The 56,766-nt window shown below is 73.1% G+C and carries 52 protein-coding genes (1 of these 52 only partly in view); 29 read left to right on the forward strand and 23 right to left on the reverse strand.

What is annotated here, in order from left to right:
• Nucleotides 1-3: 3 nt before the first annotated feature.
• The 4 genes from ACFVS9_RS23995 to ACFVS9_RS24010 all read right to left on the reverse strand — a co-directional run bounded on the left by ACFVS9_RS23995 (nt 4) and on the right by ACFVS9_RS24010 (nt 4,186).
• Nucleotides 4-462, reverse strand: a complete 459-nt coding sequence (locus ACFVS9_RS23995; protein WP_389935266.1) for a MaoC family dehydratase — start codon at nt 460-462, stop codon at nt 4-6.
• Between the two features lie 40 nt (nt 463-502).
• Complete coding sequence (locus ACFVS9_RS24000) at nt 503-1,846, reverse strand: MFS transporter (protein ID WP_389935269.1); 1,344 nt, start codon at nt 1,844-1,846, stop codon at nt 503-505.
• 106 nt (nt 1,847-1,952) lie between these two features.
• Nucleotides 1,953-3,179 carry an acetyl-CoA C-acetyltransferase gene (locus ACFVS9_RS24005; protein WP_389935272.1) on the reverse strand — a complete coding sequence of 409 codons (1,227 nt, stop codon included), beginning with the start codon at nt 3,177-3,179 and terminating at the stop codon, nt 1,953-1,955.
• A gap of 116 nt (nt 3,180-3,295) precedes the next feature.
• Nucleotides 3,296-4,186, reverse strand: a complete 891-nt coding sequence (locus ACFVS9_RS24010) for a LysR family transcriptional regulator (RefSeq protein ID WP_389935274.1) — start codon at nt 4,184-4,186, stop codon at nt 3,296-3,298.
• 154 nt (nt 4,187-4,340) lie between these two features.
• On the opposite strand from ACFVS9_RS24010, the gene ACFVS9_RS24015 reads away from it, so the two are divergent.
• The 4 genes from ACFVS9_RS24015 to ACFVS9_RS24030 all read left to right on the forward strand — a co-directional run bounded on the left by ACFVS9_RS24015 (nt 4,341) and on the right by ACFVS9_RS24030 (nt 8,173).
• Nucleotides 4,341-5,258 (forward strand): CoA transferase subunit A, encoded by a 918-nt coding sequence (locus ACFVS9_RS24015; protein WP_389935436.1) that lies wholly within the window; start codon nt 4,341-4,343, stop codon nt 5,256-5,258.
• 26 nt (nt 5,259-5,284) lie between these two features.
• Entirely contained in the window at nt 5,285-6,061 is a 777-nt protein-coding gene (locus tag ACFVS9_RS24020; protein WP_389935277.1) for a CoA-transferase subunit beta, read from the forward strand.
• A 60-nt stretch (nt 6,062-6,121) separates the two neighbouring features.
• On the forward strand, nt 6,122-7,660 hold the full coding sequence (locus tag ACFVS9_RS24025) for a 3-hydroxyacyl-CoA dehydrogenase (protein ID WP_383113981.1): 1,539 nt from the start codon (nt 6,122-6,124) through the stop codon (nt 7,658-7,660).
• Between the two features lie 117 nt (nt 7,661-7,777).
• Entirely contained in the window at nt 7,778-8,173 is a 396-nt protein-coding gene (locus ACFVS9_RS24030; RefSeq protein WP_383113980.1) for a VOC family protein, read from the forward strand.
• On the opposite strand, the gene ACFVS9_RS24035 is transcribed toward ACFVS9_RS24030, so the two are convergent.
• Together ACFVS9_RS24035 and ACFVS9_RS24040 are read right to left on the reverse strand one after the other, a co-directional pair.
• A complete protein-coding gene (locus ACFVS9_RS24035; protein WP_383113979.1) occupies nt 8,110-8,871 on the reverse strand; it encodes a helix-turn-helix domain-containing protein in 762 nt (253 codons plus the stop codon). The genes ACFVS9_RS24030 and ACFVS9_RS24035 overlap by 64 nt on opposite strands.
• Nucleotides 8,872-8,882: 11 nt before the next feature.
• Complete coding sequence (locus ACFVS9_RS24040; protein WP_383113978.1) at nt 8,883-10,016, reverse strand: YihY/virulence factor BrkB family protein; 1,134 nt, start codon at nt 10,014-10,016, stop codon at nt 8,883-8,885.
• Between the two features lie 17 nt (nt 10,017-10,033).
• Between ACFVS9_RS24040 and ACFVS9_RS24045 the strand changes: the two genes are divergently transcribed.
• The 14 genes from ACFVS9_RS24045 to ACFVS9_RS24110 all read left to right on the forward strand — a co-directional run bounded on the left by ACFVS9_RS24045 (nt 10,034) and on the right by ACFVS9_RS24110 (nt 23,456).
• On the forward strand, nt 10,034-11,671 hold the full coding sequence (locus ACFVS9_RS24045; RefSeq protein ID WP_383113977.1) for an acyl-CoA dehydrogenase family protein: 1,638 nt from the start codon (nt 10,034-10,036) through the stop codon (nt 11,669-11,671).
• Nucleotides 11,672-11,939: 268 nt separating this feature from the next.
• Nucleotides 11,940-13,229, forward strand: coding sequence for a GAF domain-containing protein (locus ACFVS9_RS24050; protein WP_383113976.1), 1,290 nt, complete (start codon nt 11,940-11,942; stop codon nt 13,227-13,229).
• Between the two features lie 48 nt (nt 13,230-13,277).
• Nucleotides 13,278-13,871, forward strand: a complete 594-nt coding sequence (locus ACFVS9_RS24055) for a GNAT family N-acetyltransferase (protein ID WP_383113975.1) — start codon at nt 13,278-13,280, stop codon at nt 13,869-13,871.
• Between the two features lie 133 nt (nt 13,872-14,004).
• Entirely contained in the window at nt 14,005-14,088 is an 84-nt protein-coding gene (locus ACFVS9_RS24060) for a putative leader peptide (RefSeq protein ID WP_349817346.1), read from the forward strand.
• Nucleotides 14,089-14,201: 113 nt separating this feature from the next.
• Nucleotides 14,202-15,899: a nitrite/sulfite reductase gene (locus tag ACFVS9_RS24065; protein ID WP_383113974.1), complete on the forward strand. Its 1,698-nt coding sequence runs from the start codon at nt 14,202-14,204 to the stop codon at nt 15,897-15,899.
• Nucleotides 15,896-16,075, forward strand: a complete 180-nt coding sequence (locus ACFVS9_RS24070) for a hypothetical protein (protein WP_383113973.1) — start codon at nt 15,896-15,898, stop codon at nt 16,073-16,075. The genes ACFVS9_RS24065 and ACFVS9_RS24070 overlap by 4 nt, the downstream gene beginning before the upstream one ends.
• A complete protein-coding gene (locus ACFVS9_RS24075) occupies nt 16,072-16,788 on the forward strand; it encodes a phosphoadenylyl-sulfate reductase (protein ID WP_383113972.1) in 717 nt (238 codons plus the stop codon). Before ACFVS9_RS24070 ends, ACFVS9_RS24075 begins: the two co-directional genes overlap by 4 nt.
• A complete protein-coding gene (gene cysC, locus ACFVS9_RS24080) occupies nt 16,788-17,357 on the forward strand; it encodes an adenylyl-sulfate kinase (RefSeq protein WP_389935285.1) in 570 nt (189 codons plus the stop codon). The genes ACFVS9_RS24075 and cysC overlap by 1 nt, the downstream gene beginning before the upstream one ends.
• Nucleotides 17,354-18,289: a sulfate adenylyltransferase subunit CysD gene (gene cysD, locus ACFVS9_RS24085; RefSeq protein ID WP_383113970.1), complete on the forward strand. Its 936-nt coding sequence runs from the start codon at nt 17,354-17,356 to the stop codon at nt 18,287-18,289. Before cysC ends, cysD begins: the two co-directional genes overlap by 4 nt.
• A 2-nt stretch (nt 18,290-18,291) precedes the next feature.
• Nucleotides 18,292-19,632, forward strand: a complete 1,341-nt coding sequence (locus tag ACFVS9_RS24090; protein WP_389935288.1) for a sulfate adenylyltransferase subunit 1 — start codon at nt 18,292-18,294, stop codon at nt 19,630-19,632.
• Nucleotides 19,633-19,866: 234 nt separating this feature from the next.
• Entirely contained in the window at nt 19,867-20,979 is a 1,113-nt protein-coding gene (locus ACFVS9_RS24095) for an aliphatic sulfonate ABC transporter substrate-binding protein (protein WP_389935291.1), read from the forward strand.
• Between the two features lie 49 nt (nt 20,980-21,028).
• Nucleotides 21,029-21,820 (forward strand): ABC transporter ATP-binding protein, encoded by a 792-nt coding sequence (locus ACFVS9_RS24100; protein ID WP_389935294.1) that lies wholly within the window; start codon nt 21,029-21,031, stop codon nt 21,818-21,820.
• Nucleotides 21,807-22,685, forward strand: coding sequence for an ABC transporter permease (locus ACFVS9_RS24105; RefSeq protein WP_383113966.1), 879 nt, complete (start codon nt 21,807-21,809; stop codon nt 22,683-22,685). The genes ACFVS9_RS24100 and ACFVS9_RS24105 overlap by 14 nt, the downstream gene beginning before the upstream one ends.
• Nucleotides 22,686-22,691: 6 nt before the next feature.
• A complete protein-coding gene (locus ACFVS9_RS24110; RefSeq protein WP_383113965.1) occupies nt 22,692-23,456 on the forward strand; it encodes a sirohydrochlorin chelatase in 765 nt (254 codons plus the stop codon).
• Nucleotides 23,457-23,485: 29 nt separating this feature from the next.
• Here the strand turns inward: ACFVS9_RS24110 and ACFVS9_RS24115 are convergent, their stop codons facing one another.
• The 5 genes from ACFVS9_RS24115 to ACFVS9_RS24135 all read right to left on the reverse strand — a co-directional run bounded on the left by ACFVS9_RS24115 (nt 23,486) and on the right by ACFVS9_RS24135 (nt 28,390).
• Entirely contained in the window at nt 23,486-24,484 is a 999-nt protein-coding gene (locus ACFVS9_RS24115) for a ketopantoate reductase family protein (protein WP_383113964.1), read from the reverse strand.
• Nucleotides 24,485-24,604: 120 nt separating this feature from the next.
• Complete coding sequence (locus tag ACFVS9_RS24120; RefSeq protein WP_383113963.1) at nt 24,605-25,519, reverse strand: S1 family peptidase; 915 nt, start codon at nt 25,517-25,519, stop codon at nt 24,605-24,607.
• A 658-nt stretch (nt 25,520-26,177) separates the two neighbouring features.
• Nucleotides 26,178-26,561: a DUF4440 domain-containing protein gene (locus tag ACFVS9_RS24125; protein ID WP_383113962.1), complete on the reverse strand. Its 384-nt coding sequence runs from the start codon at nt 26,559-26,561 to the stop codon at nt 26,178-26,180.
• The gene (locus ACFVS9_RS24130) at nt 26,554-27,102 is read right to left on the reverse strand and encodes a DUF1697 domain-containing protein (protein WP_389935299.1); all 549 of its coding nucleotides are present in this window, start codon (nt 27,100-27,102) and stop codon (nt 26,554-26,556) included. The genes ACFVS9_RS24125 and ACFVS9_RS24130 overlap by 8 nt, the downstream gene beginning before the upstream one ends.
• A gap of 85 nt (nt 27,103-27,187) precedes the next feature.
• The gene (locus ACFVS9_RS24135; protein WP_389935302.1) at nt 27,188-28,390 is read right to left on the reverse strand and encodes a S8 family serine peptidase; all 1,203 of its coding nucleotides are present in this window, start codon (nt 28,388-28,390) and stop codon (nt 27,188-27,190) included.
• Nucleotides 28,391-28,695: 305 nt separating this feature from the next.
• Between ACFVS9_RS24135 and ACFVS9_RS24140 the strand changes: the two genes are divergently transcribed.
• From ACFVS9_RS24140 to ACFVS9_RS24155, 4 genes are all read left to right on the forward strand, one after another.
• The gene (locus tag ACFVS9_RS24140; RefSeq protein ID WP_383113959.1) at nt 28,696-30,117 is read left to right on the forward strand and encodes a nucleotide sugar dehydrogenase; all 1,422 of its coding nucleotides are present in this window, start codon (nt 28,696-28,698) and stop codon (nt 30,115-30,117) included.
• Nucleotides 30,114-31,061, forward strand: coding sequence for a hypothetical protein (locus ACFVS9_RS24145; RefSeq protein ID WP_389935306.1), 948 nt, complete (start codon nt 30,114-30,116; stop codon nt 31,059-31,061). The genes ACFVS9_RS24140 and ACFVS9_RS24145 overlap by 4 nt, the downstream gene beginning before the upstream one ends.
• Complete coding sequence (locus tag ACFVS9_RS24150; RefSeq protein WP_389935309.1) at nt 31,058-32,533, forward strand: glycosyltransferase; 1,476 nt, start codon at nt 31,058-31,060, stop codon at nt 32,531-32,533. Before ACFVS9_RS24145 ends, ACFVS9_RS24150 begins: the two co-directional genes overlap by 4 nt.
• Before the next feature lie 100 nt (nt 32,534-32,633).
• Nucleotides 32,634-34,172, forward strand: a complete 1,539-nt coding sequence (locus ACFVS9_RS24155; protein WP_389935312.1) for a polysaccharide deacetylase family protein — start codon at nt 32,634-32,636, stop codon at nt 34,170-34,172.
• A 9-nt stretch (nt 34,173-34,181) separates the two neighbouring features.
• Here the strand turns inward: ACFVS9_RS24155 and mgt are convergent, their stop codons facing one another.
• The 4 genes from mgt to ACFVS9_RS24175 all read right to left on the reverse strand — a co-directional run bounded on the left by mgt (nt 34,182) and on the right by ACFVS9_RS24175 (nt 38,601).
• A complete protein-coding gene (gene mgt / locus ACFVS9_RS24160) occupies nt 34,182-35,375 on the reverse strand; it encodes a macrolide-inactivating glycosyltransferase (RefSeq protein ID WP_389935315.1) in 1,194 nt (397 codons plus the stop codon).
• A 159-nt stretch (nt 35,376-35,534) separates the two neighbouring features.
• Nucleotides 35,535-36,827, reverse strand: coding sequence for an ABC transporter substrate-binding protein (locus ACFVS9_RS24165; protein ID WP_383113954.1), 1,293 nt, complete (start codon nt 36,825-36,827; stop codon nt 35,535-35,537).
• On the reverse strand, nt 36,827-37,666 hold the full coding sequence (locus tag ACFVS9_RS24170) for a carbohydrate ABC transporter permease (protein ID WP_383113953.1): 840 nt from the start codon (nt 37,664-37,666) through the stop codon (nt 36,827-36,829). Before ACFVS9_RS24170 ends, ACFVS9_RS24165 begins: the two co-directional genes overlap by 1 nt.
• Nucleotides 37,663-38,601 carry a carbohydrate ABC transporter permease gene (locus tag ACFVS9_RS24175; RefSeq protein ID WP_389935320.1) on the reverse strand — a complete coding sequence of 313 codons (939 nt, stop codon included), beginning with the start codon at nt 38,599-38,601 and terminating at the stop codon, nt 37,663-37,665. Before ACFVS9_RS24175 ends, ACFVS9_RS24170 begins: the two co-directional genes overlap by 4 nt.
• Nucleotides 38,602-38,726: 125 nt before the next feature.
• On the opposite strand from ACFVS9_RS24175, the gene ACFVS9_RS24180 reads away from it, so the two are divergent.
• Both ACFVS9_RS24180 and ACFVS9_RS24185 read left to right on the forward strand, forming a co-directional pair.
• Entirely contained in the window at nt 38,727-39,593 is an 867-nt protein-coding gene (locus ACFVS9_RS24180) for a phosphotransferase enzyme family protein (protein WP_389935324.1), read from the forward strand.
• A 186-nt stretch (nt 39,594-39,779) separates the two neighbouring features.
• Entirely contained in the window at nt 39,780-40,133 is a 354-nt protein-coding gene (locus ACFVS9_RS24185; RefSeq protein ID WP_383113950.1) for a DUF4333 domain-containing protein, read from the forward strand.
• A 14-nt stretch (nt 40,134-40,147) separates the two neighbouring features.
• On the opposite strand, the gene ACFVS9_RS24190 is transcribed toward ACFVS9_RS24185, so the two are convergent.
• Both ACFVS9_RS24190 and ACFVS9_RS24195 read right to left on the reverse strand, forming a co-directional pair.
• Nucleotides 40,148-40,909, reverse strand: coding sequence for a 3'-5' exonuclease (locus ACFVS9_RS24190; protein WP_389935327.1), 762 nt, complete (start codon nt 40,907-40,909; stop codon nt 40,148-40,150).
• Between the two features lie 79 nt (nt 40,910-40,988).
• Nucleotides 40,989-42,221: an SAV2148 family HEPN domain-containing protein gene (locus ACFVS9_RS24195; protein WP_383113948.1), complete on the reverse strand. Its 1,233-nt coding sequence runs from the start codon at nt 42,219-42,221 to the stop codon at nt 40,989-40,991.
• A gap of 378 nt (nt 42,222-42,599) precedes the next feature.
• Between ACFVS9_RS24195 and glgX the strand changes: the two genes are divergently transcribed.
• The gene (glgX, locus tag ACFVS9_RS24200) at nt 42,600-44,756 is read left to right on the forward strand and encodes a glycogen debranching protein GlgX (protein ID WP_383113947.1); all 2,157 of its coding nucleotides are present in this window, start codon (nt 42,600-42,602) and stop codon (nt 44,754-44,756) included.
• Nucleotides 44,757-44,854: 98 nt separating this feature from the next.
• Nucleotides 44,855-47,245, forward strand: a complete 2,391-nt coding sequence (gene treY / locus ACFVS9_RS24205; RefSeq protein WP_389935332.1) for a malto-oligosyltrehalose synthase — start codon at nt 44,855-44,857, stop codon at nt 47,243-47,245.
• 185 nt (nt 47,246-47,430) lie between these two features.
• On the opposite strand, the gene ACFVS9_RS24210 is transcribed toward treY, so the two are convergent.
• Nucleotides 47,431-47,997: an FHA domain-containing protein gene (locus ACFVS9_RS24210; RefSeq protein ID WP_389935335.1), complete on the reverse strand. Its 567-nt coding sequence runs from the start codon at nt 47,995-47,997 to the stop codon at nt 47,431-47,433.
• A gap of 161 nt (nt 47,998-48,158) precedes the next feature.
• Here ACFVS9_RS24210 and ACFVS9_RS24215 point away from each other — a divergent pair, with 161 nt between their 5' ends.
• The gene (locus ACFVS9_RS24215) at nt 48,159-49,118 is read left to right on the forward strand and encodes a GNAT family N-acetyltransferase (RefSeq protein WP_389935338.1); all 960 of its coding nucleotides are present in this window, start codon (nt 48,159-48,161) and stop codon (nt 49,116-49,118) included.
• A 490-nt stretch (nt 49,119-49,608) separates the two neighbouring features.
• On the opposite strand, the gene ACFVS9_RS24220 is transcribed toward ACFVS9_RS24215, so the two are convergent.
• Nucleotides 49,609-51,003, reverse strand: a complete 1,395-nt coding sequence (locus ACFVS9_RS24220; RefSeq protein ID WP_383113943.1) for a GH1 family beta-glucosidase — start codon at nt 51,001-51,003, stop codon at nt 49,609-49,611.
• 203 nt (nt 51,004-51,206) lie between these two features.
• On the opposite strand from ACFVS9_RS24220, the gene treZ reads away from it, so the two are divergent.
• Nucleotides 51,207-52,955 (forward strand): malto-oligosyltrehalose trehalohydrolase, encoded by a 1,749-nt coding sequence (gene treZ, locus ACFVS9_RS24225; protein ID WP_389935343.1) that lies wholly within the window; start codon nt 51,207-51,209, stop codon nt 52,953-52,955.
• A gap of 105 nt (nt 52,956-53,060) precedes the next feature.
• Here treZ and ACFVS9_RS24230 read toward each other — a convergent pair whose 3' ends face one another.
• Entirely contained in the window at nt 53,061-54,191 is a 1,131-nt protein-coding gene (locus tag ACFVS9_RS24230; RefSeq protein ID WP_389935346.1) for a M24 family metallopeptidase, read from the reverse strand.
• Between the two features lie 110 nt (nt 54,192-54,301).
• Nucleotides 54,302-54,928 (reverse strand): nucleoside/nucleotide kinase family protein, encoded by a 627-nt coding sequence (locus ACFVS9_RS24235; protein ID WP_389935349.1) that lies wholly within the window; start codon nt 54,926-54,928, stop codon nt 54,302-54,304.
• 108 nt (nt 54,929-55,036) lie between these two features.
• Between ACFVS9_RS24235 and ACFVS9_RS24240 the strand changes: the two genes are divergently transcribed.
• Nucleotides 55,037-55,423, forward strand: a complete 387-nt coding sequence (locus tag ACFVS9_RS24240; protein ID WP_383113939.1) for a VOC family protein — start codon at nt 55,037-55,039, stop codon at nt 55,421-55,423.
• Between the two features lie 37 nt (nt 55,424-55,460).
• Here ACFVS9_RS24240 and ACFVS9_RS24245 read toward each other — a convergent pair whose 3' ends face one another.
• Complete coding sequence (locus ACFVS9_RS24245; protein ID WP_383113938.1) at nt 55,461-56,366, reverse strand: LysR family transcriptional regulator; 906 nt, start codon at nt 56,364-56,366, stop codon at nt 55,461-55,463.
• Between the two features lie 30 nt (nt 56,367-56,396).
• Nucleotides 56,397-56,766, reverse strand: partial view of a glycine C-acetyltransferase gene (locus ACFVS9_RS24250; protein ID WP_389935354.1) — the 3' portion only. 824 nt of this gene lie beyond the right edge of the window; only the last 370 of its 1,194 coding nucleotides appear in the window; the start codon falls outside the window, past its right edge — the gene reads right to left on this strand; it ends in the stop codon at nt 56,397-56,399.

A 56,766-nucleotide genomic window follows, 5' to 3' on the forward strand; every position in this document is an offset into this window, starting at 1 on the left:
GGCCTACGGGTAGAAGTGGGTCAGCGACTCGGCGACGCAGGCCGGCTTCTCGGAACCCTCCAGTTCGAAGGTGAAGCCCCGCGTCATCTGTACGCCGCCCCGCGCGACCTCGGTCACCGCGGTGACGGTGGCGTGCAGACGGACCCGGCTGCCGACGGGCACGGGCGCCGGGTGGCGGACCCGGTTGACCCCGTAGTTGAGCGCACGTCCCACGCCGCTGACCTGGAGGAGTTCGCCGAACATCGGGATGCCCCAGCTCAGCACCATGTAGCCGTGGGCGATGGTGCGCCCGTACGGCCCGGCGGCGGCGCGTTCGACGTCCGTGTGGATCCACTGGTGGTCACCGGAGACGAGCGCGTAGGCGTCGATGAGCTCCTGGGTGACCTCCTTCCACTCCGAGCGCCCGAGGTCGCGCCCGCCGAGGGCGAGGATCTCCGGGATGCCGTGCGCGGTCAGCGGCATGGGCGGTACTCCGTTCTGCGTGCGGGTGCGGGCGTACGGGTCAGGCGGTGACGGGCGCGGTGCGGGGTGCGGCGACCGGCTCGGCGGACTGCTCGTCGTGGTTGGGGCGCTTGAGCAGCAGGAGCATGCAGCCCAGGGTCAGCGCCACCTGGAAGACGGCGTACGCGATGACGGCGGTGATGGAGCCGGTCCGGTTGAGCAGGAACTGGCCGATGATCGGGGTGGTTCCGCCGAGCAGGGTGCCGCAGAGCTGGTAGCAGAGCGAGATGCCGGTGTAGCGCAGGTGGGCAGGGAAGCGGCTGGCGAGCATGCCGGCGAGGGCCGCGTAGTAGAGGCAGTGCGGGATGGTGGCGACGGCGACGCCGAGCATCGCGAGGCCGTAGTTCTCGGTGCTGATGAGGACGAACATCACCGGCATCAGGACCAGTTCCGGCACCAGCATCACGACCACCGCGCGGGACCAGCTCTTCATGCGGGTGGCGATGAGCGCGCCGAAGGGCTGCACGATGATCTGGGTGATGTTGGCGACGAGGATGATCGTCAGGAACGAGCTGCGGTCGAAGCCGAGGGACGTGGTGGCCCAGGACAGGGCGAACGTCGACTTGAAGTACGTCGCGGACAGGCCGATGGTGCAGGCGCCGATGCCGAGGACGATCAGCATGGGGTGGCTGCGCAGGACCTCGGTCAGCGGGAGCTTGACGACTTCCTTCTTCTCGATGAGCTTGGCCATGGCGGGCGACTCGGCGACCTTCAGGCGGACCAGCAGGCCGACCATGACGAGCGCGGCGGACGCGAGGAAGGGGACCCGCCAGCCCCAGGAGACGAAGGCCGCGTCGGGCAGCTGGCTGATGGCCAGGAAGCTCACGGTGGACAGGGTGTTGCCGACGGGCGAGCCCTGCTGGGCGAAGGCCCCGTACAGCACCGACTTGCCCTTGGGCGCGTGCTCGGAGGCGATGAGCACGGAACCGCCCCACTCACCGCCGAGGCCGATGCCCTGGATCATGCGGATGCAGACCAGCAGGATCGGGGCGGCGATGCCGATGGAGGCGTAGCCGGGCAGCAGGCCGATCGCGGTGGTGGAGATGCCCATCATCAGCAGGGTGATGACGAGGGTCTTCTTGCGGCCGAGCCGGTCGCCGTAGTGGCCGAAGATGATGCCGCCGAGGGGGCGGGCGAGGAAGCCGACCCAGAAGGTGGCGAAGGCGACCAGGGTGCCTATGGGGCCTTCGAGTTCGGGGAAGAACACCTTGTCGAAGACGAGCGCTGCCGCGGTTCCGTAGATGTAGAAGTCGAACCACTCGATGGTGGAGCCGATGAAGGCTCCGAACCCTGCGCGGTTGGCGGCTCTTGTTCGCTCGCGTGCGGTTGCGGTGGTCGCACTCATGGGTGGCTCCCGTGGACATCGTCGATCAGGCGGATGGGGACACGAACGGTCCGGCGTCGCCCGAGACGCCTGGACCGCGTGGTGGGGAGGGGACGGAAGGAGGGGGTCAGGCGGCGACGCGTTCGAAGACCGCGGCGAGGCCCTGGCCCCCGCCGACGCACATGGTCTCCAGCCCGTAGCGCGCCTGGCCGCGGTGCATCTCGCGGCTGAGCGTGGCGAGGATGCGGGCGCCCGTGGCGCCCACGGGGTGGCCGAGGGAGACGCCGGATCCGTTGACGTTGATCCGCTGCTCGTGGTCCTTCTCGCCGAGGCCCATCTCGCGGGTGCAGGCGAGGACCTGGGCGGCGAAGGCCTCGTTGATCTCGATCAGGTCGAGGTCGGCGAGGGTGAGCCCGGCCCGCCCGAGGGCCGCGTGGGTGGCCGGGACGGGGCCGAGGCCCATGGTCGCGGCGGGGACGCCCGCGCGGGCGAAGGAGACCAGCCGGACGAGCGGGGTGAGCCCGAGCCGTTCGGCGGTTGCGGCGCTGGTCACCAGGCAGGCGGCCGCGGCGTCGTTCTGGCCGCTGGCGTTGCCTGCGGTGACGGTGGCCTCCGGGTCGGACTTGGCCATGATGGGCCGCAGCGCGGCGAGTTGTTCGGCGGTGGTGTCGGGCCGGGGGTGCTCGTCGGCGGTGACGACCGTGTCGCCCTTGCGGCCGCGCACGGTCACGGGGACGGTCTCGGCGTCGTAGCGGCCCTCCCGGACGGCGCGGGCGGCGCGGGCCTGGGAGCGCAGGGCGAGGGCGTCCTGGTCGGCGCGGCTGACGGAGTAGGCGCGGCGCAGGTTCTCGGCGGTCTCGATCATGCCTCCGGGCACCGGGTGGTGGACGCCGCCCGCGGTCACCCGGCCCCGGGCCAGCGCGTCGTGGAGCTGGAGGCCGGGGCCCTTGATGCCCCAGCGCCCGTCGTGCGTGTAGTAGGGGGCGGCGCTCATGACGTCGACCCCGCCCGCGATGACGACCTCGCTGAAACCGGCCCGGATCTGCATGGCCGCGTCAAGGACGGCCTGGAGGCCGGAGCCGCAGCGACGGTCGGTCTGGACGCCCGTGACGGTGTCGGGGAGTCCGGCGTCCAGGGCGGCGACGCGGCCGATGGCGGGGGCCTCGGACGAGGGGTAGGCGTGTCCGAGGATCACCTCGTCCACCCGGTCCGGGTCGATTCCCGTGCGGGCGACGACCTCCGCGATGACGCGTGCGGCGAGCGCGGCCGGGGTCTGCTGGGCGAACACGCCGCCGAAGCGCCCGATGGGTGTGCGCAGCGGTTCGCAGATGACGACATCGGTCGGGTCCGGCACGGCGGAACACCTTTCGGCGGTTCGGGTGGTGTGGGGCGACCTTCGCACTGGACCACTGAGTCGGTCCAATATCGAATTGCCTCGGCTTCAAGACGCCCCGCGTCTCAATCGGACGCCTACGGCGTCGGCAGCGCCTCCTCGGCGACCGCGAGCACCGCGCGCAGCGCCGCCGAGGGGTTGTCGGTGCGCCAGGCCAGCGCGGCGCGGCGCAGGATGGGCGGCCCGGCGAGGGACCGGTAGACCAGCCCGTTCTGCTGGATGTGGCGGACGGAGGAGACCGTGAGCGTGACGCCGACGCCCGCGGCGACGAGGGCCAGGATGGTGTAGGAGTCGGGGGCCTCCTGCACCACCCGGGGGTTGAAGCCGGTGGCCTCGCAGGCCTGGACCATCGCGTCGCGCACGGTGGAGCCGGCGTTCGCGGGGAAGGAGACGAAGGGTTCGTCGGCGAGGACCCCGATGGGGATGCTCTCCAGACGGGCGAGCGGGTGGTCGGAGGGCAGCGCGCAGAGCAGTTCCTCCTCGTCGATGACCCGGTGGGCCACCCCGGGCTGGGTGACCGGCAGCCGGACGAACCCCAGGTCGAGGGTGCCGTCGGCCACGCGCGACAGGGCGACGTTGGCGTACGTCTGGCCCTTCATGACGAGCTCGATCCCGGGGTGGGCGGCCCGCACCGCCCGGGTCAGCAGGGGCAGCGTCTCGTGGCTGGAGGCCCCGGCGAAGCCGATGGTGACCCTGCCGTACTCGCCGCGCCCCGCGGCCTTGGCGGCCCGCACGGCCGTGTCCAGGCCGTCGAGGACGGTCCGTACGGGTTCGAGGAAGGACTCCCCCGCGCTGGTGAGCCGCACCGAGCGGGTGTTGCGCTCGAAGAGCTGGACACCGAGCTCCTTCTCCAGCTGCCGGATCTGCTGACTGAGCGGGGGCTGGGCCATCTGCAGCCGCTTGGCGGCGCGGCCGAAGTGCAGTTCCTCGGCGACGGCGGTGAACGCGGTCAGATGACGCAGTTCCATCGGAGCTTCCATTCATTAACCAACGGTCTTGATCCGACCTTAATTTGGTATTGGACAGCAATCAATGGCCGCTGACACGGTAGGGGCGACCAGCACGCACTCGCCGAGGAGCACCGTGGAGCGGACGGATACGGCCGACGGGCCCAGCAAAGTCATGTCGATGAGGGAGGCCGTGGCCGCCTTCGTGCACGACGGCGCCACCGTCGCCATCGAGGGGTTCACCCACCTCGTCCCCACCGCCGCCGGGCACGAGATCATCCGCCAGGGCCGCAAGGACCTCACCGTCGTGCGGATGACGGCGGACATCGTGGTCGACCAGATGATCGCCGCGGGCTGCGTCTCGCGGCTGGTCTCCTCCTTCGTGGGCAACTCCTCCGCCGGTTCGCTCGGTGAGCTGCGGCGCAGGATCGAGCGCGCCGACCCGGCCCCGCTCGCCTTCGAGGAGTACAGCCACTACGGCATGGTCTGCCGCTACCTCGCGGGCTCCCAGCGGCTGCCGTTCTACCCGCTGCGCAGCTACGCCGGCAGCGACCTGCCGGGCGTCAACGGCGGTCTGCGCAAGGTGACCTCGCCCTACCCCGGGCCCGACGGGGAGCCGGAGCAGATCTACGTGGTGCCGCCGGTCAACCCGGACGTGACGATCATCCACGCGCAGCGGGCCGACCGCCGGGGCAACACCCAGATCTGGGGGCTGACCGGCATCCAGGCCGAGGCGGTGTACGCGGCGGACAAGGCGGTCGTGGTGGTCGAGGAGGTCGTCGAGGACGAGGTGGTCCGCTCGGACCCCAACCGCACACTGGTCCCCTCCCACGCCGTGGACGCCGTCGTGGTCTGCCCGCGCGGTGCGCACCCGTCCTTCGCCCAGGGCTACTACGACCGCGACAACGGCTTCTACCGGGCCTGGTCGCACATCAGCCGCGACCCGGGGCGGCTGCGGGCGTGGCTGGCGGAGTGGGTGTACGGAACGGCCGACCACGCCGCGTACGTCGACAAGCTGGGCGAGGACTTCTGGGCAGGGCTCGCGGTGGGCGAAGCCCTCAGCGAGCCGGTGAACTACGGGAGGCGGCTGTGAGCGCGCCCCGGGACAGGGAACGGGACATGACCACCACCGCACCGGGGACCGTCACCTCGTCCGAGCTGCTCTCCGTCGCCGCCTCTCGCGAACTGGCGTCCCGCAGGACGGTGTTCGCCGGGATCGGGCTGCCGACGCTGGCCACCGAACTGGCCCGGCTGACGGTCGCGCCGGGCATCGAGGTCGTGTACGAGTCCGGGGTGTGCGGGGCCCATCCCTCGCATCTGCCGGAGACCATCGCCGACGCCGTGCTGATCTCGGGCGCCGAGGCCGTGCTGTCGATGCCGGCGCTGTTCGGCTGCGTCCTCCAGGGCGGTCACATCGACGTGGGCTTCCTGGGGGCCGCGCAGATCGACCGGTGGGGCAACCTCAACACCTCCGTGATCGGCGACTGGGAGAACCCCTCGGTGCGGCTCCCTGGTTCCGGTGGCGCCGTCGAGGTGATGGCCAACTCCCGCGAGGTCTTCGTGGTGATGCGCCGTCACGATCCGCGCTCCTTCACCGCGGCGCTGGACTTCTGCACCACTCCGGGCCCGGACCGCGCGCTCGCCGAGGGCATCCGCCCGCTGGGCGCCGGTGTCACCCGGGTCATCACCGAACTGGGCGTCCTGGCGCGCTCGGGCGTCGGCGAGGAGCTCCGGCTGGTCGCCGTACAGCCGGGTGTGACGGTTGATCAGGTGCGCGAGGCCACCGGCTGGGACCTCCGGGTCGCCGACTCCGTCGGAACGGTACCGCCACCGACCCGGGCGGAACTGCGCCTCCTGCGCGAGGATGTCGATCCCGGCCGGGTCTACCTCCGCTGACACCGTCCGCACCAGGACCCGACCGCACACGGACCGCACTGCCGAGAGGACGTAACCGCCATGCGTATCAGGATCGTCGGAGCCGGAGCCATGGGCCGCGGCATCGCCCAGTGGGCCGCGGCGGGCGGGCACACCGTCGAGCTCTGCGACGTCCGGACCGAGGCGGTGACGGCGGCCGTGGACTTCGTGCGGTCCATGCTGGAACGCGCCGTCCACAAGGGCCGGATGTCCGCCGGGGACTCCGCCGCCGCGCTGGAGCGCCTCGTCCCGCTGGACGACCCGTGGGCGCCGGGCCCCGGGGTCGAGCTGGTCATCGAGGCCGTGCGGGAGGACCTCGCCACCAAGGCCGAGGTGTTCGGGAAGCTGGAGCGGGCCCTCCCTGACTCGGCGGTCTTCGCGACCAACACCTCGTCCCTGTCGGTGACCGGGATCGCCGCCTCGCTGCGGGACCCGGGGCGGCTCGCGGGGCTGCACTTCTTCAACCCCGTCCCGCTGATGAGGATCGTCGAGGTGGTGCCCGGCGCGGCCACCCGCCCCGGGGTCCCGCCGGTCCTCACGGAACTGGTCGAGAGCTGCGGACACCGCGCGGTCACCGTCGCGGACACCCCGGGGTTCCTGGTCAACCACGCCGGCCGGGGCCTGGTCACGGAGGCCCTGGCCCTGCTGGAGGAGTCCGTCGCGGACCCGGCCGGCATCGACCGGATCGCCCGCGACGTCCTGGGCCTGCGCATGGGCCCCTTCGAGCTGATGGACCTCACCGGGCTCGACGTCACGGCCGCCGTGATCGACTCGATCTGGACGGGCTTCCGCCACGAGGACCGGCTCCGCCCCTCCTTCCTGACGCCGAACCGGGTCGCGGCCGGGCTGCACGGCCGCAAGACCGGCCGGGGCTGGTTCGCGTACGGCCCGGACGCCCCGGCCCCGGCCCCGGAACCGCCGGTCACGGGCGACGCGGACCGGCCGGTGTTCGTGGCGGGCGGCGGGCACGAGGAGTACGCGGCGGAGCTGCGGTCCGCGCTGGCGGCGGCCGGCGCGTCGGTCGCGAGCGGCCCGGCACCCGCCGACGGCGCCCTGGTGCTCGTCCCCGTCTGGGGCACCACCGTGTCGGCGGCGGTGGCCGCGCAGGGGCTGCCGGCGGCGCGCACCTTCGGCGTGGACCCGCTGCCCCCGGCCGGCCGGCGCCGCGTGCTCGCGGTGACGCCCGCGGGCGACCCGGCCGCCGCCCGCGACGCCCGCGCCGTGCTGGCCCGGGCCGCCGTCGGCGAGGAGCCGTTCGCGGTGTCGGTGGTGCGGGACACCGCGGGTTCGGTCGCGCAGCGGCTGCTCGCCTCGGTGGTCTCCGTCGCCGCCTCGATCGCGGAGCGCTCGCTGGCCACCCCGGCGGACATCGACCTCGCCGTGACGACCGGGCTCGGCTACCCGGTGGGGCCGCTGGCCTGGGGCGACCGGATCGGCGCCGCCCGGATGCTGGACCTCCAGCGTGCCCTGCACACGACGACCGGCGACCCCCGGTACCGTCCGACCCGCTGGCTCACCGAGCGCGCCCGGCTGGGCCTGCCGCTGACGGAGCCGGGCACCTCTCCGGCCGCCTGCCTCTGACGCCCCCGCGCCCGCGGCCGTGCCGAGCGGGACGCCTCTCCCCCTCGGGCCGGGGCCCCCGGGGCCGTGACCGTTCCGTACAAGACCCGGTCACGGCCCCCGGCATAGCGTCGTGCCATGACTCCACGACTCGACGCGATCTCCCTCACCACCGCCGACCTGGCCGCCTCGCTCGCCTTCTACCGGCGGCTCGGACTCGACATCCCCGCGGGGGCCGAGTCGGCGCCCCATGTGGAGGTGCCCCTTCCGGACGGGCGGCGCCTGCTGTGGGACACCGAGGACGTCATCCGCTCCTTCGACCCGCTGTGGGCCGGGACCAGGGGCGGTGAGCGCCTCGGGCTCGCCTTCCTCTGCGACGGCCCCGAGGAGGTCGACGCGGTGTACGCCGACCTGACGGGCGCCGGGTACGAGGGGCACCTGGCGCCCTGGGACGCCGCCTGGGGACAGCGCTACGCGGTCGTCCTGGACCCCGACGGCTGCGCCGTCTCGCTGTTCGCCGCGAACCCCTCGTGACCGGTCGCGGCGAGGTGCGCGCCGAGCGTCGTACCGGCCAGGTCCCGCATCTCGCGGGCCAGGTGCGCCTGGTCCGCGCAGCCCGCGGCGTACGCGGCCTCGGCGTACGGGGTGCCCGCGCGTACGAGGTCCAGGGCGCGCTGGAGCCTCAGGATCCTGGCGAGCGTCTTGGGGCCGTAGCCGAACGCGGCCAGTGAGCGGCGGTGGAGCTGGCGGGGGCCGAGTCCGACGGCGTGCGCGGTGGCGGCGACGGAACGCCCCTGGCGCAGCTGTGCCGCGACGGCCGCCGTGAGCGGGTCGGGCGGCTCCGCGACGGCCGCCCTGCGCAGGGCGATGGCCTCCAGCGCGGCGGCGGGGTCGGGTGCGGCGGCCATCCGCTCGGCCAGGCCGCGCACCTCCGCGCCGGACCAGAGCGAGTCGAGCGGGACCCTGAGGTCGCGCACCTCGTGCGCGGGCACGCCCAGGAGCGCGGGTGCCGTGCCGGGGGCGAAGCGGATGCCGGCGCAGCTGCCGGAGAGTTCCTCGGCCGGGGTGAACGCGTGGGTGTCGGGGCCCGCCACCAGCAGCCGGCCGCCGGCCCACAGCAGGTCCATGCAGCCGTCGGGCAGGACCGGGCGGGCGGGGTCGCGCGGCCCGGACCAGGTCCACAGGACCGCGCCGCGAAGGCGCGACGCCCGTTCCCCGTACCGTCCGCCCATGGTCACCATGGCTACGGGGCGTCCTTGTCCCGGTTCGCGTGCAGCCGGGACTTCAGGTCGTCCGGGGGCAGGAAGCGGGACCAGCGTTCGGGGAACTCCGAGGGCATGGACACGTCGTCCTCCTCCTCGTCGTCGGCGTACGCCTCCCAGTGCGCCGCCTGGGTGCGGGCCACGAGCTCCGCGGCCTGGGCCGCCTTGAGCCGGTCGCTGGCGGCACGGGCCGCGGCGGTGGCGAGCGAGGGCCACACGCGGTCGATCGCGGCGTTCACGGCGGCGCCGACGAGTACGGCGAAGGCGGAGACGCCTATCCAGAGCAGGACGGCGATGGGCGCGGCCAACGAGCCGTAGATGGTGGGGCCTTCGACCGTGCTCGTGAGGTAGATCCGCAGCAGGAAGCTCCCCAGCACCCACATGCCGAGCGCCACGAGCGCCCCGGGCACGTCCTCTATCCACGGTGAACGGACGGGCACGGACACGTGGTAGAGCGTGGTCAGGAACGCGATGGACAGGAGTATCACCAGCGGCCAGTACATGACCGCGAGCACCTCCGTGCCCCACGGGATGAACTCCACCACCCGGTCGGGGCCCGCCACCAGCAGCGGCAGCACCACCGCGCCCAGCAGCAGCGCGACCACGTACAGCAGGAAGGCGAGCAGCCGTGTCTTGACGATGCCGCGGTGGCCGTCGAGCCCGTACATCACGGTGATCGTCTCGATGAAGACGTTCACCGCGCGTGATCCGGACCAGAGCGCGATGGCGAAGCCGAGGGAGATCACGTCGGGGCGCGCGCCCGTGGTGACGTCGGCTATGAGCGGTTTCGCGATCTCGTTGACGCCCCGCTCGGAGAGCACGGTCTGCACCGCGCCCAGGATGTTGCGCTCGATGGAGGCGACGGTGGTGGCCGCCGTCCAGTCGTCGACGTATCCGAGCAGCCCGATCAGGCCGAGCAGCAGCGGGGGCAGGGACAGCAGGGTGAAGAACGCCGCCTCGGCCGCGAGGCCGAGGATGCGGTACTCGATGCACGAATTGACCGTGTCCTTGAGCAACTGCCACGCCATCTGGCGCTTGGAGACGTTGCGGTAGAGGACGCGGGCCCGGTGGAGCCGGCCCGGTGGCCGTTCGGGTGTTTCATTTGCTGCCTGCACCTCCTTACCGTATCGGCATGGCAGCAAGCACCCACACAGTGACCAACCAGGTTCCGCCGCTGGCCGGCTACGACGTCTTCGCCGCCGACCGGGCGCTGACGGAGGCCGTCGAGCGGCATCTCGCACCCGGGATCCTCGACGAGGCCCGGGAGGAACTCGGCGCGCTGGGCCTCTCCGCCGGTTCCGTCCAGGCCCAGGAATGGGGTACGCAGGCGAACGAGAACCCACCGAGGCTGCGCACGCACGACCGCTACGGGCACCGCGTCGACGAGGTGGACTTCCACCCGGCCTGGCACCGGCTGCTGGGGCACGCGGTGACGGCCGGACTGACGGACGCCTGGGGCAGGGAGGGCGGGCACGTCCGGCGCGCGGCCGGGTTCCTGGTCTGGACGCAGGCCGAGGCGGGCCACGGGTGCCCGCTGTCGATGACGCACGCGGCGGTCCCGGCGCTGCGGACCGATCCGGCGCTGGCGGCGGAGTGGGAACCGCTGCTGACCTCGCACGTGTACGAGCAGGGGCTGCGTCCCGCGTCGCAGAAGTCCGGCGTGCTCTTCGGGATGGGCATGACGGAGAAGCAGGGCGGCACCGACGTGCGGTCCAACACCACCCGCGCCGAAGCGCTGGCGGGCGACGGGGAGTACCTGCTCACCGGACACAAGTGGTTCTGCTCGGCGCCCATGTCCGACGGGTTCCTGGTGCTGGCGCAGGCGCCGGGCGGGCTGAGCTGCTTCCTCGTGCCGCGCGTCCTGCCGGACGGCGCCCGCAACGTCTTCGCCCTCCAGCGCCTCAAGGACAAGCTGGGCAACAGGTCCAACGCCTCCGCCGAGGTCGAGTTCGACGGGACGTGGGCCCGGCTGGTGGGCGAGGAGGGGCGCGGTGTGCGCACCATCATCGAGATGGTGGCGGCGACCCGGCTGGACTGTGTGGTCGGTTCGGCGGCGCTGATGCGCCAGGCGGTGGCCCAGGCGGTCCATCACAGCGCCTACCGCAGCGCGTTCGGCGGCCTGCTGATCGAGAAGCCGCTGATGCGCAACGTACTGGCGGACCTGGCCCTGGAGTCGGAGGCGGCGACGACGCTCGCGCTACGGCTGGCCGCCGCCTACGACGCGGACACGGAGGAGGAGCGGGCCTTCCTGCGGATCGCGGTGCCGGCCGCCAAGTACTGGGTGACGAAGCGGTGCTCCGCGGTGGTCGGGGAGGCGCTGGAATGCCTCGGCGGCAACGGGTACGTCGAGGAGTCCGGGATGCCCCGGCTGCTGCGCGAGGCCCCGCTCAACTCGATCTGGGAGGGCTCGGGCAACGTGCAGGCGCTCGATGTCCTGCGGGCGCTGCGACGGGAGCCGCGGGCGTTCGACGCCTACCTCCGGGAGGTCGGGAAGGCGCGTGGCGCCGACCACCGGCTCGACGCGGCGGTCAGGGACCTGCTGACGGAGCTGGCGGACCTGGACGCCGTCGAGGCGCGGGCCAGGCGGCTGGTGGAGCGGATGGCGCTGGTGCTCCAGGGCTCGCTGCTGCTGCGCTGGGCCCCGCCGGAGGTGGCGGACGCGTTCTGCGCCTCGCGGCTGGGAGGGGACTGGGGCTCGGCGTTCGGGACGCTGCCGCACGGTCCGGACCTGGCCGCGGTCGTGGAGCGGGCGCGGGCCCGGCAGGACTGAGCGGGGACCCCGGGGGCAAACGACGGAGGGTGGTGCTGCGCCGACACGGCACCACCCTCCGCGCTTGTGCACCGCCGTACGGCGGGTCCAGGACCCGCCCCACGGCATGACGCCACTCTCGTACGGTCCGCGCTCTCCCACCAGAGTTGCAAAGGGTTGCAACCATCGCGTGGAGTGCGGGCCAATGGGCTCCGGGCACGGCAGGATGGGACCCTCAGGCCGGGTTTCCCGCTACCGGACCGGGCCCACGCTTGTTGGGGGGACCGACATGGAATCACGTCCTGCCGCGCCGTCGCGGCCGGAGAGGACCGCGCGTCCCGTGGTGCCCGAACGCCTCGTCCGCCGTACGCGGGAGACCCGGCCGGCCGGGCGCGCGGGGGCGGCGCCACGCGCGGAGATCGACGCGTCGTGGGAGCGCGCGCTGCGCAGCGGTATGGATCCCGGCCAGTCGCTGGAGAGCAGGCTGCTGGTGACGGAGGAGATCGAGCACCGGCGCAGGAGCTCGGCGCTCGGCGAGGTGGTGCCCCTGCTGCGGGACCGGCTGGCCACGATCACGGACTCGGCGCAGCAGATCATGGTCGTCACCGACACCGAGGGCCGCGTCCTGTGGCGTCAGGGCCACCGGTCCGTGCTGCGCCGGGCCAGCGGCATCTGCCTGGAGGAGGGCGCGGCCTGGGCGGAGTCGGCGACGGGGACGAACGCCATCGGTACCGCGCTCGCGGTCCGCAGTCCCGTCCAGGTGCACTCCGCCGAGCACTTCATCCGCGCCCTGCACAGCTGGACCTGTGCGGCGGCCCCGGTGCGCGACCCGCGGGACGGCCGGCTGATGGGCATCGTCGACATCACCGGGCCCGCCTCCACCTTCCATCCGGCGACGCTGGCCCTCGTCAGCTCGGTCGCGGCGCTGGCGGAGAGCGAGCTGCGCAGCCGGCACCTGGTGGCGATCGAGCGGCTGCGTTCGGTGGCGGCCCCGATCCTGTGCCGGCTGGGCGGCCGGGCACTGGTGGTGGACAGCCACGGCTGGCTGGCGGCCGTCAGCGGTATGCCGCCCGTGGACCGGCTGCCGCTGCCCAAGTCGCTGGAGCCGGGCACGGTGTGGTTCGCCTCGCTCGGGATGTGCCGGGTGGAGCCGCTGCCCGGCGGCTGGCTGGTGCAGGTCGCGGAGGGCGCGCAGGAGGCCCCGCCGCGCCGGGTGGTGCTCGACCTGAGCCGGGAGCGGGGACTCGCGGTCCATGTGGCGGGCCCGGTGGGCAGGTGGACGCGTCCGCTCACGCCCCGCCACGCGGAGCTGCTGTACGCGCTGGCCCTGCACCGGGAGGGGCGCACGGCGGCCGAGCTGGCGCAGGACGTCTTCGGCGACGCGACCAGGACGGTGACGGTGCGCGCCGAGATATCGAGGATCCGCCGTCATCTCGCGGAGGTGCTGGCGCACCGGCCGTACCGGTTCCGCGAGGGGGTCGAGGTGGAGGTGGCCCACCCGGACGTGCCCGCCGACCTGCTGCCCCGCTCGACGGCTCCGGTGGTGCTCAGGGCGCGTACGCCCGCGGGGACGTTCTGAGGCGGCCGGGTTTGGGCGGGGACCCGCTGTCGTGGTTTTCTGACCGCCATGAGCGACTCCACGCACCCCGCCCCCGCCCTCGCCGACGTGACCGTCTGGTATCTGGAGCAGACCTCGCCCGCGGATCTGAGCCCCGCCGCCGGGCCGGGGGCCGGGGTGACGGTCACGCGCTCGGAGCGGCCGCTGCCCGAGTTCAGCCGTTTCCTCTACACGGCGGTGGGCGGTGACGTCCGGTGGACCGACCGGCTCGGCCTCACGTACGCGCAGTGGCGGGAGATCCTGGAGCGGCCGGGGGCCGAGACCTGGGTGGCGTACGAGAACGGGACCCCGGCGGGGTTCATCGAGCTCGACGCCCAGGAGGACGGCGCGGTCGAGATCGCCTACTTCGGTCTGATACCGGCCTTCCGGGGGCGCCGGATCGGCGGGCACCTGCTCTCCTACGGGGTGGCCCGCGCCTGGGACCTGGCCGAGCGGCACCCGGGGCGGAAGCCCACCGAGCGGGTGTGGGTGCACACCTGCTCGAACGACGGCCCGCACGCCATGGACAACTACCTGCGGCGCGGTTTCCGCCTGGCCGCGACGCGGATCGAGCGGGAGCCCGACCTCCCGAACCCCGGCCCCTGGCCCGGCGCGCACGCCTGATCGCGCACCCCTCAGGTCGCTTTGTCGATACGGCGGCGTGATCGGCGCCACATCGTCTCGCATCTCGGGACCAACCCGTCCACATGATGGATCGTGGTGGACTGGCCCGAGATCCGCGTGACACGCTTCCGTCATGTCCGGAACTGGAATTGCCTTGGTGAGTCGGCGGCACGTCGATCTCGGCCGCATGTCCAGCGCCATCTGTCCGGTCCGCTGAGAGTCTCCAGCACCGCGATCCCCTGATTCCGCTCCACCCCCTGCGCACCGCCGCGCCTCATGCGAGTGTGCAGTTCAGAGCCGCCCTCCTGCAGTCCCGAAGGACGTATAGCCATGGCCGCCATCCCCGAGAAGCCTGCTGCCGCCACGCCCCGCCGCAAGGCCGGACGTCACCGTGGTGAAGGTCAGTGGGCCATGGGTCACTTCACGCCGCTCAACGGGAACGAGCAGTTCAAGAAGGACGACGACAGTCTCAACGTGCGGACACGCATTGAGACGATCTACTCCAAGCGCGGATTCGACTCCATCGACCCGAACGACCTCCGGGGACGTATGCGCTGGTGGGGCCTGTACACGCAGCGCCGCCCCGGCATCGACGGCGGCAAGACCGCCGTGCTGGAGCCGGAGGAGCTGGACGACCGCTACTTCATGCTCCGGGTGCGCATCGACGGCGGACGGCTGACCACGGCGCAGCTGCGCGTCATCGGCGAGATCTCCGAGGAGTACGCGCGCGGCACCGCGGACATCACCGACCGGCAGAACGTCCAGCTGCACTGGATCCGCATCGAGGACGTCCCGGCGATCTGGGCGAAGCTGGAGGCCGTCGGCCTCTCCACGACCGAGGCCTGCGGTGACTGCCCCCGCGTGATCATCGGTTCGCCGGTGGCCGGCATCGCCGCCGACGAGATCATCGACGGCACCCCCGCGGTCGACGAGATCCACGAGCGCTACATCGGCAGCAAGGAATTCTCCAACCTGCCCCGCAAGTTCAAGACCGCGATCTCGGGGTCGCCGGTCCAGGACGTCGTCCACGAGATCAACGACATCGCCTTCGTCGGCGTCGACCACCCCGAGCACGGCCCCGGGTTCGACCTGTGGGTCGGCGGCGGGCTCTCCACCAACCCCCGGTTCGCCGAGCGCCTGGGCGCCTGGGTGCCGCTGGACGAGGTCCCCGACGTCTGGGCCGGTGTCGTCGGGATCTTCCGGGACTACGGCTACCGCAGGCTGCGGACGCGGGCCCGTCTGAAGTTCCTGATGGCCGACTGGGGGCCGGAGAAGTTCCGCCGGATCCTTCAGGACGAGTACCTCAAGCGCCCGCTGCTGGACGGCCCGCCGCCGGCGCAGCCCTCCTCGCGCTGGCGCGACCACATCGGTGTGCACGCCCAGCGGGACGGCCGGTTCTACGTGGGCTTCGCCCCGCGCGTCGGCCGGGTGGACGGCTCCACCCTGGCCAAGATCGCCGATCTGGCGGAGGCGCACGGCTCGGGCCGGGTGCGCACCACCGTCGAGCAGAAGATGATCATCCTGGACGTCCGTCAGGACCAGGTCGAGTCCCTGTCCGCCGGACTGGAGGCGCTGGACTTCCAGGTGAAGCCCTCGCCCTTCCGGCGGGGCACGATGGCCTGCACCGGCATCGAGTTCTGCAAGCTGGCGATCGTCGAGACGAAGGCGCGCGGCGCCGCGCTCATCGACGAACTGGAGCGCCGCATGCCGGAGTTCGACGAGCCGCTCACCATCAACATCAACGGCTGCCCCAACGCCTGCGCCCGCATCCAGACCGCCGACATCGGCCTCAAGGGCCAGCTCATGCTGGACGGCGAGGGCAACCAGGTAGAGGGCTACCAGGTGCACCTCGGCGGCGCACTCGGCCTGGAGGCCGGCTTCGGCCGCAAGGTCCGCGGACTGAAGGTCACCTCCGCCGAACTCCCGGACTACGTCGAGCGCGTGCTCGGCAACTTCCAGGAGCAGCGCGAGGAGGGCGAGCGCTTCGCGACCTGGGCGGCCCGCGCCGGCGCGGAGTCGCTGTCATGAGCGGGCGGGCCGCGCCGTTCTACTGCCCGTACTGCGGCGACGAGGACCTGCGCCCGCACGAGGCGGGCCACGGCGCCTGGGAATGTGCTTCCTGCAACCGCGCGTTCCAGCTGAAGTTCCTGGGCCTGCTGGCCCAGGGCCTCCAGCGCAACGACGGAGAAGGGGACGGGACATGACGGACACCCTGCGAGCGGACGGACTCACCGACGAGGCCCTGGAGGAGCTGGCGGTGCGCGCCGGGCGGGACCTGGAGGACGCCTCCGCGAGCGACATCCTGGCGTGGGCGGCCGGCACCTTCGGCGGGCGTTTCTGCGTCACCTCCTCCATGGAGGACGCGGTCGTCGCGCACCTGGCCTCCCGGGCCCTCCCCGGGGTGGACGTGGTCTTCCTGGACACCGGCTACCACTTCGAGGAGACCATCGGCACACGGGACGCGGTGGGCGCCGTGATGGACGTCAACCTGATCACACTGACGCCCCGTCAGACGGTCGCGGAGCAGGACGCGGAGTACGGCCCGCGCCTGCACGACCGCGACCCCGACCTGTGCTGCGCGCTGCGCAAGGTCAAGCCCCTGGAGGAGGGGCTGACGGCGTACACGGCATGGGCGACCGGACTGCGCCGCGACGAGTCCCCCACCCGCGCGGGCACCCCCGTCGTGGGCTGGGACGCGAAGCGCCGCAAGGTCAAGGTCTCGCCGATCGCCCGCTGGACGCAGGACGACGTGGACGCCTACGTCGCCGAGCACGGCGTACTGACCAACCCGCTGCTGACGGACGGTTACGCCTCCGTCGGCTGCGCGCCCTGCACCCGGCGGGTGCTGGAGGGCGAGGACGCACGGGCCGGCCGCTGGGCCGGCCGCGGGAAGACCGAATGCGGGCTGCACGGCTGATGACGACTGATCAGGAGATATCGATGAGCGTGACGGAGACGGGAGCCACCGTCTGGCTCACCGGTCTGCCGAGCGCGGGCAAGACCACCATCGCGTACGAACTGGCGGGCCGGCTGCGCGCCGACGGGCACCGGGTCGAGGTGCTCGACGGTGACGAGATCCGGGAGTTCCTCTCCGCGGGCCTCGGTTTCTCCCGCGAGGACCGGCACACCAACGTCCAGCGCATCGGCTTCGTCGCCGAACTCCTGGCCGCCAACGGCGTGAAGGTCCTCGTGCCGGTCATCGCCCCGTACGCCGACAGCCGTGACGCCGTGCGCAAGCGGCATCAGCAGGAGGGCACCGCGTATCTGGAGGTGCACGTCGCGACCCCGGTCGAGGTGTGCTCCGCGCGCGACGTGAAGGGGCTGTACGCCAGGCAGGCCGCGGGCGAGATCAGCGGTCTGACCGGGGTCGACGACCCCTACGAGGCACCCGGGTCGCCGGATCTGCGGATCGAGTCGCACCAGCAGACCGTGCAGGAGTCCGCAGCGGCGCTCCGCGCGCTGCTCACCGAGAGGGGACTGGCGTGAGCACCGTCGCCACCGTGCCGGAAGGCACCGTCAACCCGTACGCGCTGAGCCACCTCGACTCCCTGGAGTCGGAGGCGGTGCACATCTTCCGCGAGGTGGCGGGTGAGTTCGAGCGGCCGGTGATCCTCTTCTCCGGCGGCAAGGACTCGATCCTGATGCTGCACCTCGCGCTGAAGGCGTTCGCCCCCGCACCGGTCCCCTTCACGCTGCTGCACGTGGACACCGGGCACAACTTCCCCGAGGTCCTCGACTACCGCGACCGCACCGTCGAGAAGCACGGGCTGCGCCTGCACGTGGCCTCCGTCCAGGAGTACATCGACGCGGGCAAGCTCCGTGAGCGGCCGGACGGCACCCGCAACCCCCTGCAGACGGTCCCGCTCACCGAGGCCATCCAGCAGCACCGTTTCGACGCCGTGTTCGGCGGCGGACGGCGCGACGAGGAGAAGGCCCGCGCCAAGGAGCGCGTCTTCTCGCTCCGCGACGAGTTCTCCCAGTGGGACCCCCGGCGCCAGCGCCCCGAGCTGTGGCAGCTCTACAACGGCCGCCACGCCCCGGGCGAGCACGTCCGCGTCTTCCCCATCTCCAACTGGACCGAGCTCGACGTCTGGCAGTACATCGCCCGCGAGGGCATCGAGCTCCCGGAGATCTACTTCGCCCACGAGCGCGAGGTCTTCAGCCGTTCCGGCATGTGGCTCACCGCGGGCGACTGGGGCGGTCCCAAGGACCACGAGAAGACCGAGACCCGGCTGGTGCGCTACCGCACCGTCGGCGACATGTCCTGCACCGGTGCCGTCGACTCCGACGCCACCACCCTGGACGCCGTGATCACCGAGATCGCCGCCTCCCGGCTCACCGAGCGCGGCGCCACCCGCGCCGACGACAAGATGTCCGAGGCCGCGATGGAAGACCGCAAGCGCGAGGGGTACTTCTAGCCATGACCAGCACCACGACCGAACAGCTCTCGGCCACCACCCTCCTGCGGTTCGCCACGGCCGGATCCGTCGACGACGGCAAGTCCACCCTGGTGGGACGCCTGCTGCACGACTCCAAGTCGGTCCTCACCGACCAGCTGGAGGCCGTCGCGCTGGCCTCCAGCAACCGCGGCCAGGAGGCGCCGGACCTGGCGCTGCTGACCGACGGGCTGCGGGCCGAGCGCGAGCAGGGCATCACCATCGACGTGGCGTACCGCTACTTCGCGACACCCCGGCGCCGCTTCATCCTCGCGGACACCCCCGGCCACGTGCAGTACACCCGCAACATGGTCACCGGGGCCTCCACCGCCGAGCTGGCCGTCGTCCTCGTCGACGCCCGCAACGGCGTCGTGGAGCAGACCCGCCGGCACGCCGCCGTCGCCGCCCTCCTGCGCGTCCCGCACGTCGTCCTCGCCGTGAACAAGATGGACCTCGTCGACTACGCGGAGCCCGCGTTCGCCGCGATAGCGGAGGAGTTCACCGCGTACGCCGCCTCGCTGGGCGTCCCGGAGATCACCGCGATCCCGATCTCGGCCCTGGCCGGGGACAACGTCGTGGAGCCGTCGGCCCACATGGACTGGTACGGCGGTCCGACGGTCCTGGAGCACCTGGAGACGGTGCCGGTCAGCCACGACCTGACGGCGTGCCACGCGCGCTTCCCGGTGCAGTACGTGATCCGCCCCCAGACCGCCGAGCACCCCGACTACCGGGGCTACGCCGGCCAGATCGCCGCCGGGGTGTTCCGGGTCGGCGAGAGCGTCTCCGTGCTTCCGTCGGGACGCACCACGACGATCGAGGGGATCGACGCGCTCGGCGAGAGCGTCGACGCCGCCTGGGCCCCGCAGTCGGTGACGCTCCGGCTGGCCGACGACATCGACGTCTCGCGGGGCGACCTGATCGCCCCGGCGGACGACGCCCCCGCGGTCACCCAGGACGTCGAGGCGACCGTCTGCCACGTGGCCGACCGGCCGCTCACCGTGGGCCAGCGGGTACTGCTCAAGCACACCACCCGCACGGTCAAGGCGATCGTCAAGGACATCCCGTCGCGCCTGACCCTGGACGACCTCTCCCAGCACCCGGCACCGGGGCAGCTGGTGGCCAACGACATCGGCCGGGTCGTGGTCCGCACCGCCGAACCGCTCGCGCTCGACGCGTACGCCGACTCGCGGCGCACCGGATCGTTCCTGCTGATCGACCCCGCCGACGGCACGACGCTGACGGCCGGCATGGCGGGCGCCTCGTTCGCCACCGAGGCCGCCCCGGACACGGACGCCTCCGCCGAGGACGCGGAGTGGGACTTCTGATGATCACGGACTTCTTCTCGACCTTCGCGAAGGAGGGCGGCCGGGTCGGCAGCGGCGCCCTCGGCAGCGGCCAGGGCGGGGTCGGGCGATGTGCGTGATGACGTACGCGCACTGCCTGCGCGCCCGCCCGTACCACCCGCACCGCCCGTTCCGACGAAGACCTGCCGACCGCCCGGCCGCGCCGCCCCGCCCACGGGGGACGTGAGCACCGGGCCAACGAGAGGAAAGCCTCCCGTGCCTGCCACCCGTACCACCCTCCGCCGCAGCCTCGCCGCTGCCGCCGCCCTGCCACTGCTCGCCGTGGCGCTCACCGCCTGCGGATACGGTTCCGAGGCGAAGGACGACGCCGCCGAGCCGGGCGCCTCCGCCGACGGGAAGAAGCTCTCCGCCGACACGGTGAAGATCGGGTACTTCCCCAACCTCACGCACGCCACCGCGCTGGTCGGCATCCAGGAAGGCCTCATAGCCAAGGAGCTGGGCGGCACCGCGGTCAAGCCCTCGACGTTCAACGCGGGGCCCTCCGAGATCGAGGCGCTCAACGCGGGTTCGATCGACATCGGCTTCATCGGCCCCTCCCCCTCGATCAACGGCTACGCCAAGTCCAAGGGCCAGAGCCTGCGGATCATCGGCGGCTCGGCCTCCGGCGGCGTGAAGCTCGTCGTGGACCCGAAGAAGATCAAGACCCTGGACGACCTCAAGGGCAAGAAGATCGCCACCCCGCAGCTCGGCAACACCCAGGACGTGGCGTTCCTCAACTGGATCTCCGAGAAGGGCTGGAAGGTCGACGCCCAGAGCGGCAAGGGCGACGTCTCCGTGGTCCGCTCGGACAACAAGGTGACCCCGGACGCCTTCAAGTCCGGTTCGCTGGACGGCGCCTGGGTCCCGGAGCCGACCGCGTCCAAGCTGGTCGCGGAGGGCGGCAAGGTCCTGCTCGACGAGTCGACGCTGTGGCCGGACGACAAGTTCGTCATCACGAACATCATCGTGTCGCAGAAGTTCCTCTCCGAGCACCCTGACGTGGTGGACGCGGTGCTGCGCGGCACGGTGAACACCAACAAGTGGATCAACGCCAACCCGGACGAGGCGAAGGCCTCGGCCAACTCGGCGCTGGAGAAGCTGAGCGGCAAGGCGCTGCCCACCGAGGTCCTCGACCCGGCGTGGGAGTCCATCCGGATCACGGACGACCCGCTGGCCGCGACGCTCCAGGCGCAGGCGGACCACGCGGTGGAGGCCGGTCTGCTGGAGAAGCCCGACCTCGACGGGATCTACGACCTGAAGCCGCTGAACAAGATCCTCGGGGCCGAGGGACAGCCCGAGGTCTCCGACGCCGGTCTCGGCGTCAAGTAACCCGACCGACCGCACCAGGATCCCTGAAGTCTCCCAGGAGGTGACGACCATGGCGACCACCACCCTCACCAAGGCCGAGGACCGTGCAGCGGTCGAGCACGCCGCTCGTCTCACGAACGTCTCCAAGTCGTTCGCCGGGCCCACGGGGCGACAGCTCGTCCTGGACGACATCACGCTCGATGTCGCTCCGGGCGAGTTCGTCACCCTCCTGGGGGCCTCCGGGTGCGGCAAGTCGACGCTGCTCAACCTGGTGGCGGGGCTCGACCGCCCGACGGCGGGGTCCATCGAGACCCCCGGCGGGCGGCCGGCCCTGATGTTCCAGGAGCACGCCCTCTTCCCGTGGCTGACCGCGGGCAAGAACATCGAACTGGCCCTGCGTCTGCGCGGGGTGCCGAAGCCGGACCGCCGCCCGGAGGCGGAGCGGCTGCTCGAACTCGTACGGCTCGGCGGGGCGTACGGGAAGCGGGTGCACGAACTCTCGGGCGGCATGCGCCAGCGTGTGGCCCTGGCCCGGGCACTCGCCCAGGACAGCCAGCTGCTGCTGATGGACGAGCCGTTCGCCGCGCTCGACGCCATCACCCGCGACGTACTGCACGACGAGCTGACCCGGATCTGGCGCGAGACGAACGCCTCCGTCCTCTTCGTCACCCACAACGTGCGTGAGGCGGTACGGCTCGCGCAGCGCGTCATCCTGCTGTCCTCGCGTCCCGGCCGGATCGCCCGGGAGTGGACGGTGGACATCGAGCAGCCGCGCCGCATCGAGGACACCGCCGTGGCGGAGCTCTCCGTCGAGATCACCGAACAACTGCGTGGGGAGATCCGCCGACATGGCCAGCACTGAGACGAAGGCCGACGACCTGGCGGGGCTCGAAGCGGGCCTGGACGCGCTCGACGCCGTACAGGTGCGCAGGACGCCCACCCGGGAGATCCTGCTCAGCAAGGTCCTGCCACCGGTCACCGCGGTCGTCCTGGTCGTCCTGGTCTGGCAGGTGCTGGTCTGGGCGAAGGTCACCGACGACTACAAGCTGCCGCCGCCGGGGGCCGTCTGGGACAGCCTGGCCGACATGTGGGTCAAGGGCACCCTGCTGGAGGTCGTCTGGACGAGTGTGTCGCGCGGCCTGCTCGGCTTCGTGATGGCCGTGGCGATCGGTACCCCGCTGGGTCTGCTGGTCGCACGGGTCAGGGTGGTGCGCGCGGCGATCGGCCCGATCCTGTCCGGGTTGCAGTCCCTGCCGTCGGTGGCGTGGGTGGCGCCGGCCATCATCTGGCTCGGCCTCGACGACAGGACGATGTACGCCGTGATCCTGCTCGGCGCGGTCCCGTCCGTCGCCAACGGCCTGGTGTCCGGTGTCGACCAGGTGCCGCCGCTGTTCCTCCGCGCGGGCCGCACGATCGGCGCGACGGGGCTGCGCGGGACGGTCCACATCGTCCTGCCGGCCGCGCTGCCCGGCTATCTGGCGGGCCTCAAGCAGGGCTGGGCGTTCTCCTGGCGTTCGCTCATGGCCGCCGAGATCATCGCCTCCTCACCCGATCTGGGCCTGGGGCTGGGCCAGTTGCTGGAGAACGGCCGGAACAACTTCGACATGCCGGGGATCTTCCTGGCGATCCTGCTCATCCTGTTCGTCGGCATCGCGATCGACCTGCTGATCTTCAGCCCGCTGGAGCGGCGGGTGCTGCGCGGCCGCGGCCTCCTCGTCAGGAGCTGAGTCACCGTGCCCGCCCCGGTCCTCCTCGTCATCGCCCACGGCAGCCGCGACCCGCGGCACGCGGCGACCGTGCACGCGCTCACCGCGCGCGTGCGGTCGCTGCGGCCCGGGCTGCGCGTGGAGACCGGCTTCCTCGAGTTCAACGCCCCGTCCGTGCCCCGGGTGCTGGAGCGCCTGGCCGCGGAGGGGGCGCACGACGTCGTCGCCCTGCCGCTGCTGCTGACCCGGGCGTTCCACGCCAAGTCGGACATCCCCTCGGTGCTGCGCGAGGCCCGCGCCCGGCTGCCCCGGCTGCGGATCCGCCAGGCCGGCGTCCTGGGCCCCTCGCCGCTGCTGAACGCGGCCCTGGAGCAGCGGCTGTCCGAGGCCGGGGTGGCCCCCGCCGACCGGCGCTCCACCGGGCTGGTCCTCGCGTCGGCGGGTTCGAAGGACCCGGAGGCGATCGGGGTGATCACCGGCATCGCGCGGGATCTGCGGCACACCGGCTGGTGCGCGGTGCGGCCCGCGTTCGCCTCCGCCGTGACCGCCGGGGGCGTCCCCCGCACCGCCGACGCGGTCCGCGCGCTGCGGGCCGAGGGGGTGCGGCGGGTGGCGGTGGCACCGTACGTCATCGCCCCGGGCCGCCTCCCGGACCGTATCGCCGACGGCGCCGGGGAGGCCGGGGCCGATGTACTGGCGGGTGTCCTGGGGCCGTCCCCCGCACTCGCCCGGCTGCTGCTGGCCCGGTACGACGAGGCGGGCGTCCGGGTGGCCGGGGCGTTGAGCGCCTGAGCGGGGCTGCCGCCGGGGCGCCGGGGCGCTCAGCCCGCCGCGTCGACGAGGGCGGTGAGCTCGGCCACCGTCATCGACCCGGGCGCGCGGCGCTCCCGGGCGAAGGTGTTCGCGGTGTGGCGCAGGACCTCGTTGACGGGCGTCGGGACACCGTGCAGCCGGCCCAGCAGGACGATCTCCCCGTTCAGGTAGTCGGCCTCGATGGTGCCGGTGCCGCGCGTGAGACTCTGCCAGGAGGATCCGCCGCCGCGTTCGGAGCCGTCGAACGGGTCGAAGCTCATCGCGCCCCGGGCCGCTTCCTGTTCGGCGCTCCCCGTCGCCTCGATGCCCGCCGCGTCGAGCACCGCCGCCCCTTCGGCGCGCGCCCGCGCGAAGAGCGCGAACGCCTCCGGGCCGTTCAGCACCCCGGTGGCCGCCTCGATCGCGTTGGCGAGGTTGGAGAGCAGCTTGGCGTACTTCCAGCGCATCACGTCGGGGACGACGGGGGCCTCCAGTTTCGCCTTCTCCCAGTCGGCGGCGACGGCGCGCACGGTGTCGTCCGTGCCGGAGGGGTACCTGCCGAGGTGCAGGACGCCGGTGAGCGGGTCTCCGGCGGCGACGACCCGGCCCGGCTCCACGAACGTGGCGGGGAGGTAGACGCAGCAGCCGTAGACGCGGCGGAACCTGCGCAGGGCAAGGCGTTCGCCCTCGACGCCGTTCTGCGCGCAGATCAGGGGCAGCTTCTCACCCGCCGTCCCGCCGCCCGCCACCGGCCGGGCGCTCCAGTCGTCGAGCGCCGCGACGGCGTCCTGCGTCTTGACGGCGAGGACGAGGACGTCGTCCGGCCGGAGGTCCAGGGCCGCCGGGCCGTTCGCGACGGGGACACGGTGGGTGCGGGCGCCGTCCGGCGTGGTGAGGCGCAGTCCGTCCGCCCGCAGGGCGGCGTACTGCGCTCCCCGTGCGACGAGCACCACCTCGTGGCCCGCCTCCGCCAGCCGTCCGCCCACGGCGCCGCCGACGGCGCCCGTTCCCACGATGATGTAGCGCATACGGGTGAGCCTCGCACAGCGCCGGGCCCGATAGAAGGGCACGAGGGCGGACGGCAACGGGCCGCGCTCGGTGAGCGCGGCCCGTCGGCGGGTGGGACGTGAGGTCCTGGGGGACCGGTCCTAGAAGACGCTGACGCCGTAGGCGTTCAGCGCCTCGACCACCGGCTGGAAGAACGTGGTGCCGCCGGAGGTGCAGTTGCCGCTGCCGCCGGAGGTGAGGCCCAGCGCCGTGGTGCCGGAGAAGAGCGAACCGCCGCTGTCGCCGGGCTCGGCGCAGACGTTGGTCTGGATCAGACCGGAGACGATGTCACCGCCGCCGTAGTTCACCGTGGCGTTGAGGCCGGTGACGGTGCCGCTGTGCACGCCGGTCGTGGAGCCGCTGCGCTTGACGGACTGGCCGACGGTGGGGTTCGCAGCCGTGGTGATGTCCTGGTAGCTGCCGTTGTAGAGGTAGACACGGCCGTCGGCCGCGGCGGAGCTGGAGTGCCGGATCAGCCCGTAGTCGTTGCCCGGGAAGCTGGAGCCGGCCCGGGTGCCGAGCGTGGTGGTCTGACCGGAGTTGGTGTACCAGGTGCTGCCTATCTCGGTGCAGTGCCCGGCGGTCAGCGCGTAGTAGGTGCTGCCGCTGCGGACGTTGAAGCCGAGGGAGCAGCGTCCGCCGCCGGCGTAGATGGCCTGTCCGCCCGCGATGAGCTTGTTGAACGTGCCGTCGGTGCGCTTGACGTCGGCCTTCGCGCCCGAGTCGGTGACCGACTTCTTGATCGTGGCGATCTCGGCGGCGGTGACCGTGCTGTCGACGGTCACGACGACCTTGCCGGTGCTCGCCTCGGTGTACCAGGCGGTCCCGGCGATGTCGGCGCCGAGCACGGCCGAACTGGCCGAGGTGAGCTCGGCCTTCGTCACGGTGTCCGGGGCCGCCTGGGCCACAGCGGTGGGGGCCGCAAGCGCCACGGCGGTGACCAGACCCGAGGTGGCGGCGATGAGGCGGGCACGTCTGGAGATCGAGCCGAGGGGGGCGAAGCGCTTGAAGGTCACAGGATCCTCCATCGTTGGGGGGTGTCCGGCCCGCTGGGTGGGCGGACCGAGGCCGTACGGCTGTCCGCCGACCCGGGGTTCTGGTCGTGGACCTGCCAACCGCACGGCTCGAATCCTTGACTCCGCTTGGGCCCGTGGCAAGGCCGCCTTCCGGACCGTGGCGGAGAACGGACCGTGAACTCCGCTATGCGTGCAGATGCCACCCGAACGCGTCCGTCCGCTCACCGAACGGGGCGGGCCCGCGAATTGCAGCAAAGTGCGAAGCGGACACCGGACGTCGGCACCTGTCTACGCGCATCGCTTTCACACACGCCGCGCCCGCCCGCGGGGCGGACGCGCACGCGCTCCGCCGGCCCGGACCGGGCCCACCGGCACCCCGTCCGTTCAGGCGCTTTACCAACGTTTTGCCCAGGCCTCACAGTTGGCCGGAATTCGCCCTTTCGGCGAGAACCGGCCGGACTTCGGGCACGGATGAGACCGGGGCGGCACTCTTGCGGCGCCGCTCGGGGCTGTGCTGCGGCGCGGGGGAAGCGGCCCGGCGGCGTTCGGGACTGCCCCGCGGCGGCGGCTCGGCGGCGTTCGGGGACGCGGGGAGGTCGGCCGCGGGTGTCCGGCGGACGCGGCGGGAGGACGTGCCGTACCCGTCGGCCCGCCCGGCTCAGCCCCCGGCGGGCGGCTCTCCGCTGAAGGGGGTGGCCTGGTGGAAGTAGAGCAGCCAGCCGTCACGCGTGCGCCGCCACAGGGAACTGCGGTGCGAACGCAGGCCCCCGCACTCCGTGTCGAAGGTGAGGTGCACCAGGTCCGCCGCGAGCCGGTCGCCCCGCATCCGTGACGCGGTGAGCGGCGCCGGACGTGGCGCGCCGGGGTCCGTGAGCATGGCGATGACCGCGTCGCGCTCCCAGAGCGTGCCGCTGCTGCCGATCTCCCGGAAGCCGGGGTGCAGCAGGGCGTCCAGGGCGTCCGCCGAGGCCCGCACCACGGGGTCCAGGAGGCGGAGCTCGCCCTCGACGGCGGCGGCCACGGCGGACGGCGGATCAGCCACGCGTCATCTCCACCAGCTTGGCCACGGTGTTCCAGTTGCGGCTGGTGGCGATGAGGCCACGCGTCACGGCGGGCTTTCCGAGCGCCACGGCGAGCTTGGAGCGCCCGAGCCCGTCGGGCGCGTACAGGTAGAGGGCGCGGTCGCCCAGCCGGAACTCCTCGGGGCGGAAGGAGTCGGCGTCGAGCGAGGCGAAGCGCGTGGCGTCCACGGCCCGGTCGAAGTAGGTGACGTGCAGCTGCCTGCCCTCGAGTCCGGCGGCCGGGAACGGGCAGGCCTCGGCCACGCCCGCGAGGTAGGCGCCCGAGCGGACGAGGCAGTCCACCGGGAAGCCGAACCGCTCCTCGACGGCCCGCTCCAGCCCGGCGGCCAGGGCGCTCTCGTCGTCCGACGCGCTGCGGAACACGGCGTTCCCGCTCTGCAGGTGGGTGGCGACGTCCTCGTGCCCCAGCTCACCGAGCAGTGCGCGCAGTTCGGCCATCGGCACCCGCCGGTGGCCGCTCACGTTGATCCCCCGCAGCAGCGCCGCGTACATCGTGCTCATGGCACCACCCTAGAACGGCGCACGGCGCGCGACCGCCGCGCCCCGTGGGGGAGGGCGCGGCGGTCTTCCGTTCGTTCCGTCCGGGCTACTCCACGATCTTCAGGAGCTTGTTCGCCGTGCCCTGGGTCGCGTTGGAGATGGCGTCCGGGGTGGCGCCCTCGGTGAGCGCGGTGGCGACCTCCTCGGGGGTGGCGTCGGGGTGCCCGCCGAGGTAGACGGCCGCGGCGCCGACGACGTGCGGGGTCGCCATGGACGTACCGGAGATGGTGTTCGTGGCGTCGTCGCTGTCGTTCCAGGCCGACGTGATGTTCGAGCCGGGGGCGTAGATGTCCACGACCGAGCCGTAGTTGGAGAACGACGACTGCTCGTCGTCCACCGTGGACGAGGCGACCGTGATGGCCTCGGGGACGCGGGAGGGGGAGCCCTGCCCGGCGTCGCTCGACTCGTTGCCCGCGGCGACGGCGAAGGTGACCCCGGAGGCGATGGCCTTCTGGACCGCGGCGTCCAGGGCCGGGTCCGCGGAGCCGCCGAGGCTCATGTTGGCGACGGAGGGGCCCTCGTGGTGGGCGGTGACCCAGTCGATGCCGGCGACGACCTGCTCGGTGGTGCCCGAGCCCGAGTCGTCCAGGACGCGGACGGCAACGATCTTCGCCTTCTTGGCCACCCCGTGCGCCGCGCCCGCGATGGTCCCGGCCACGTGGGTGCCGTGCCCGTTGCCGTCGTCGGCGTCGTCGTCGTCGTCCACGGCGTCGAAGCCCGAGGTGGCGCGCCCCTCGAAGTCCTCGTGGGTGACGCGGACACCGGTGTCGATGACGTACGCGGTGACGTCCCCGCCGGCCGAGTCCGGGTAGGTGTACGCGTCGTCACCGGCGGTGCCGGTCTGGTCGATCCGGTCGAGCCCCCAGGACGGGGGGTTGTCCTGGGTCGCGTCGATGTGGAACTTCTTGTTCTGGACGACCTTCGACACGGCCGGGTCGGCGGCGAGGCGCTTGGCCTCGGTGTCCGAGAGCCCGCTGGCGGAGAAGCCGTTGATGGCCGAGCTGTAGTTCCGTTCGAGCGTGCCGCCGTACTGCTTCGCCAGACCGGCCTTGTCGGCCTTCCCGTCCAGCATCACGATGTAGCTGCCGGAGACGGCCGTCGCCGCGTCCGCGCCGTAGACGGTGCCCAGGGCGGGTGCCGGGGCGGCTCCCGCGAAGGGGGTGGCGAGCAGGGTGACACCGGCGGCCGCGGCCACCGCGGTTATCGCGGCGGTGAGCCTGAACGAGTGCGCGCGCTTGTGAATTGCCATGAAGAGGGGTCTCCTCGTCATTCTTTGTGGGGGGATTGGCCCTCGGCCGGAAGATCTCCGGGGGCTGCATCGAAACACTGCTCGATTGACGCGCCCAGATCAAGAACTTCATGTAGCCGTCACGCACTCGGCAAGCTTTCGACACAGAAAAGTCGTGCACTCCGCCCCAAGTCGGGCAAACCATCTAGCGCCTTCCGAACAAAGGCGCGTAGTTGAGTTCCGGACGAGTGAACTTGACCCGATCAGGCGCACATGACCGCACCTCGTTGCTAACGGACACAGGAGCGGAATGACATGTTTCGTTTGTGCACATCGCCAGCAACACACCCCATTCCTCACGCACGGACGCGTGGCGTACCGCTCGTACGGCCATCCGGGACGACGAGGCATCGGCCGGAGCGGGGGCGCCCGCGCGATCCGCGTGCGCCGAGCCCGTACCGGCGGCGAACCTGCCGTCGCAGGTCCAGCACGGACGCCGCGCCCGGGTCGCGGTCATCGGTCTCGGTTACGTCGGCCTGCCGACCGCGCTCTCCCTCCACGCCGCCGGCCACACGGTGGTCGGCGTGGACACGAGCGAGCCCCGGCTGGGAGACATCCGCTCCGGCCGGGTCGACCTGCTGCCCTCCCAGCACGGCCGGCTGGCCGCGGCGCTCCGGGACGCGGGCTTCCGGCTGACCGCGGACCCCGCCGCGGTCGTGGAGACGGACGCGGTGATCATCTGCGTGCCCACCCCGGTCGACGAGCGGCTCGTGCCCGATCTGGGCGCGCTGACCGCCGCCTGCTCGTCGGTGGTGGCCCACGCCGTCCCGGGGCAGCTGCTGGTCCTCACCTCGACCAGCTACGTCGGCACCACGCGCGACCTCCTGGTCGGGCCGCTCGCGGCCAGGGGGCTGCTGCCCGGTACCGATGTCTTCGTGGCGTTCGCCCCCGAGCGGATCGATCCCGGCAACCCCGCGCACTCCCCCGACAGGACCCCGCGGGTCATCGGCGGCCTCACCCCCCGGAGCACCGAACTCGCCGCCTCGCTGCTGGCCGGGACGGCTCCCTCCGTCCACCGGGTGGACAGCCCGGAGGCCGCCGAGATGAGCAAGCTGTGGGAGAACACCTTCCGGGCCGTCAACATCGCACTGGCCAACGAACTGGCGGAGAACTGCCTTGAGTTCGCACTGGATCCCCGGCAGGTCATCGAGGCCGCGGCCACCAAGCCGTACGGCTTCATGCCCTTCTACCCGGGCGCCGGCGTCGGCGGGCACTGCATCCCCTGCGACCCGCACTACCTGCTGTGGCAACTGCGGGCCAGACAGGTGGCGTCCCCCCTGGTGGACGCCGCGATGACGGCGATCGCCGAGCGGCCCGCCCGGGTCGCGGGCAAGGCCCGTGAAGCGCTCGCGGCACGCGGGCTGGACATCTCCGGTGCCCGGGTGCTGATCCTGGGCGTCGCCTACAAACCCGGTGTGGCCGACCTGCGGGAGAGCCCCGCACTGGAGATCATGGACCGGCTCACGGCCTGGGGCGCCACCGTCGAGTACGCCGACCCCCTGGTGCCCCGCCTGGAGCGGCAGGGCCTCGTACGGCACAGTGTCGGCGCCCCCGAGGCACTGGACTGGGACCTGGTCGTCGTCCACACCGTGCACCCCGGCACGGGCCTGGACTGGCTGGGCGGCCGCGCGGCGGTCCTGGACGTCACGCACCGCCTCGCCACCGCGGTCTCCGGCGCCGCCGTATGAGCGCATCCCCAGCCCCTGCCCGGGGCCGCGCGCCGAGCCGGCGTGCGCTGCTCGCCGCGGCGGTCGCCACCCCGGCCGCGGGGATCGCCGGAGTGCTCACCTCGGACGGGCGGGATCCGGTCACCTCGGGCCCGCCCGCCGACGCCAAGGCGCCGGGCGGCCCCCCGTCCGCCGGGACACCGTGGCCGCCGGCGCCCGGCGGCGACGCGGGAGGCCGCTTCCGCCCGGCCTTCCCGGTGGACGGCCTGGTCACCAACGAGTACGCCTGCGCGCACCCGGACGCGGGGGACGCCCGCGTCTCCCGGGACTGGGTCGCGACCAGCGGTTCGCTCTTCGCCCGCTGGGCCTTCGGATGGACCGGCGTGCCCGACGGCGAGGCACCGGGCCCCGACTCCGGCCTGCACACCGGGTCGTCCGTCTTCCGTCTCGTCACCCGGCGGCGGGACTTCGCCGACACCACCGTGCGGTGCTGGGTGTTCCTGAGGCCCCCGGGCACCACCGGCCGCACCCCCGCGCGCGACTGGGACGGCGGGCACCTCTGGCTCCGCTACCGCAGCCCGCAGGAGCTGTACGCCCTGAGCTTCCGCCGCCGGGACGGCACGGTCGCCCTCAAGCGCAAACACCCGGCCCCCGGTGCTCCCCCGGACCGGGAGGGCGTCTACACGACCCTCGCCACGGCCGGCCACGCGCTCGACTACGGCCGCTGGCACCTGGTGACCGGCACCGTGAACGGGTGCCGGGACGACCGGGTCAGGATCGCGCTGTCGCTGAACGGACGGACGGTCCTCGAGACGGAGGACGGCGCACCGGGCGGGCTGACCACGGCCGGCGGGGTCGGACTGCGCGGCGACAACACCGAGATGGCCTTCTTCGGCTTCACGGCCGAGGACTCCACGGGCCGCCGCGCCTGCGCGGAGCCCACGGCGGAAGGGGCGGCGCGGTGAACGCCCTCCAGCGGCCGGCGGCCCGGCCCCGGCCCTCCGCGCGGCGGTCCGTGCCGGGCCCCCGCGGCCTGCGCGAACTCAAGCGACGCGTCGCCTCCCCCGGCCCGGCCACCGCGCACGGGGTACGCCGGCTGCTCGTCCTGCTCTGCCTCATGCCGCTCCTGGTCGTCCTGGCCCACCACGCCGCACGGCTGCCCCGGCTGAACCTCCCCGTCTGCTACGGCCTCGTCGTGCTGGCCGGCACGATCGCCATGCTCTACATCGCCTACAGCAGGTACGAGGACCCCGCCGAGGGCGAACTCCGGGTGCGGCCGGGCCCGAAGGAGAGCTTCCCGCCGCTGTCGGCGGAGCCCACGGTCACCTTCCTGCTCGCCGTCAAGGACGAGGTGGACGGCATCGAGGCGTGCGTGCGCTCCATGGCCGCCTCCGACTGCCCCGGCGTGCGGATCGTCGTGGTGGACGACCACTCCCAGGACGGCACGGGCGACGTACTGCGCGGGCTGGAGGACGAGCTCGGCATCACCGTCATCCGGCTGGACGCCAACGTCGGCAAGAAGAACGCGCTGGTCCGCGGCTGCGAGCTGGCCGACACCGAGATCATCGCCTTCACCGACTCCGACTGCGTCCTCGCCCCCGACGCCCTGCGCCGCTGCGTGCGGGCCCTGGTCGCCCATCCCGAACTGGGCGCGGTGAGCGGCCACTGCCGCGCTCTCAACACGGCGTCAGGTTTCCTGGCGAGGGCTCAGGACGTCTGGTACGAGGGCCAGTTCAGGGTGTCCAAGGCGGCCGAGGCCTCCTTCGGCTCGGTGACCTGCGTCTCGGGGCCCCTGGCGGTGTTCCGCCGGGACGCCGTCTACAACTACCTGCCGGCCTGGGCCGCCGACCGGTTCATGGGCGCCCCGTTCCGCTTCGCCACGGACCGCCAGCTCACCGGATACGTCCTCGGGCAGGCGTGGCGGGGCGAGGCGCTCAAGCGCCGCCACGCCGGATCCCCCTTCGTCGCCGAGGACTTCGCCGTGCGCCGCTGGCGCGTCGGCTACGTGCGCTCCGCGAAGGTGTGGACCGACGTGCCCGCCCGGCTGGGGCCGCTCCTGGGCCAGCAGGTCCGCTGGAAGAAGAGCTTCATCCGCAACCTCTTCTTCACCGGGTCCTTCATGTGGCGCCGCGGCCCCGGTCCCGCCGCCCTCTTCTACGGGCACGTGCTGTGGGTGCTCGCCGCACCGGTCATGGCGTTCCGGCACCTGGTCTGGGCACCGGCGCACGGCGCCCTCCTCCTGACGCTCCTCTACTTCTGCGGGGTGGTCCTCAAGGGCTGCGTCTGGGGGCTCGCGTACCGGATCGACCACCCGGGGGACACCAACTGGCGCTACCGGCCGCTCATGAGCCTGTTCTCCGCGGTCCTGCTCGCCTGGCTGCTGCCGTACTCGCTGCTCACCGTCCGGCGCGGTGTGTGGTCCAGGGGGGCGGCGTGAGAGAGCCGGCCCGCGCGGTCGCCAGGATGCTGGCCGCGCTGCTCACCGCGGCGGCCGTCATCGCCGTGTACCTTCTCGTGCTCTCCCGGGGGACCCTTCCGTGACCCACTCCGCACCCAGGCGCGCGCTGCTCGGGCTGCTGGCCCTGGCCCTGGTCTGCGCGCCCTTCTACGGCGCCTGGCGCTACGACGAGTTCCGCAGGTCGGTGACGGCGCAGGAGGACCCTCCGGGCCCGGGGCCCGGAGGCGGCCCTGCGGCGGGCGCGCCCGCCGCAGGGGGCGGACCGGGCACCGCCCCCGTCGTCCTGGCGTACCACGACATCGCCCGGGGCAGCGACAGCCGCTACACCGTGACCCCCGAGGCGTTCGACGCCCAGCTGGCGGCCCTCGCGGCGGCCGGCTACCGCACCCTGAGCAGCGAGGAGTTCATCGCGTACCTGCGTGGGGGGCCGGCGCCGGGCCCGCGTTCGGTGTTCCTGACCTTCGACGACGGCTCGCACGGGCTGTGGGTGCACGCCGACCGCATCCTGGCCAGGTACCGCATGCGGGCGGCCGCCTTCCTCATCACCCGCTCGGTGGGCAGCCACCGCCCGTACTACCTCTCCTGGGAGGAGATCGGCCGCATGGCCCGCTCGGGGCGCTGGGACTTCGAGGACCACACCCGTGACCTGCACCGGCGGGAGGCCGTGGACGCGGCCGGGAACACGTCCTCCGCCCTGACCGGCCGGCTGTGGCTGCCCGGTGAGGGGCGACGGGAGACGGCCCAGGAGTACGGGCGGCGGATCGAGCGCGACCTCGACCGGTCGATCGGCGACCTCACCCGCCACGGCCTGCCCCGGCCCCGGCTCTTCGCCTACCCCTTCTCCGAGTCGCGGGGGCACGCCGCGGCGCTGCCCGCCGGCCGGATGCTGCGTGCGGCGCTCGCCGAGCGGTTCGAGACCGCCCTGACCAACAACTCCGACCGTCCGCTGCCCGCCGGGCGGCGGGCGGCGGCGGCGGGCGAGGTCCAGCGGGTGGAGGTGACGGCCGCCACCGGTACCCGGGACCTGCTGGCCGCCGTCGAGCAGTGGAGGTCGGTGTCCCCGGCCGAGTGCCCGGCCCCGCTCACGGAGCCGCGCCGGTGGCGGCGGGGCGACCGGTCCGGGGACGGCCTCGGGGAGTTCACCGGTTCCGGGCCCTACCCCGGCCGGACGGGGTACGCCGCCGCCTCGTACCGTCCGACGGGTTCCGCCGACTGGAACGACTACACCGTCGTCGCCCGGGTGGGCGGGCTGCGCGAGGCGCAGAACAACGCCGGGGTGATCGTGCGCGACGGCAGCCTCGTCCCGCTGGAGGTGTCGCTCAGCCACAGTTACGTCCGTCTGCGCGAGCACCGGGACGGCCGCTGGCGGGAGACCGGCCGCCACACCCTGACCGACGCGGCCGAGCACCGGATCACGATCACGGTGACCGGGGACCGGACCGTGGTCACGGTGGACGGCGGGAAGCGGATCGAGCGGGCCGCCGGGGCGGCCGGCGGCGACGCGGCCGGGGGGATCGCGCTCAGCGTGCGCAACGGCGGTCCGGCCGGGGGCTGGCCGCGCTTCACCTCCCTGACGGTGCGCCCGGCCTCCGGGAAGGCCGCGTCGTCCCAGCGGTGAGGGGCCTCCTCAGACGGGCAGTTCGGCCTCGATGAGGTCGGCTGCCCGCACGGTCCCGCCCTCCCCCGCCATCCGCTCCCGGATGACCGCCAGTCGCCCGGCGACCTCCGGGTCGTCGACCAGGGCGAGGACGGCGGCGCGCAGGGACGCGGCGTCCGCCTCCTCCTTCGGCAGGTGCCGGGCGACTCCGAGCGCCTGGAGCATGTCCGCGTTGCCGAACTGGTCGACGGCCTGCGGCACCGCCACCATCGGGGTGCCGGTGGCCAGCCCTTCCTGGCTGCCGCCGGCACCGGCGTGGGTGATGAAGGCGTCGGCCTGCCTCAGCACGGCCGTCTGCGGGACCCACGGGTGCACCTCGATGTTGTCCGGCACCTCCCCGAGTGCGGACGGACCGACACGGGCGCCGGTCTGGAGCACCACGTGCCAGTCCGGCAGGCCCCCGAACGCCTCGACGCACGCGCGGTAGAACGCGGGCTCGTCGGTGTACGCGGATCCGAGGGACACCAGCAGCACCTTCCGGGCGCCGGGGGGCCGTTCCCACCCGCCCTGGGCTGCCCGGTCCCCCTGGCAGGCGCCGACGAACGTGAACCGGGTGCGGTCCACGCGGTCGGCGTGCGGCTGGAGCACCTCGGGAATCAGCACCAGGCCGCGGCGGGGCCGGGCCACGAAGTCGTCCGGGGAGAGGTGACCGAGACCGTGTTCCGTGAGCCAGTCCGTGAACCGCGCGAAGTACGCCCGGCCCCGCGCGGTCCTCCTCAGCTCGGCGTTCGCGGGCTCGCCCACCTCTTCCGCGTACCCCTCCCAGGGAACCAGGTTGGGCCAGAGCTGGACGGCGGGGACGCCCCAGCGGTGGGCGAGGGCGCGGGCCGGGTAGGAGGTGATGTCGTGCAGGACGAGGTCCGGCTCGTCCCCCTCGAAGGCATCGGCGAGCTGCGGGAGCGCCTGGACGGCGTCGTCGAGGAACGGCTCCTTGAAGTCGATGGGTTCGCTGCCCCAGCCCTCCGGATCGGTGGGCAGCGTGGAGGTGTGGACCACCGGCTCGGCCCCGGTGGCGGCGACCGTCGCGGCGAAGGAGGCCGGGATGGCGTAACTGACGCGGTGCCCGCGGGCGACGAGCTCCCGGATGACGTCGAGGCTCGGGTTCACGTGCCCGTGGGCGGCGATGGAGAACATGGCGATGTGGGCACGCGGGATCGTGGTCATGCCCCGACCATAAGCGAGACGATACGTCTCGTCCACCGGTTTTCCCGCGCCCGTCCGGCGGACGCGGGGACCTCGGCCCGGGCGGCGGGTGCCCGAGCCCCCTGCCGCCGCCGGACCCGTCCGGCAGGCTTGCGTACCCGTGGCCCGCGCCCGCCGGGATCAGCGCTGGTAGCGGGCCAGCACCCGGTTCCCGTCGTCGACCAGACGCTTCCTCAGCTCTCCGGTGCCGATGGCCCCGCTGTAGTACTCCTGGAGCGCGGGGGTGGCGACCTTGTCCTTCCACTCCGGGTAGCCGCGCACCGACTGCGCGGGGGCGGGGCGCAGCGCCCGGGCGAGGGCGGCGCCCGTCGCCCAGCCGTTCTCCGCGGTGTGCAGGGCGGGGTCCGCCAGGGCCTCGGTGCCGGTGGGCAGCATCCAGTCCCCCCGGGCCAGCCGCACCATGTTCGCGGGGCGCAGCAGGAAGTCGATGAACCGCACGGCCTCCTCCTTGTGCGGACTGTCCTCGGCGACGGAGAGGGTCTGCGGGCTGACGCCCTGGGTGAGCCCGGCGCTGCCCGCCGGGGTGGGCAGCACGGTCCACGCGAAGCCTTCGGGGGCCTGCTCGACGACCTGCTGGCGGTAGGAGAATCCCAGCGGGACCATGGCGTACCTGCCGCCGAAGAAGCCGGGGAGCGTGTCGGATCCCCCCATGCCCAGGGCCGGGCGCGCGGCGCTGCGGTCGGAACCGACCTGGTCGCGGACCGTGCCGGGCATGACGCGGTCGCCCTCCTCGAACCGGACGGTCACCCTGCCGTCGGCGTCACGGTGGAAGAGCTGCCCGCCGGAGGAGAGGCCCAGGTTGAGGGTGACGGAGACCGGCTCCTTCAGCGGCCAGGCGACCCCGTACGTCCCCTTCCCCGTCAGCTTCTCGGTGACCTGCCGGAATTCGGGCCAGCTCCAGGGGTTCCCAGGGGTCGGGATCCGGACGCCCGACGCCGTGAGCATCTTCGTGTTGGCGATCAGGACCTTGGGCTCCTGGAGGAAGGGCACCCCGTAGACACCGCCGTCGAAGGTGGCGGCGGCCCAGGACCGCGGCGGGATGTCCCCGGTCAGCCGGTCCGGCAGCAGGGGCCGCAGGTCGGCGAGGTAGCCGCCGTAGGCGAAGTCGGCGAGGTCGTCGGAGGCGTCGTGGATGATGTCGGGCGCCTCGCCGCCCTCGAAGGAGGTGAGCAGCTGGTCGTGGACGTTGTCCCAGCTGCCCTGGACGTAGTCCACCTGGACGTCCGGGTGGGCGGCGTTCCATTCCCGTACGAGCTGCCTGTTGGCGTCGACGGACTCCTTCTGCCAGGCCAGGGACAGGAAGCTCAGCCGGACCGGGCCGTCCCCGCGGCCGCCCTCTCCTGAACAGCCGGCCAGCAGGAGGGCGAGCGCGGTCGTCAGCGCGACGGCGAGCGGGAGCGGGCGGCGGCGCATCAGTGCTTCACCGCCCCGGCGGCCAGACCGCCCGTGATGCGCCGCTGGACGAGCGCGAAGAGCACGAGCGAGGGGAGGGTGGCGAGGAAGGCGGCCGCGGCGAGCGGCCCGAGGTCGGCCACCCCCTCGGCGCCGAGGAAGTGCGTGAGTACGACCGGCAAGGTCTGCTTCTCCGGTGTCTTGAGCAGGACGAGTGCGAAGAAGAACTCGTTCCACGCGGTGATGAACGCGAAGAGGGCGGTGGCGGCGATCCCCGGGGCCAGCAGCGGCGCGGTGACGGAGAGGAGGATCCGCGCCCTCCCCGCCCCGTCGACGGCGGCGGCCTCCTCCAGTTCGGGCGGCACGGCCCGGACGTATCCGGTCAGCATCCAGAGGGCGAAGGGCAGCGACCAGACGACGTACACCAGGATCAGCCCCCACAGGGAGTTGATCAGGTGCAGGCGCTTGAGGACCAGGAAGAGCGGAATGATCACGAGGACGAAGGGGAAGGCCTGGCTGACCACGACCCACCCGGTGGCCAGCGAGGACAGCCGCCCACGGTGACGGGCCGTCACATAGGCCAGGGGGGTGGCGATGACGACGGCGATCAGGGCGGCGCAGAGCGCGGCGGTCAGGGAGTTGGCGGCGGCCCGGAGCAGCGGCTGTTCGCCGAAGGCCTGCCGGAAGTTGTCCAGGGTGGGGTCCCCGGGGATCCACGTGGGGTGCAGCGAGCCGAGCTCACGGGCCGGCTTGAAGGCGGTGGAGACCAGCCAGAGGAAGGGAAAGGCCAGGAAGACCAGGTAGCACAGGAGCGCGGCGTACTGCCCGGCGCGCGCGGTCCTGCCCGTACGGAGGCTCACGCGTCCCCGCCTCCCCTGAGCCGGCCGGCGAGGTGGACGGCGAGGAGTACCGAGACGACGGCGACCATCACGCATCCCATCGCCGCGGCGTAGCCGAACTGCCCGTAGCGGAAGGCCTCCTCGTAGGCGAAGAGCATGGGCAGCCGGGTGCGGCCGCCGGGTCCGCCGCTGGTCAGGACGTAGACCAGGGCGAAGGAGTTGAGGTTCCAGATGAGGTTGAGCGCGCTGATCGCGAGGGCCACGGGTCTGAGCGCCGGCCAGGTGACGGTACGGAAGCGGCGCCAGGCGCCCGCGCCGTCCAGGGCCGCGGCCTCGTGGAGTTCGTGCGGGGTGTTCTGGAGCCCGGCCAGCAGCGCGACGGTGGTCTGCGGCATGCCCGCCCAGACGCCGACGACGATCACGGCGGGCAGCGCGGTGCCGAGACCGGTGAGCCAGTCCCTGCCGTCGCCGAGCCCGAGATCGCGGATCGTCTCGTTGAGGATGCCCGCGTCGGGGGTGTAGACCAGGCGCCACATGATGCCGACGACGACCTCGGGCATCGCCCAGGGGATGATCGCGAGCGCTCTGGCGAGCCAGCGCAACCGCAGGTTCGCGTCGAGCAGCAGGGCGAGGCCGAGGGCGAGCACGAACTGGGGCACGGTGACTCCGGCCGCCCACAGCAGGCCGATCCGGAAGGATTCCCAGAACAGGCCGTCGTGCAGCAGGTCCTGGAAGTTGAGGACACCCGTCCACCGGGTGGAGCGGGTGCGGCCCGACTGGGCGTCGGTGAAGGCCAGCGCGATGCCGTACAGCAGGGGACCGACGCTCAGGACCAGGATCGGGAGGACGGCGGGCAGCACCAGGAACCAGACGGGGACGTCCCGTCGGCGGCCGGCGGCCCGTGCGTCCCCGGGGGCCTCACGTCCGGACCGCTTCGCCGCGGTCGCCACTGTCATGAATTCGACCCCTTCGCACCCTTGGATCGGTTTCATCCCCGTATTACCGCCCGAAGGGCCCTCGCCATCGTGCTGACGGGCGGCCCGTCCGTCAAGGTGGCCTGCGGGGATGAGAAAATCGGGCCATGGACGAAACGCGCGCACGTGAGGTACTGACCGCCGCGGGACTGCCCGGCGGAGCGGAACTCCTCGCGCTGGGCGAGAACGCGGTGTTCGCCGTCGGCGACCTGGTGGTGAAGGTGGGCCGGGACTCCGCCGGACACCCGGAGCTGCGGGAGCGGGCCGAGCGCGAGGTGGCCGTCGCCCGGTGGCTCGCCGCTTCCGGTGTACCCGCCGTACGGGCCGCCGAACCCCTGGCGCGGCTGGTGGAGGGCCACCCGCTGACCCTGTGGCACCGGCTGCCGGACGCCGTGCGCCCGCCAGAGCCGCGCGACCTCGCCCCTCTGCTCACCCAGGTGCACGCGCTCGCCCCGCCCGAGGACTTCACGCTGCCGCGCCGTGAGCTGCTCGGCGGCGTCGAGCGCTGGCTGCGGCTGGCCGGCGACGCGATCGATCCGGCCGACGCCGACTACCTGCGCGGGCGGCGCGACGGCTTCGCGAAGGCCGCCGCGGCCCTCGCCCCGCACCTGCCGCCGGGGCCGATCCACGGTGACGCGCTCCCCCGCAACGTCCACGTCGGCCCGGACGGTCCGGTGCTGGTCGACCTGGAGACGTTCTCCGCCGATCTGCGCGAGCACGACCTGGTGGTCCTCGCGCTCTCCCGCGACCGGTACGGCCTGGCGGCCGGCGCCTACGACGCGTTCACCGAGGCGTACGGCTGGGACGTACGCGCGTGGGAGGGGTGCGCGGTGCTGCGCGGGGCCCGCGAGACGGCGAGCTGCGCCTGGGTCTCCCAGCACGCCCCGGCGAACCCGAAGGCCCTGGCGGAGTTCCGCCGCAGGGTGGCGTCCCTGCGTGAGGACGACGCCGAGGTGCGCTGGTACCCGTTCTGACGGACGGCCGGACGGGCCGGCTCCCGGAGGCACGCACCGCCCGGCCCGCCTCCGTGCGGTGTCCCCGGGCCCGGCGTTCCCGCCGAGCGCCGGGCGGCGGCCCCGCCCTTCCGGCGGCCGGCCGGAGGGGGCTGCCCGTATGCTTCCCGCGACCGCGTCGCCCCTCCGGAACGGAGCCTCACCCTCATGCTCATATCCCGCTCGGACACCGCGACATGGAGCCTCTCGGCAGCGGCGGCCTGCGCCCTGCTCGTCGGCTGTTCCGCCTCGGTCAGCGTCGGGAACTCCGAGCCGAAGCTGTCCTCGGACAAGCTCGCCGCCACGGTCTCCGAGAAGCTCGCCCGGACGACGGGTCAGCCGGAGCCGGACATCACCTGCCCCGAGGACCTCACCGGGAAGACCGGAACCACCACGCGCTGCACCCTCACGGCGGACGACGGCAGCACCCTGGGGGTGACGGTGACGGTCACCTCCGTCGACGAGGGAAAGATCGACTTCGACATCAAGGCCGACGAGACGGCCTCACCGGCTCCGAACTGACCTCCGGAACGCGCTCAGCGGCTCCGGACCGGCACTCCGGGAACGCTCTCCCCCGGCTGCGGCTCCCGCCGCCGGGGGATGAGCGGCCAGGCGGGCTCCACGACCGCCGACGGATCCGCGGTGCGCCGCAGATAGGCCTGGAGCGAGAGGGACTGCTCGGCCGCGGCACGCACCTGGAGGCCGTGCAGGTCATCCAGCGGCATGCCCCCGACGGGCCGGTGCCTCTCCCCGAGGCACCGCACCACGCGGGCCGCGGCGACCGCGTCCGCCTTCGCGTCGTGCGCGTCGTCGAGCGGCACCCCGTAGTGGGCGCAGAGGGCGTACAGGGCCCGCTTCCCCCTCCGGTACCTGTCGACGTGCTTGTCGATCACCAGCGGATCGATGACGGGCGAGGGGACGCCCCCCAGGCGTTCGCTGAGCGACTCGACCCCGTGCCTCCGGCACTCGCGGTCGAGGAGCGACAGGTCGTAGCGCGCGTTCATCACCACCAGCGGCGTCCCGGAGCGCAGACCGTCGGCGACGGCGCGGGCGATCTCCTCGACCGCGGCGGCCGCCTCCATCCCGTGCGCGCGGGCCCGCTCCGTCGAGATGCCGTGGATCGCCGACGCCTGCTCGGGTATGGCCACACCGGGATCCAGCAGCCAGGTCCGCTCCCCGGAGAGGGATCCGTCCGCCTCCAGCCGGACGACCGCGGCCGTCACGATACGGTCGGTCTCGACGTCCGTCCCCGTGGTCTCCAGGTCGAACGCCATCAACGGTCCGCTGATCCAGCTCATCCCGTACCTTCCCTTCCGTGCTGCTTTCCCCCGGTGAGAACCACCTTCGCACGCGGCACTGACAACGCCGGAAGGGGCGTCAGGAGACGGGGCGGGAGTCCGTCCAGACCGACTCGAACTCCTCGCGGTACGTCTCGAAGAGGCCGTGCTCACTGTCCTGCCCCGCCCTGACCACCGCACGCCCGCCGCCGCGCAGCACCAGCACGGGCGCCTCCATGCCGCGTGCGCGCCGCAGGTACGGCTGGACGACCCCGACCGCGTCGGGCCCGTCGCCGTCCACCAGGTAGGCCGTGAAGCGCGGGGTCTCGTCGAAGACCTGGATCTGGAAGGCGCCCGGGTCGCGGAGCTTGGAGCGCACCCGGCGCATGTGGAGGATGTTCATCTCCACCGAGCGGCTCAGCTCGCCCTTCTTGAGGCCCAGTTCGCGCTCGCGGCGCTTGACCGCGCTGCTCGCCGGGTTGATGAACAGCAGCCTGACCCGGCAGCCCGACTCGGCGAGGCGGACCAGCCGGCGCCCCGAGAAGTTCTGCGTGAGGAGGTTGAGCCCTATGCCGATCGCGTCCAGCCGCCGTGCCCCGCCGAACAGGTCCTCGGCGGGCAGCTGGCGCTGCAGCCGGACCCGGTCCGGGTGGACGGAGACCACGTCGGCATAGCGGTCGCCGACCAGTTCCTCCACGGCGTCCACGGGCAGCCGGTCGGCGGACGGGACCGCGGCACCGCTGCCGAGGATCTCCAGGAGCCGCGCGGAGGCCCGCTCGGCCTGCGCCAGCACGGCCTCGTTCAGCGCGCGGTTGCGGGAGACGACGTTGCGCGCCACCTCCAGCTCGTCCAGCGCGAGCTCGACCTCGCGGCGGTCGTCGAAGTACGGCTCGAAGCAGGGCCAGTGCTGGACCATCAGCTCCCGCAGCTGCGGGAGCGTCAGGAAGCTCAGGACGTTGTCGTCGGCCGGGTCGAGCAGATAGCCCTTGCGGCGCGACACCTCCCGGACCGCGACGGCGCGCTGCACCCACTCCTGCCCCGCGGGTCCGGCGGCGGCCACCACCCAGTCCTCGCCGTGCACCGGCTCGTAGACCGGCCGGATCACGGCGGAGACCACGGCGCGCAGCCGCTGCTCCACCAGATTCAGCCAGATGTACGCACGCCCGGCCCGCTGCGCCCGTGTGCGCACCTCGTTCCAGGCGTCCGCTCCCCAGTCCAGCTCATGCCCGATCTCCATGGGCTGTGCGAGGGAGACAGCCCCTGGCGGCGCATCGGTCGATTCCCCCTCGTGACCTGTGTCACCTGGGGGCAGCTCGAACCCTCCCGAGCTCACCCGCGCACCGCCTTCCGCTCCCCCACCAACGATCAAGGAAGGGTACTCCGGCAGCGGGAGCCGGTGCAGCCGGTTGCACAGGCTCCTCACTCAACTCCCCTGTACCAAAGGCCCGTTCCTTGCGGTGCAATCGGGTGGAGTGAGATGGTTCATAGCGATTGCGCACCCCCTCGCAGGCCGCGTACCGGACGGAGGAGCCTCCCGGCGGCCCGGACCCCCTGTCCGGGCGACACCGAGGTGCCCCAGGTTGACCTGCCGGACGGATCGCTCGACGGGACCCGGCCGCACCGGTCGACGTACTAGGTACAGGACCGTCTTTCGGGGAGTATCGGGACGAAAACCCCCTGCACCCGGATCAGAAGTGGAAGAGTCCTATCTATGCAGGTCTGGCCGGGACACGCGTATCCCCTGGGCGCCACGTACGACGGCGCAGGAACCAACTTCGCGGTCTTCTCGGAGGCCGCCGACCGGATCGAGTTGTGCCTGCTGCACGACGACGGTTCGGAGACGGCGGTGGAGCTCCGCGAGACCGACGCCTTCGTCCGGCACGCCTACCTGCCCGGGGTGATGCCCGGGCAGCGCTACGGCTTCCGGGTGCACGGACCCTACGAGCCGCAGCGCGGGCAGCGCTGCAACTCGGCGAAACTGCTCCTCGATCCCTACGCGCGGGCGATCTCGGGGCGGATCCGGTGGGGCGAGGCGGTGTACGGCTATCCGTTCGGCAAGCCGGACGAGCGCAACGACCTGGACTCGGCACCGCACACGATGAGCTCGGTCGTGGTCAACCCGTACTTCGACTGGGGCGACGACCGCCGCCCGCGCACCCACTACCACCGCACGGTGATCTACGAGGCCCACGTGAAGGGCCTGACGATGCTCCACCCGGGCCTGCCGGAGGAGCTGCGCGGCACCTACGCGGGCCTCGCGCACCCGGAGATCATCGCCCACCTGACGGAGCTGGGGGTCACCGCGATCGAGCTGATGCCGGTGCACCAGTTCGTCCAGGACCACCGGCTGGCCGACGCCGGGCTGGCCAACTACTGGGGCTACAACACCATCGGCTTCTTCGCCCCGCACAACGCCTACGCCTCCTGGGGCGACCGCGGTGAGCAGGTGCTGGAGTTCAAGCAGGCGGTGAAGGCGCTGCACCAGGCGGGCATCGAGGTGATCCTCGACGTCGTCTACAACCACACGGCGGAGGGCAACCACCTCGGTCCGACGCTCTCCTTCCGGGGTCTGGACAACGCGTCGTACTACCGGCTGGCCGACGACCAGAAGTACTACATGGACACCACCGGCACGGGGAACTCCCTGCTGATGCGGTCGCCGCACGTGCTCCAGCTGATCATGGACTCGCTGCGGTACTGGGTGACCGAGATGCATGTGGACGGCTTCCGCTTCGACCTGGCCGCGACCCTCGCACGCCAGTTCCACGAGGTGGACCGGCTGTCCTCCTTCTTCGACCTGGTGCAGCAGGACCCGGTGGTCAGTCAGGTGAAGCTGATCGCGGAGCCCTGGGACGTGGGCGAGGGCGGCTACCAGGTGGGGAACTTCCCGCCGCTGTGGACCGAGTGGAACGGCAAGTACCGGGACACGGTGCGCGACCTGTGGCGGGGCGAGCCCCGCACCCTCGCGGAGTTCGCTGGGCGCCTCACGGGCTCCTCCGACCTCTACCAGGACGACGGCAGGCGCCCGCTGGCCTCGATCAACTTCACCACCTGCCACGACGGCTTCACGCTGCACGACCTGGTCTCGTACAACGACAAGCGCAACGACGCCAACGGCGAGGGCAACCGGGACGGTGAGAGCCACAACCGCTCGTGGAACTGCGGGGCGGAGGGGGAGACCGAGGACAAGGAGGTCCTGGAGCTGCGCAGCCGTCAGATGCGCAACTTCATCGCCACCCTGATGCTCTCCCAGGGCGTTCCCATGCTGAGTCACGGCGACGAGTTCGCGCGGACCCAGCGGGGCAACAACAACGGCTACTGCCAGGACAACGAGCTCTCCTGGGTCCACTGGCCCGACCCGGCCGCCGCCTCGCGTGCGGAGGACGGCGACGAGGGCGCGGCCGGCACGGACACGAGCCTGCTGGAGTTCACCCGGTCCATGGTCTGGCTGCGCCGGGACCACCCGGTCTTCCGGCGCAGACGCTTCTTCCACGGCCGCCCGGTGGAGGGCACGCACGACGAGCTGTCCGACATCGCGTGGTTCACCCCGAGGGGCGAGGAGATGACCCAGCGGGACTGGCAGGCCGCGCACGCCAAGGCCATGACGGTCTTCCTCAACGGCCACGCCATCTCCGAGCCGGGCCCGCGCGGTGAGCGGATCGCGGACGACTCGTTCCTGCTGATGTTCAACGCGGGCGCCGAGGGGCTGGAGTTCACCGTTCCGATGAACCACGGCAAGCAGTGGCAGGTCGTGGTGGACACGGCGATCCCGGACGGGGTGCCGCCGGGTGCGGGGCCCAGGGTCTCCGCGGGTGAGCGGGTGACGCTGATCGGGCGCAGCCTGACGGTGCTCAAGCGCCCCGCGTAGGCCGATGGGGTGATGCCACGGGCCGGGCGGGGCCGCCGGGGCGGTGCCGGGCGCCGGAGAGGTGGGAGAGAGCCGCCCGGCTGGGTACGTAGGTGTCCATGACGCCCACCGCCACGTACCGGCTTCAGCTCCAACCGGACTTCCCGTTCGCCGCCGCCGCCGAGGCCGTGCCGTATCTCGCCGGGCTCGGCGTCTCCCATCTGCACCTGTCCCCCGTCCTGGAGGCCGTGCCGGGTTCCGGGCACGGCTACGACGTCGTCGACCACGGCACGGTGCGGGCCGAGTTCGGGGGCGAGGAGGGCTTGCGGGAGCTGGCCGCCACTGCGCGCGCCCACGGCCTCGGGCTGGTGGTGGACATCGTGCCGAACCACATGGCCGCCGCGCCCCGCCACAACCTGCCGCTGTGGGAGGTGCTGCGCGAGGGGCCGGAGTCACCGTACGCCCGCTGGTTCGACATCGACTGGGCGGCGGGCGGCGGAAAGGTGCTGCTGCCCGTGCTGGCCGGGCGCGTCGGCGCGGAGAGCGGCGGCTTCGAGCCGGGGACCAGGGACGACGGCACGCCCGTGCTCCGGCACGGCGACCTCGAGTTCCCGGTGCGCGAGGGTACGGCGGACCTCCCGCTGCCGGAGCTGCTGGCGGCGCAGCACTACCGGCTCGCCTGGTGGCGGCTGGGCAGGACGGAGCTGAACTACCGGCGCTTCTTCACCGTCTCCGACCTGATCGGGGTCCGGGTGGAGCACCCGGAGGTCTTCGCCGCCACCCACGCCAAGATCCTCGAACTGGTGCGGGACGGAGTGGTCGAGGGCCTGCGCGTCGACCACCCGGACGGGCTGGCCGACCCCGCCGCGTACCTGGGGCGGCTCGGTGACGCCACCGGCGGGCGGTGGACGGTGGTGGAGAAGATCCTCACCGGCGCGGAGTCCCTGCCGGCGGGGTGGGCGGTCGCGGGGACGACCGGGTACGACGCGCTGCACCGGATCGACGGCCTGTTCACCGACCCGATGGGAGCGGCGGATCTCCTCGGCCGCTACCGGGACTTCGCGGGGCCGTCGGGCGACCGCGGCGGCTACTGGACGGCGACCGTCCGCCGGGCGGCGTACCGCGTGGTCACCCATGAGCTGGCCGCCGAGACGGAGTGGCTGACCCGCCTCGCCGTCGAGGCGTGCGCCGGGGACCCCGCGCTCCACGACCACGCGCCGTGGGCGCTCCGCACGGCGGTGCGTGAGCTGCTCGTACGGGTGCCCGTCTACCGGCCGTACGTCACGGCGGGCGGCCCGCTCTCGGAGACCGCCGAGTCGACGCTGCCGCCCGAGGCGGTGCGGGACGCCAAGGCGGCGTTCACCGTCCCCCAGGAGGCGGAGGCCGTCGACGTGGTGCGGGACCTGGCGCTGGGCCGCCTCGGCGACGGGCCGGAGCGGGCGGCGTTCTGCGTGCGGTTCGCGCAGACGGCGTCCGCGCTGCACGCCAAGTCGGTCGAGGACACGGCGTTCTACCGTTACGTCCCGCTGATCTCGGCGACCGAGGTGGGCGGCGATCCGGGGCGGCCCGCGGTGAGCCCGGAGGAGTTCCACGCGTTCTGCGCCCGCGTCGCACGGGACTGGCCGGCGACCGGCACGGTCCTGACGACCCACGACACCAAGCGCAGCGGCGACCTCAGGGCCAGGATCGCCGTCCTGTCCGAGTGCCCCGAACGGTGGTCCTCGCTGGTGGAGCAGTTGTCCAGGGCGACGCCCGTACCGGCGCCCGACCCCCAGCTGGCCTGGCAGGCCTGGCAGTCGGCGTACGGCTGCGCGGGGCTGCCGGCGGGTGAGCTGGCCGCCAGGCTGGAGCCGTCGCTGCTGAAGGCGGTGCGCGAGGCGGGTCTGTTCACCAGCTGGACCGAGCCGGATCCGGTGTACGAGCGGGCGGTGACCGACTTCGTGGCGGCCGGGCCCGGCGGGCACACGGGTGAGGCGCGGTCGATGATGACCAGGTTCGCGGAGTCGCTGGGGCCGTTCGTGCGCGCCAACGTGCTGGGGGCCGCGCTGGTGCACCTGACGATGCCCGGGGTCCCCGATCTGTACCAGGGCACGGAGCGGGAGTACATCGCGCTGGTCGACCCGGACAACCGGCGACCGTTCGCCCGGCCGGGCGGGGGCGAGGACGAGAAGGCCGCGCTCACCACGGCGGCGCTGCGGCTGCGCGGGGAACGCCCGGAGCTGTTCGGGGAGTCGGGCACCTACGCCCCGCTGGCGGCGCGGGGTTCCGCCGCCGCGCACTGTCTGGCGTTCTGCCGGTCCGGCGAGGTCGTCACGGCGGTGACCCGGCTGGCGCTGCGGCTGGACGAGGAGGGCGGCTGGCGCGACACGGAGCTGACGCTGCCCGGCGAGGGGCCGTGGACCGATCTCCTGTCCTCCGGACGGGAGTTCACGGGGCCCGTGGTCACCGTGGCGGAACTCTTCGCGGACCGGCCGGTGGCACTGCTCGTCAGGGCGGGGCGGCGGGGCTGAGAACAGGGCCGGGGTGCCTCCGGGATCCGGCGGCCGGGTCCGGGCGCCATCAGCCCCGTACCGGTGCCGGCGCCGCGTCCGGACCGCGGTTCACGGCGGCGGTTCGCCGGGGCGGTTCGCCGGGGCGGTTCGCTGGGGGGGCGGGAGGGAACGCCACCGGCGCACCCGTGTCGCCGTGGCGGCGGTCAGGCGGGTGGCACGGGCAGTGAGGCGGAGAGCCGGAAGGTCATCCGGCCGAAGCTGACCTGGTCGCCGTCGCGCACCACGACCGATCCGACGACCCGCTGGCCGTTGACGCACGTACCGTTCGTCGAGCCGAGATCGCGCAGGACCCACCGGCTGCCGTGCGCGGTCAGTTCGGCGTGCGTCCGCGACACGGTCTCGTGGCTGAGCCGGAGTCCGTTGCCCGGGTCGCGGCCGATGCGCAGCGGGGTGGGGCCGGGCATCGGCAGGAGGAGTCTCGGCAGCCGCTCGGACTGCCAGGCCCGGCGCACCCGGGCCGGGAAGGCGGATATCCCGCCGACCGCTCGGATCAGGCCACCGGACCAGCGCCCGCCCGTGTCCAGGTCCGAGGTGAGGGCCTTCAGCTCCTCGGACCGCCGGGCGGTGAGGGCGAGTTCCATGCGGCGCAGGAAGGTGTCGTGGGAGAGCTTTCCCTGGGCGGCGCCGTCTCTGAGCACACCGAGTACACGGTCGCGCTCGGCGTCCGAGAGCCGAGCGGGATACGTGTGGGGCTCGAAGAAGGACGTCACAGCACCGATTGTCGGGCCGGGAGCCCCGGAGTGTCCAGACAATGCCCGTTCCGGGCGGCCCTGACCTGCGCCACAGCGGACAAATACCGCCCGTCCGTGGCCGGAAAGTTGTTATCGTCACGGGCCGCCACCAGACGCGGCACACCCATCGAGGAGACTTTGTGATCCCTGCACCACCGGAACTGACCATCCGTCCGCTCACCGGGGCGGACGAACTCGGTCTCTTCCAGCGTCTTTCCTACGTGCTCGACCACGAGCTCGCCGACGACCTCGCGGCGGGCCGCCGCCTCCCCGGGTGGATGTGGGTGGCCCTGCGCGGCGACCGGGTCCTCGCCCGGCTCGCGTGGTGGACGGGACAGCAGGGGGGCGATCCGGTGTTCCTCGACTTCTTCGACCTGGACGACACCCTGCCGGAGCCGGAGCGCGGGGCGATCGGGCTCGAACTGCTGGAGAAGGCGACCGCCGCGGTCGTGCCCGCCGGGGCCGTCCGGCCCGAGTACGGCCGCTTCGTCCCGCCGGACTGGCGTCAGGACCCGGTCGCACGTGAGGCCGTCGAGGCCCGGATACGGGTCATGGAGGCGAGCGGCGCCAGGATGCTGGTCGAGCGGCTGCGCCTGGAGTGGCGGGAGGGCACACCGGTGCCCGAGGCCGACGGCCGGCTGGTGTTCCGCCCGGTCGCCGGACGCGAGGACCTCCTCGCGCTGATGGCCCCGGTGATGGAGGGCACGCTGGACGCGCACGGGCAGCAGGACCTGGCGTCCGGGCTGACCACCCGTGAGGCGGCGGAGAAGCAGTACGACGAGGAGTTCGCCGCTCTGCGTACGCCGCGGGAGTGGTGGCGGATCGCGGAGCTGCCGGACGGGGAGCCGGTGGGCTTCGTCATTCCGGCGCGCAACAACTACCACCCGATGATCTCCTACATCGGGGTGCTGCCCGCGCACCGCGGCCGGGGCTACATCGACGAGATCCTCGCCGAGGGCACGCGGGTGCTCGCCGCGCAGGGTGTGGAGCGGATCAGGGCGGCCACGGACCTCGGCAACGTCCCCATGGCCAGGTCCTTCGCCCGCCTCGGCTACGTCAACTTCGAGCGCGCCTTCGACATGGTGTGGGACGAGGCGTGATCCGGCGGACGTGAACGCCCGTCCGGACGACCGCCCGGACGGGGAGGGAGGCGGGGCCCGTGCGTGACCTCTGCGTCCCCAGCCCCCGCCCGCAGGACCGGGGCCCGGACCCGGTCCGACCGGGAGCGCTCCCTCCCCCGGGATGTCCCGGAGGACACCCCCTGACCCGTACGGTCGTGCGGCCACTCACCCCGAGCGGCGACAGCCGTCCGCGGCCTTCCACGCGTAGCGGTAGCGCTCGACCAGCGGCTCTGCGTCCGCCGCCCCGGGATCCCGTGAGGAGCCCGCCGACGCGGTGGTCCTGGAGATGCTGCGCCAGGTCCACCCGGAGACGCCGCGTCGTCCCCGAGGCACGGGGCACGGTCACGGCTACGGCCTGCCCGTGGAGAGCACCCGCTCCCTCACGGCGCGGGTGCCTCCACCGTGGCGGGCGCGACGGGCCTCGGGAACACCCCGACGGCCGCCGCGTCCGCAGGGGCCGGTCACCACGTCATCCGGGAGCGTGTTCACCCGGTGTGAGCACCGGACCGCGCGTGCCGCCGGTGCGCTGGGCGCGGATCACGTCGCGGTACCAGGCGTAGGACTCCTTCGGCGTCCTGCGCAGGGTCTCGTAGTCGATGTGGACCAGGCCGAACCGCTTGCTGGCGCCCTCGGTCCACTCGACGTTGTCGGTCAGCGACCAGGTGAAGTAGCCCCGCACGTCGACGCCCGCGTCGATGGCCTCCCGCAGCGCCCCCAGGTGGCCCTCCAGGAACGCGATGCGCCGCCCGTCGGCGACGGGCTCGTCGACCGCGCAGCCGTTCTCGGTGATGTAGACGGGAGGCAGCCGGTCGCCGAAGCGGTCGCGGAGCTGGCCGAGTGTCTCGGCGAGTCCCTGCGGGACGACGGGCCAGCCGAAGTCCGTGGTGTCGTATCCCTCGATCTCCCTGATCCCGAACGGGAGCCCGGTGGGCATCGCGTAGCCGGAGAAGGAGTCGAGCGCTTCCGGCCGGGGGGCACCCACGAGGGTCGGGTTGTAGTAGTTGACGCCGTACCAGTCGAGGGGCGCGGAGATGATCTTGAGGTCCTCCGCGACCGGTCCCGGCATCAGGGCGGCGAAACCCTCGTCGGGGTAGCGGCCGGTGAGGACCGGGTCGGCGAACAGCCAGTTGGTGAGCGTGTCGTAGAGCTCCGCTCCCATGCGGTCCTCGTCCGAGTCCCCCGCCGTCCACACCGGCGAGTGGGAGAGCGCGATGCCGATGTTTCCGGCGCCCGCGGCGCGCAGCGCCCGCACGGCGAGGCCGTGGGCGAGCAGCTGGTGGTGGGCGGCGGGCAGCGCGTCGAAGAGGAGGGTGCGGCCGGGGGCGTGCTCGCCGAGCGCGTAGCCGAGCAGGGTCACCTCGGCCGGTTCGTTGATGGTGATCCACATCGGGACCCGGTCGGCGAGGCGTTCGGCGACCATGCCCGCGTACTCCGCGAAGCGGTAGGCGGTGTCCCGGTTGAGCCAGCCGCCCGCCTCGTCCAGCGGGAGCGGGGTGTCCCAGTGGTAGAGGGTCGGGGCCGGCGTGATGCCGTGGGCGCAGAGCTCGTCCACGAGCCGGTCGTAGAAGTCCAGTCCTGCGGGGTTCAGTGAGCCGCTGCCGCCGGGCACGACCCGTGGCCAGCTGATGGAGAAGCGGAAGGCGTCCGCGCCGAGTCCGGCGAGCAGGGCGACGTCCTCGCGGTAGCGCTCGTGGAATCCGGTGCCGCGGGTGGTGTCGGTGCCGTCCTTGATCCGGCCGGGCTGAGCGGCGAAGGCGTCCCAGCCGGAGAGCCCCTTGCCGTCGGTGTCGAAGGCCCCTTCCGTCTGGAAGGCGGAGGCGGAGGCTCCCCACAGGAAGCCGGGTGGGAATGTCGGCACGGTCATCTCGGCCTCCAGCAGCCGTAAGAGGGACCTTGTGGTACTGCCCGGGCTCACCGCGTATGAGCGGAACCCGGCAGGGCAATGATCAGGACCAGACCCTAATGGCCATCTGCGGGCTCGCTCCAGTGTCCCGGGGCCGTGCGTGCGGATTCCGTCGGTCATGGGGCCTCCGGCGAGGCATCAGGTCCGTGGACGAGGAGTGGTGGATGCAGTTCGAGGTGTGGGCCCCCGGGGCCGGGTCGGCCGCGCTGTGCACGGCGGGCGGGCGCCTGCCGATGGAGCGCGACCCGCTGCGCGCGGGCTGGTGGACGGCGACGGCCTCGGCGGTGGACGGCGACCGCTACGGCTTCTCGCTCGACGACGGCCCGGTGCTGCCCGATCCGCGCTCCCGCCGCCAGCCGGACGGTCCGGACGGCGAGAGCGCGGTCGTCGACCAGGACGCGTACGTCTGGCGCACCGCCTGGGCGGGGCGCGGACTGCCCGGCGCGGTCCTGTACGAGCTGCACATCGGTACGTTCACGCCGGAGGGCACCTTCGACGCCGCGGCCGGACGGCTCGGCCGTCTCGTGGACCTCGGCATCACCCATGTGTCCGTGATGCCCGTCTGCCCGTTCCCGGGAACCCACGGGTGGGGGTACGAAGGAGTGTCGCTCTGGGCCGTGCACGAGCCCTACGGCGGTCCGGACGGACTGAAGCGTTTTGTCGACACGGCGCACGGACTGGGTCTCGCCGTGGTCCTGGACGTGGTCCACAACCACCTGGGGCCCTCGGGCAACCACCTCCCGGCCTTCGGGCCCTACTTCACGGACACGCACCACACCCCGTGGGGTTCGGCCGTCAACCTCGACGCCCCCGGGTCGGACGAGGTGCGCGCCTATCTGCTGGGCAGCGCGCTCGCCTGGCTGCGGGACTACCGCCTGGACGGCCTGCGCCTGGACGCCGTCCACGCGCTGGCCGACGGCAGGGCGCTCACCTTCCTGGAGGAGCTGTCCACAGCGGTGGACGCGCTCGCCTCGGAGCTCGGCCGGCCGCTCGGGCTGATCGCGGAGTCCGACCTCTGCGACCCCCGTACGACCACGCCCCGCACGGAGGGCGGCATCGGGCTGCACGCCCAGTGGAACGACGACTTCCACCACGCCCTGCACACCGCGCTCACCGGCGAGTCCCAGGGCTACTACGCCGACTTCGCCACCGCCCCGCTCGCCGCCCTCGCCAAGACGGTGACCAGGGCGTTCTTCCACAACGGTACGTACTCCAGCTTCCGGGGCCGCACCCACGGCCGCCCGGTCGACGCGACCCGGACGCCCGCCCACCGTTTCGTCGGCTACGCCCAGACCCACGACCAGATCGGCAACCGCGCCCTCGGCGACCGGCTCGCCACCGGGCTCTCACCGGGGCTCCGGGCGTGCGCGGCGGCGCTCGTGCTGACCGCCCCCTTCGTGCCGATGCTCTTCATGGGCGAGGAGTGGGGCGCCCGCACCCCGTGGCAGTTCTTCACCGACCACACCGATCCGGAGCTCGCCCGAGCCGTACGCGAGGGCAGGCGGCGGGAGTTCGCGGCGCACGGCTGGGCCGTGGAGGACATCCCCGATCCGCAGGACCCGGCGACCCGGGACCGCTCCTGCCTCGACTGGAGCGAACCGGAGCGCGAGCCGCACGCCCGCCTGTACGCCTGGTACCGCGAACTGATCGCCCTGCGCCGCAGCCTGCCGGACCTCTCGGATCCGGACCTGGCCTCGGTGCGGACGGCGTACGACGAGCGGGCCCGCTGGATCGCCTGGCGCAGGGGCGATCTGCGGGTCGTGGCCAACCTCGCCGGGGAGCCCGCGGCGGTCCCGCTCGGCGCCGGCCGCGGGGGCAGGGTGCTGGCCGCCTGGGAACCGGCCGAAGCACCCGGCGCCGACGGGGTGCTGCGCCTGCCGGCGGAATCGTGCGTCGTGCTCGCCGACGGCTGAGCGGCACCCCGGCCCCGCCGGCGGCCCGGACACCGCCGCGGTGACCGCCGCGGCATCGGGCGGCCTCCCCCGCGGGGCGCCGGGAGGAGGAAGGACCGGCGGGGCCTACTCGACGACCGCCAGCTCGCGGGCGGTCGTGTTGAGCCGCCGGCCCCCGCTCTCCGTGACCGTGACGATGTCCTCGATGCGGACCCCGAAGCGGCCGGGCAGGTAGATGCCCGGCTCCACGGAGAAGCACATGCCGGGGACCAGCGGCTGCTCCTCGCCCTCGATCATGTACGGCGGTTCGTGGGTGGTGACGCCGATGCCGTGGCCCGTGCGGTGGATGAAGCGCTCGCCGTAGCCGAATTCGGTGATGACGGCGCGGGCCGCCCGGTCGACGTCCTGGCAGGCCGCCCCGGGGCGCACCGCCCCGCAGCCCGCCTCCTGCGCCTCCCGTACGACGTCGTGGACCCGCTGCTCCTCGGCGGTGGGTTCGCCGACGTGGACCGTGCGGGAGGTGTCGGAGCCGTAGCCGTGCTTCAGGCCGCCGAAGTCCAGGACGACCATGTCGCCCCGCTCGATGACGCGGTCGCCCGCCTCGTGGTGCGGGTCGGCGCCGTTGGGCCCGGACCCCACCACGGTGAAGTCGACCTGGGAGTGCCCGTGCCCGAGGAGGAGTGCGGCCAGGTCGGCGGCGACGTCGCTCTCGCGCCGGCCGGAGAAACGGACCTTCAGGATCTGCTCGTACGTCGCGTCGGCGGCGGCGGCCGCGGCGGCGAGCCTCTCCAGCTCGGCGGTGTCCTTGACCGCGCGCAGCATCGGCAGGACGTCGGTCAGCGAGGCGTAGGAGGTGCCGGGGAGGAGCTTGTGCAGGGCCAGCAGGTGCAGCGCCCAGGCGTTGTCGCTGATCCCGAACCGGCCCTCGGCGTCGAGGAGTCCGGCGGTCAGGGTGTAGGGGTTGGCGGCGTCGGTCCAGTCCCGCAGGGTGAGGGCGGGGGAACCCGCCGCCCGTTCCGCGTCCGCCGCCTCCAGGGCCGGGACGACGAGGACGGGGTCGTGGCCCGCCCTGAGCACGAGCAGGGTGAGGCGTTCGGTGTCCGCCGTCGGCCGGTAGCCGGTGAGGTGGACCATGTCGGGCCCCGGCGCGACGAGGACGCCGGCCAGGCCCGCGGCGTCGGCGGACTCGGCCGCGCGGGTCATCCGGGCCCGGTAGTCGTCGGCGGTGAAGGGCACGGGCTGATCGGTGCTGGGCAAGAGGACCTCCTGGCGGGGCGCGACGCGGCACTGAGCATCCTGCCCGGCCGCCGGGGCGGACGCGAACGGTGTCCGGGCCGTACGGAGCCTCCGGCAGGGCCTGCCGTGCGTCAGCCGAGCCGTACGACCAGGTCGGCGCGGGCCCGGTGCCGCTCGACGAGGCGGACGTTGCGCTCGTCGGACCCGGCGACCCAGCGCTCGGCGTACGGGCGGGGCTTGCCGAACCGCACGTGCCGCTCCACCAGTCTGCTCACCCTCAGCCCGGGGTCGGCGTCCAGGAACCACGCCTCGTCCAGCAGGCCGCGCACCGGTGCCCAGGGGCCCTCGTCCAGCAGGAGGTAGTTGCCCTCGGTCACGACGAGCGGGACGTCCGCGGGGACGCGCACGGACCCGGCGACCGGCTCCTCCAACGCCCGGTCGAAGGCGGGCGCGTACACCGGCTCCTGGCCTTCGGGGTGGCGCAGCCGCCGGAGCAGGGCCACGTAACCGGCGGCGTCGAAGGTGTCGGGCGCGCCCTTGCGGTCCGCCCGGCCGAGGCGTTCCAGCTCGGCCCCCGCCAGGTGGAAGCCGTCCATCGGGACGAGGACCGCGCGGCCCTGGAGCCCTTCGGTGATCCGGGCGGCGAGGGTGGACTTCCCGGCGCCGGGCGCCCCCGCGATACCGAGGACGCGGCGCCGGCCGTCGGCGGCGAGACGGTGGGCACGGTCCGTCAGCGCGGCAAGGTCGCTCGTCTCCATGACGGGCATTGTCCCCCGGACGGGCGGGGCGTTGCCGGTTCCGGGCCGGGGCAGGCGTAGTGTTACGTATAACTCCGTACGGCCCCCACTACCCGAGGACGCGATCCCATGTCCCACATCGCCCTGGTCACGCTCGTCGTCCGCGACTACGACGAGGCGCTCTCCTTCTACACCGGCTCCCTCGGGTTCGAGCCGGTGGAGGACACCGACCGGGGCGACGGCTCCCGCTGGGTGGTCGTCCGGCCCCGGGGTACGACCGGGACCGGGCTGCTGCTGGCGCGGGCCGAGGACGAGGCCCAGCTCGCGAGGGTCGGGGCGCAGACGGGCGGCCGGGTCGGGTTCTTCCTGCACACGGAGGACTTCGCCGGTGACCACGCGCGGATGCGGGCGGCCGGGGTCCGCTTCCTGGAGGAGCCGCGGCACGAGACGTACGGCTCCGTCGCCGTCTTCGAGGACCCCTACGGCAACCGGTGGGACCTGTTGCAGCCCGCGTGAACTCCCGAACCGGTCCTCGGGTGGGGGCACCGCCGGCCTAGGCCGGTCCCGCCGCCGCGCGCAGCGCCTCCAGCACCGGCGCGATCAGCGGATGACCCTCGGCCCCCCGGCGCACGGCGGCGAAGACGCGCCGGGTGGGGGCGGCGCCCTCGACCGGCCGTACGACGACACCGCCGAGCTCCGTGCCGCGCAGCGCCGAGCGGGGCACCAGCGCCACCCCGGCCCCCGCTCCGGCCAGGGCGACCACGGCGTGGAAGTCGTCCGAGGAGTGCTCCAGCAGAGGCTCGAAACCGGCGTACTCGCAGGCCAGGACCACCACGTCGTGGCAGGGATTGCCCGGGTACGGGCCGATCCACGTGTCCTTGGCGAGATCGGCGACGGCGACGTGGTCCTGGCCCGCCAGGCGGTGGCCGACCGGCAGCACCGCGTCGAAGGGCTCGGAGTACAGCGGCACCCGGGTGAGCCGCCGGTCGTCGTCGCCGGGCGCGCCCCGGTACTCGACGGCGACGGCCACGTCGGCCTGCCGGTCCAGCACCATGGGCACGCTGGCGTCGCCCTCGGCGTCCTGCACCCGGACCCGGATGCCCGGCGCGGTGCGGGTGAGCTCGGCGATCGCGGGGGCCAGGACGAGCCCGATGCCCGTCGCGAACGCGGCGACGGTGACCGTCCCCGCGACCCCCGCGCCGTAGTCGGCGAGTTCCGCCTCGGCCCGTTCCAGCTGGGCGAGCACGGCGTTGGCGTGGGTCAGCAGGATCTCCCCGGCGGCGGTCATCCGGGCACCCCGGGCCCCGCGCTCGACCAGCCGGTGGCCGGTCTCCTGCTCCAGGGCGGCGAGTTGCTGGGAGACCGCGGACGGGGTCAGATACAGCGCGGCGGCCGCGGCGGTCACCGTGCGGTGGTCGGCCACCGCACGGAGGATACGCAGCCGCCGTGCATCGATCATGTACTCATTGTCCCAGGTCGCGGGGCGGTTCTACGCCTCCAGCGCGGCCCGTGCGCCGACGAACGCGTCCACGGCGCGGTGGACGTCCTCGGTGGAGTGCGCGGCGGAGAGCTGGACGCGGATGCGCGCGGCCCCCTGCGGGACGACGGGGTAGGAGAACCCGATCACGTACACCCCGCGCTCCAGGAGGAGTTCCGCCATCCGGGCCGCCTCCGCCGCGTCCCCGATCATCACGGGGGCGATGGCGTGGTCGCCGGGCAGGATGTCGAAGCCCTCCTCGGTCATCCGCGAACGGAAGAGCGCGGTGTTGGCGTCGAGCCGCTCGCGCAGGTCGCCCGCGGACTCCAGCAGGTCGATGACCTTCAGGGAGGCGGCGGCGATGACGGGGGCGAGCGAGTTG

The sequence above is a fragment of the Streptomyces sp. NPDC058008 genome, from assembly GCF_042886395.1.
In the GTDB taxonomy this organism is placed as follows: domain Bacteria; phylum Actinomycetota; class Actinomycetes; order Streptomycetales; family Streptomycetaceae; genus Streptomyces.

Coding starts and splice junctions, on each gene's coding strand:
- ACFVS9_RS24145 (WP_389935306.1), top strand. CDS start 30,114: ATGAGCGCATCCCCAGCCCCTGCCCGGGGCCGCGCGCCGAGCCGGCGT.
- ACFVS9_RS24090 (WP_389935288.1), top strand. CDS start 18,292: ATGACCAGCACCACGACCGAACAGCTCTCGGCCACCACCCTCCTGCGG.
- ACFVS9_RS24180 (WP_389935324.1), top strand. CDS start 38,727: ATGGACGAAACGCGCGCACGTGAGGTACTGACCGCCGCGGGACTGCCC.
- ACFVS9_RS24030 (WP_383113980.1), top strand. CDS start 7,778: ATGACTCCACGACTCGACGCGATCTCCCTCACCACCGCCGACCTGGCC.
- ACFVS9_RS24220 (WP_383113943.1), bottom strand. CDS start 51,003: ATGACCGTGCCGACATTCCCACCCGGCTTCCTGTGGGGAGCCTCCGCC.
- ACFVS9_RS24025 (WP_383113981.1), top strand. CDS start 6,122: ATGCGTATCAGGATCGTCGGAGCCGGAGCCATGGGCCGCGGCATCGCC.
- ACFVS9_RS24135 (WP_389935302.1), bottom strand. CDS start 28,390: ATGGCAATTCACAAGCGCGCGCACTCGTTCAGGCTCACCGCCGCGATA.
- ACFVS9_RS24100 (WP_389935294.1), top strand. CDS start 21,029: ATGGCGACCACCACCCTCACCAAGGCCGAGGACCGTGCAGCGGTCGAG.
- ACFVS9_RS24130 (WP_389935299.1), bottom strand. CDS start 27,102: ATGAGCACGATGTACGCGGCGCTGCTGCGGGGGATCAACGTGAGCGGC.
- ACFVS9_RS24045 (WP_383113977.1), top strand. CDS start 10,034: ATGGCAGCAAGCACCCACACAGTGACCAACCAGGTTCCGCCGCTGGCC.
- treY (WP_389935332.1), top strand. CDS start 44,855: ATGACGCCCACCGCCACGTACCGGCTTCAGCTCCAACCGGACTTCCCG.
- ACFVS9_RS24020 (WP_389935277.1), top strand. CDS start 5,285: ATGACCACCACCGCACCGGGGACCGTCACCTCGTCCGAGCTGCTCTCC.
- ACFVS9_RS24190 (WP_389935327.1), bottom strand. CDS start 40,909: ATGAGCTGGATCAGCGGACCGTTGATGGCGTTCGACCTGGAGACCACG.
- ACFVS9_RS24245 (WP_383113938.1), bottom strand. CDS start 56,366: ATGATCGATGCACGGCGGCTGCGTATCCTCCGTGCGGTGGCCGACCAC.
- ACFVS9_RS24240 (WP_383113939.1), top strand. CDS start 55,037: ATGTCCCACATCGCCCTGGTCACGCTCGTCGTCCGCGACTACGACGAG.
- ACFVS9_RS24105 (WP_383113966.1), top strand. CDS start 21,807: ATGGCCAGCACTGAGACGAAGGCCGACGACCTGGCGGGGCTCGAAGCG.
- ACFVS9_RS24000 (WP_389935269.1), bottom strand. CDS start 1,846: ATGAGTGCGACCACCGCAACCGCACGCGAGCGAACAAGAGCCGCCAAC.
- ACFVS9_RS24075 (WP_383113972.1), top strand. CDS start 16,072: ATGACGGACACCCTGCGAGCGGACGGACTCACCGACGAGGCCCTGGAG.
- ACFVS9_RS24070 (WP_383113973.1), top strand. CDS start 15,896: ATGAGCGGGCGGGCCGCGCCGTTCTACTGCCCGTACTGCGGCGACGAG.
- ACFVS9_RS24115 (WP_383113964.1), bottom strand. CDS start 24,484: ATGCGCTACATCATCGTGGGAACGGGCGCCGTCGGCGGCGCCGTGGGC.
- cysC (WP_389935285.1), top strand. CDS start 16,788: ATGACGACTGATCAGGAGATATCGATGAGCGTGACGGAGACGGGAGCC.
- ACFVS9_RS24235 (WP_389935349.1), bottom strand. CDS start 54,928: ATGGAGACGAGCGACCTTGCCGCGCTGACGGACCGTGCCCACCGTCTC.
- ACFVS9_RS24015 (WP_389935436.1), top strand. CDS start 4,341: ATGTCGATGAGGGAGGCCGTGGCCGCCTTCGTGCACGACGGCGCCACC.
- mgt (WP_389935315.1), bottom strand. CDS start 35,375: ATGACCACGATCCCGCGTGCCCACATCGCCATGTTCTCCATCGCCGCC.
- ACFVS9_RS24060 (WP_349817346.1), top strand. CDS start 14,005: ATGTCCGGAACTGGAATTGCCTTGGTGAGTCGGCGGCACGTCGATCTC.
- ACFVS9_RS24165 (WP_383113954.1), bottom strand. CDS start 36,827: ATGCGCCGCCGCCCGCTCCCGCTCGCCGTCGCGCTGACGACCGCGCTC.
- ACFVS9_RS24050 (WP_383113976.1), top strand. CDS start 11,940: ATGGAATCACGTCCTGCCGCGCCGTCGCGGCCGGAGAGGACCGCGCGT.
- ACFVS9_RS24185 (WP_383113950.1), top strand. CDS start 39,780: ATGCTCATATCCCGCTCGGACACCGCGACATGGAGCCTCTCGGCAGCG.
- ACFVS9_RS24065 (WP_383113974.1), top strand. CDS start 14,202: ATGGCCGCCATCCCCGAGAAGCCTGCTGCCGCCACGCCCCGCCGCAAG.
- treZ (WP_389935343.1), top strand. CDS start 51,207: ATGCAGTTCGAGGTGTGGGCCCCCGGGGCCGGGTCGGCCGCGCTGTGC.
- glgX (WP_383113947.1), top strand. CDS start 42,600: ATGCAGGTCTGGCCGGGACACGCGTATCCCCTGGGCGCCACGTACGAC.
- ACFVS9_RS24175 (WP_389935320.1), bottom strand. CDS start 38,601: ATGACAGTGGCGACCGCGGCGAAGCGGTCCGGACGTGAGGCCCCCGGG.
- ACFVS9_RS24010 (WP_389935274.1), bottom strand. CDS start 4,186: ATGGAACTGCGTCATCTGACCGCGTTCACCGCCGTCGCCGAGGAACTG.
- ACFVS9_RS24035 (WP_383113979.1), bottom strand. CDS start 8,871: ATGGGCGGACGGTACGGGGAACGGGCGTCGCGCCTTCGCGGCGCGGTC.
- ACFVS9_RS23995 (WP_389935266.1), bottom strand. CDS start 462: ATGCCGCTGACCGCGCACGGCATCCCGGAGATCCTCGCCCTCGGCGGG.
- ACFVS9_RS24055 (WP_383113975.1), top strand. CDS start 13,278: ATGAGCGACTCCACGCACCCCGCCCCCGCCCTCGCCGACGTGACCGTC.